The sequence below is a fragment of the Cupriavidus sp. DL-D2 genome (assembly GCF_039710735.1).
GTDB lineage: Bacteria > Pseudomonadota > Gammaproteobacteria > Burkholderiales > Burkholderiaceae > Cupriavidus.
This window is the reverse complement of the sequence record NZ_JBDKXK010000063.1, coordinates 1-55,936: the sequence shown is the minus strand read 5'-3', so window position 1 is coordinate 55,936 and position 55,936 is coordinate 1. Positions and strand designations below refer to the sequence as shown.

General features: G+C 65.1%; 49 protein-coding genes and 1 tRNA gene. 21 read left to right on the top strand and 29 right to left on the bottom strand.

Features of this window, described 5'->3' with window-relative positions:
• Nucleotides 1-70: 70 nt before the first annotated feature.
• The 13 genes from ABDB81_RS25090 to ABDB81_RS25030 all read right to left on the bottom strand — a co-directional run bounded on the left by ABDB81_RS25090 (nt 71) and on the right by ABDB81_RS25030 (nt 13,458).
• Nucleotides 71-859 (bottom strand): metallophosphoesterase, encoded by a 789-nt coding sequence (locus ABDB81_RS25090; RefSeq protein ID WP_346813899.1) that lies wholly within the window; start codon nt 857-859, stop codon nt 71-73.
• A 169-nt stretch (nt 860-1,028) separates the two neighbouring features.
• Nucleotides 1,029-2,072 (bottom strand): TadG family pilus assembly protein, encoded by a 1,044-nt coding sequence (locus ABDB81_RS25085; protein ID WP_137927509.1) that lies wholly within the window; start codon nt 2,070-2,072, stop codon nt 1,029-1,031.
• A 28-nt stretch (nt 2,073-2,100) separates the two neighbouring features.
• A complete protein-coding gene (locus ABDB81_RS25080; protein WP_137927508.1) occupies nt 2,101-2,544 on the bottom strand; it encodes a TadE/TadG family type IV pilus assembly protein in 444 nt (147 codons plus the stop codon).
• 39 nt (nt 2,545-2,583) lie between these two features.
• Complete coding sequence (locus ABDB81_RS25075; RefSeq protein WP_137927507.1) at nt 2,584-3,525, bottom strand: type II secretion system F family protein; 942 nt, start codon at nt 3,523-3,525, stop codon at nt 2,584-2,586.
• Between the two features lie 39 nt (nt 3,526-3,564).
• Nucleotides 3,565-4,542 carry a type II secretion system F family protein gene (locus ABDB81_RS25070; protein ID WP_346813898.1) on the bottom strand — a complete coding sequence of 326 codons (978 nt, stop codon included), beginning with the start codon at nt 4,540-4,542 and terminating at the stop codon, nt 3,565-3,567.
• Between the two features lie 10 nt (nt 4,543-4,552).
• Complete coding sequence (locus tag ABDB81_RS25065; protein WP_346813897.1) at nt 4,553-5,914, bottom strand: CpaF family protein; 1,362 nt, start codon at nt 5,912-5,914, stop codon at nt 4,553-4,555.
• Between the two features lie 21 nt (nt 5,915-5,935).
• Entirely contained in the window at nt 5,936-7,129 is a 1,194-nt protein-coding gene (locus ABDB81_RS25060; protein WP_137927504.1) for a CpaE family protein, read from the bottom strand.
• Between the two features lie 34 nt (nt 7,130-7,163).
• Nucleotides 7,164-7,505, bottom strand: a complete 342-nt coding sequence (locus ABDB81_RS25055) for a hypothetical protein (protein WP_346813896.1) — start codon at nt 7,503-7,505, stop codon at nt 7,164-7,166.
• Nucleotides 7,506-7,542: 37 nt separating this feature from the next.
• Nucleotides 7,543-9,324, bottom strand: coding sequence for a type II and III secretion system protein family protein (locus ABDB81_RS25050; protein ID WP_137927503.1), 1,782 nt, complete (start codon nt 9,322-9,324; stop codon nt 7,543-7,545).
• Nucleotides 9,325-9,412: 88 nt separating this feature from the next.
• On the bottom strand, nt 9,413-10,258 hold the full coding sequence (cpaB, locus tag ABDB81_RS25045; RefSeq protein WP_137927502.1) for a Flp pilus assembly protein CpaB: 846 nt from the start codon (nt 10,256-10,258) through the stop codon (nt 9,413-9,415).
• Between the two features lie 330 nt (nt 10,259-10,588).
• Nucleotides 10,589-11,134: a prepilin peptidase gene (locus tag ABDB81_RS25040; RefSeq protein WP_160471613.1), complete on the bottom strand. Its 546-nt coding sequence runs from the start codon at nt 11,132-11,134 to the stop codon at nt 10,589-10,591.
• A gap of 132 nt (nt 11,135-11,266) precedes the next feature.
• Entirely contained in the window at nt 11,267-11,446 is a 180-nt protein-coding gene (locus tag ABDB81_RS25035) for a Flp family type IVb pilin (protein ID WP_137927500.1), read from the bottom strand.
• Between the two features lie 1,085 nt (nt 11,447-12,531).
• Nucleotides 12,532-13,458, bottom strand: a complete 927-nt coding sequence (locus ABDB81_RS25030; RefSeq protein ID WP_346813895.1) for a LysR substrate-binding domain-containing protein — start codon at nt 13,456-13,458, stop codon at nt 12,532-12,534.
• Between the two features lie 106 nt (nt 13,459-13,564).
• Here ABDB81_RS25030 and ABDB81_RS25025 point away from each other — a divergent pair, with 106 nt between their 5' ends.
• Nucleotides 13,565-14,851, top strand: a complete 1,287-nt coding sequence (locus ABDB81_RS25025) for an MFS transporter (RefSeq protein WP_346813894.1) — start codon at nt 13,565-13,567, stop codon at nt 14,849-14,851.
• 122 nt (nt 14,852-14,973) lie between these two features.
• A complete protein-coding gene (locus ABDB81_RS25020; RefSeq protein WP_346813893.1) occupies nt 14,974-15,735 on the top strand; it encodes an MHYT domain-containing protein in 762 nt (253 codons plus the stop codon).
• 3 nt (nt 15,736-15,738) lie between these two features.
• On the opposite strand, the gene ABDB81_RS25015 is transcribed toward ABDB81_RS25020, so the two are convergent.
• The 3 genes from ABDB81_RS25015 to ABDB81_RS25005 are packed head-to-tail and all read right to left on the bottom strand — an operon-like array spanning nt 15,739 to nt 17,713.
• A complete protein-coding gene (locus ABDB81_RS25015) occupies nt 15,739-16,275 on the bottom strand; it encodes a TPM domain-containing protein (RefSeq protein ID WP_137928640.1) in 537 nt (178 codons plus the stop codon).
• A 9-nt stretch (nt 16,276-16,284) separates the two neighbouring features.
• Nucleotides 16,285-17,103, bottom strand: a complete 819-nt coding sequence (locus ABDB81_RS25010; protein WP_346813892.1) for a YgcG family protein — start codon at nt 17,101-17,103, stop codon at nt 16,285-16,287.
• A 13-nt stretch (nt 17,104-17,116) separates the two neighbouring features.
• Complete coding sequence (locus ABDB81_RS25005) at nt 17,117-17,713, bottom strand: LemA family protein (protein ID WP_346813891.1); 597 nt, start codon at nt 17,711-17,713, stop codon at nt 17,117-17,119.
• Between the two features lie 370 nt (nt 17,714-18,083).
• Here ABDB81_RS25005 and dapA point away from each other — a divergent pair, with 370 nt between their 5' ends.
• A complete protein-coding gene (gene dapA / locus ABDB81_RS25000; protein WP_160471620.1) occupies nt 18,084-18,971 on the top strand; it encodes a 4-hydroxy-tetrahydrodipicolinate synthase in 888 nt (295 codons plus the stop codon).
• Nucleotides 18,972-19,054: 83 nt separating this feature from the next.
• On the opposite strand, the gene hemL is transcribed toward dapA, so the two are convergent.
• A complete protein-coding gene (hemL, locus tag ABDB81_RS24995; RefSeq protein ID WP_137926684.1) occupies nt 19,055-20,347 on the bottom strand; it encodes a glutamate-1-semialdehyde 2,1-aminomutase in 1,293 nt (430 codons plus the stop codon).
• A gap of 253 nt (nt 20,348-20,600) precedes the next feature.
• On the opposite strand from hemL, the gene ABDB81_RS24990 reads away from it, so the two are divergent.
• From ABDB81_RS24990 to ABDB81_RS24965, 6 genes are all read left to right on the top strand, one after another.
• A complete protein-coding gene (locus ABDB81_RS24990; protein WP_008644874.1) occupies nt 20,601-20,771 on the top strand; it encodes a rubredoxin in 171 nt (56 codons plus the stop codon).
• 419 nt (nt 20,772-21,190) lie between these two features.
• Complete coding sequence (locus ABDB81_RS24985; RefSeq protein WP_202126732.1) at nt 21,191-21,628, top strand: response regulator; 438 nt, start codon at nt 21,191-21,193, stop codon at nt 21,626-21,628.
• A 31-nt stretch (nt 21,629-21,659) separates the two neighbouring features.
• The gene (locus ABDB81_RS24980) at nt 21,660-22,028 is read left to right on the top strand and encodes a response regulator (RefSeq protein ID WP_137926683.1); all 369 of its coding nucleotides are present in this window, start codon (nt 21,660-21,662) and stop codon (nt 22,026-22,028) included.
• A 91-nt stretch (nt 22,029-22,119) separates the two neighbouring features.
• Complete coding sequence (locus ABDB81_RS24975) at nt 22,120-22,665, top strand: chemotaxis protein CheW (protein ID WP_137926682.1); 546 nt, start codon at nt 22,120-22,122, stop codon at nt 22,663-22,665.
• A 61-nt stretch (nt 22,666-22,726) separates the two neighbouring features.
• On the top strand, nt 22,727-24,931 hold the full coding sequence (locus ABDB81_RS24970; RefSeq protein WP_137926681.1) for a methyl-accepting chemotaxis protein: 2,205 nt from the start codon (nt 22,727-22,729) through the stop codon (nt 24,929-24,931).
• A gap of 38 nt (nt 24,932-24,969) precedes the next feature.
• Nucleotides 24,970-30,921, top strand: coding sequence for an Hpt domain-containing protein (locus tag ABDB81_RS24965; protein WP_346813890.1), 5,952 nt, complete (start codon nt 24,970-24,972; stop codon nt 30,919-30,921).
• A gap of 164 nt (nt 30,922-31,085) precedes the next feature.
• Here the strand turns inward: ABDB81_RS24965 and ABDB81_RS24960 are convergent, their stop codons facing one another.
• The 4 genes from ABDB81_RS24960 to ABDB81_RS24945 form a co-directional block, all read right to left on the bottom strand.
• Entirely contained in the window at nt 31,086-32,399 is a 1,314-nt protein-coding gene (locus ABDB81_RS24960) for an MFS transporter (RefSeq protein WP_160471626.1), read from the bottom strand.
• 75 nt (nt 32,400-32,474) lie between these two features.
• Complete coding sequence (locus ABDB81_RS24955) at nt 32,475-33,236, bottom strand: SDR family oxidoreductase (RefSeq protein ID WP_346813889.1); 762 nt, start codon at nt 33,234-33,236, stop codon at nt 32,475-32,477.
• Nucleotides 33,237-33,347: 111 nt separating this feature from the next.
• Nucleotides 33,348-33,584, bottom strand: coding sequence for a hypothetical protein (locus ABDB81_RS24950; protein ID WP_137926677.1), 237 nt, complete (start codon nt 33,582-33,584; stop codon nt 33,348-33,350).
• The gene (locus ABDB81_RS24945) at nt 33,577-35,013 is read right to left on the bottom strand and encodes an aldehyde dehydrogenase family protein (protein WP_137926676.1); all 1,437 of its coding nucleotides are present in this window, start codon (nt 35,011-35,013) and stop codon (nt 33,577-33,579) included. The genes ABDB81_RS24950 and ABDB81_RS24945 overlap by 8 nt, the downstream gene beginning before the upstream one ends.
• Nucleotides 35,014-35,234: 221 nt before the next feature.
• Here ABDB81_RS24945 and ppa point away from each other — a divergent pair, with 221 nt between their 5' ends.
• Together ppa and ABDB81_RS24935 are read left to right on the top strand one after the other, a co-directional pair.
• Nucleotides 35,235-35,762, top strand: coding sequence for an inorganic diphosphatase (gene ppa / locus ABDB81_RS24940; RefSeq protein ID WP_137926675.1), 528 nt, complete (start codon nt 35,235-35,237; stop codon nt 35,760-35,762).
• Between the two features lie 128 nt (nt 35,763-35,890).
• Nucleotides 35,891-36,499 carry a cytochrome b gene (locus tag ABDB81_RS24935; protein ID WP_137926674.1) on the top strand — a complete coding sequence of 203 codons (609 nt, stop codon included), beginning with the start codon at nt 35,891-35,893 and terminating at the stop codon, nt 36,497-36,499.
• 12 nt (nt 36,500-36,511) lie between these two features.
• Here the strand turns inward: ABDB81_RS24935 and ABDB81_RS24930 are convergent, their stop codons facing one another.
• Complete coding sequence (locus tag ABDB81_RS24930) at nt 36,512-37,708, bottom strand: GNAT family N-acetyltransferase (RefSeq protein ID WP_137926673.1); 1,197 nt, start codon at nt 37,706-37,708, stop codon at nt 36,512-36,514.
• A 178-nt stretch (nt 37,709-37,886) separates the two neighbouring features.
• On the opposite strand from ABDB81_RS24930, the gene ABDB81_RS24925 reads away from it, so the two are divergent.
• Nucleotides 37,887-39,956, top strand: coding sequence for an NAD(+) synthase (locus ABDB81_RS24925; RefSeq protein WP_346813888.1), 2,070 nt, complete (start codon nt 37,887-37,889; stop codon nt 39,954-39,956).
• A gap of 133 nt (nt 39,957-40,089) precedes the next feature.
• Nucleotides 40,090-40,428 (top strand): P-II family nitrogen regulator, encoded by a 339-nt coding sequence (gene glnK, locus ABDB81_RS24920; protein ID WP_006162803.1) that lies wholly within the window; start codon nt 40,090-40,092, stop codon nt 40,426-40,428.
• Between the two features lie 134 nt (nt 40,429-40,562).
• Here glnK and ABDB81_RS24915 read toward each other — a convergent pair whose 3' ends face one another.
• The 3 genes from ABDB81_RS24915 to trxB form a co-directional block, all read right to left on the bottom strand.
• Nucleotides 40,563-41,204 carry a trimeric intracellular cation channel family protein gene (locus tag ABDB81_RS24915; RefSeq protein ID WP_137926671.1) on the bottom strand — a complete coding sequence of 214 codons (642 nt, stop codon included), beginning with the start codon at nt 41,202-41,204 and terminating at the stop codon, nt 40,563-40,565.
• Nucleotides 41,205-41,209: 5 nt separating this feature from the next.
• Nucleotides 41,210-41,875 (bottom strand): Smr/MutS family protein, encoded by a 666-nt coding sequence (locus tag ABDB81_RS24910; protein WP_137926670.1) that lies wholly within the window; start codon nt 41,873-41,875, stop codon nt 41,210-41,212.
• A 105-nt stretch (nt 41,876-41,980) separates the two neighbouring features.
• Nucleotides 41,981-42,934, bottom strand: a complete 954-nt coding sequence (gene trxB, locus ABDB81_RS24905; protein WP_137926669.1) for a thioredoxin-disulfide reductase — start codon at nt 42,932-42,934, stop codon at nt 41,981-41,983.
• Between the two features lie 181 nt (nt 42,935-43,115).
• Between trxB and ABDB81_RS24900 the strand changes: the two genes are divergently transcribed.
• The 3 genes from ABDB81_RS24900 (at nt 43,116) to ABDB81_RS24890 (ending at nt 46,664) form a co-directional block, all read left to right on the top strand.
• Nucleotides 43,116-45,449, top strand: a complete 2,334-nt coding sequence (locus ABDB81_RS24900; protein WP_160471633.1) for a DNA translocase FtsK — start codon at nt 43,116-43,118, stop codon at nt 45,447-45,449.
• Between the two features lie 119 nt (nt 45,450-45,568).
• Nucleotides 45,569-46,204 (top strand): outer membrane lipoprotein chaperone LolA, encoded by a 636-nt coding sequence (gene lolA / locus ABDB81_RS24895; protein ID WP_160471635.1) that lies wholly within the window; start codon nt 45,569-45,571, stop codon nt 46,202-46,204.
• Between the two features lie 40 nt (nt 46,205-46,244).
• Nucleotides 46,245-46,664, top strand: coding sequence for a hypothetical protein (locus ABDB81_RS24890; RefSeq protein WP_137926666.1), 420 nt, complete (start codon nt 46,245-46,247; stop codon nt 46,662-46,664).
• A gap of 25 nt (nt 46,665-46,689) precedes the next feature.
• Here the strand turns inward: ABDB81_RS24890 and ABDB81_RS24885 are convergent, their stop codons facing one another.
• Nucleotides 46,690-46,860, bottom strand: a complete 171-nt coding sequence (locus ABDB81_RS24885; protein ID WP_171020460.1) for a hypothetical protein — start codon at nt 46,858-46,860, stop codon at nt 46,690-46,692.
• Nucleotides 46,861-47,035: 175 nt separating this feature from the next.
• Nucleotides 47,036-47,719, bottom strand: a complete 684-nt coding sequence (locus tag ABDB81_RS24880; protein ID WP_137926665.1) for a hypothetical protein — start codon at nt 47,717-47,719, stop codon at nt 47,036-47,038.
• Between the two features lie 222 nt (nt 47,720-47,941).
• Between ABDB81_RS24880 and ABDB81_RS24875 the strand changes: the two genes are divergently transcribed.
• The 3 genes from ABDB81_RS24875 to ABDB81_RS24865 all read left to right on the top strand — a co-directional run bounded on the left by ABDB81_RS24875 (nt 47,942) and on the right by ABDB81_RS24865 (nt 50,916).
• Complete coding sequence (locus ABDB81_RS24875) at nt 47,942-49,297, top strand: replication-associated recombination protein A (protein WP_137926664.1); 1,356 nt, start codon at nt 47,942-47,944, stop codon at nt 49,295-49,297.
• 136 nt (nt 49,298-49,433) lie between these two features.
• On the top strand, nt 49,434-50,741 hold the full coding sequence (gene serS, locus ABDB81_RS24870; protein ID WP_346813887.1) for a serine--tRNA ligase: 1,308 nt from the start codon (nt 49,434-49,436) through the stop codon (nt 50,739-50,741).
• Nucleotides 50,742-50,826: 85 nt separating this feature from the next.
• A tRNA-Ser gene (locus ABDB81_RS24865) sits at nt 50,827-50,916 on the top strand.
• A gap of 167 nt (nt 50,917-51,083) precedes the next feature.
• Here the strand turns inward: ABDB81_RS24865 and ABDB81_RS24860 are convergent.
• Together ABDB81_RS24860 and ABDB81_RS24855 are read right to left on the bottom strand one after the other, a co-directional pair.
• Nucleotides 51,084-52,388: a hemolysin family protein gene (locus ABDB81_RS24860; RefSeq protein WP_137926662.1), complete on the bottom strand. Its 1,305-nt coding sequence runs from the start codon at nt 52,386-52,388 to the stop codon at nt 51,084-51,086.
• A 91-nt stretch (nt 52,389-52,479) separates the two neighbouring features.
• Nucleotides 52,480-53,430 carry a LysR family transcriptional regulator gene (locus ABDB81_RS24855; protein ID WP_137926661.1) on the bottom strand — a complete coding sequence of 317 codons (951 nt, stop codon included), beginning with the start codon at nt 53,428-53,430 and terminating at the stop codon, nt 52,480-52,482.
• A 188-nt stretch (nt 53,431-53,618) separates the two neighbouring features.
• Between ABDB81_RS24855 and ABDB81_RS24850 the strand changes: the two genes are divergently transcribed.
• Both ABDB81_RS24850 and ABDB81_RS24845 read left to right on the top strand, forming a co-directional pair.
• Nucleotides 53,619-54,896: a D-amino acid dehydrogenase gene (locus ABDB81_RS24850; RefSeq protein WP_346813886.1), complete on the top strand. Its 1,278-nt coding sequence runs from the start codon at nt 53,619-53,621 to the stop codon at nt 54,894-54,896.
• 110 nt (nt 54,897-55,006) lie between these two features.
• Nucleotides 55,007-55,915 carry a glutamate/aspartate ABC transporter substrate-binding protein gene (locus ABDB81_RS24845; protein ID WP_346813885.1) on the top strand — a complete coding sequence of 303 codons (909 nt, stop codon included), beginning with the start codon at nt 55,007-55,009 and terminating at the stop codon, nt 55,913-55,915.
• Nucleotides 55,916-55,936: the final 21 nt, after the last annotated feature.

Genomic DNA, 55,936 nt, shown 5'->3' with positions numbered 1-55,936 from the left:
TTCCACCTATCGACGTGTCTGAGGAAATTAGACCAGTACAGGGAGCAAACCTAGGCGGAGGGAGGTCTCTTCAAACCTCCACCACCTTCCCCCAATCGAACACCGGATTCTCCGGCTGCCCCGTCCGCCGCGAGATATACCCGCGTGGGTTGCAGACCACGCGCGAATCCTCGATCCAGTAGTCGAAGCTGGTATGCGTGTGGCCGTGAATCCAGACGTCGGCCTGTGCCACAAGGTCTGGGCGGCGGGAGATGAAGCCGGCGGAGACGATGTCGTGCGCGTAGCGCGCATCGAGGCTGCCCAGGTCCGGGCCGTGGTGCGTGACGACCACGGTCTTGCCGTCGAACGGTTGCGCTAGCACGTCGGCCAGCCAGGCGGTGGCGGCGTGATGGCGGGCGAGTGCGTCGGCGGGTGTGAAGCCGCGATGCGAGCCATCGGCATCGGTCGTGGCGATCAGGCGATGGTCCACCATCACCCGGGCGCAGGCTTCCATGGCCTCTTCCGCGCGGTTCTCGCCGTAGAGGCAGTAGTCGGTCCACCATGTCGTGCCGATCACGCGTACGCGCTGGCCGTCGGCTTCGGCAAACTCCGCCACGGCGCCGTTGAGCAGCGTCACATTGCCAGCCTCGGCGGCGCCTTCGGCCATCAGCGCATCGACTGTATCGAACGCGCTCTCGTAATACTCGTGGTTGCCTGGGATGTAGAGCACGGGCACGTCGAATGTGCGGGCGGCCCAGTCGATGCCGTCGCGGCCGTTGGCGATGTCGCCGGCCAGGATGACGAGGTCGGCCGCGCAGTCGGGTACGGGCTCGGACGGATTGTGTTCGACGTGAATGTCGCTGAGGACGCGCAGCTTCATGCAGGCTCCGGTTGTGGGGTGGCTGCGGTCGATTCTTCGAAAAAAAAGCGGCCCGGTCAAGGACCGAGCCGCAAAAGGAGCCAGGGGGGCCTCATGGCGCGTCATGGATACGCGCCGCAAGGGGCCACCATTGCCTGGGGCACTGGCGGGCCGCCGGCTCCATTCGGGGTCACTTCGCCAGGCGGGGCGGGACGTAGGCGCCGTAGTAGGGGCCTACGCCACCGCCGCTGTTGGTCACGGGCGCCCCACCCACGAAATGGCCTTGTACATACTTGCCTGACCCGCCCACAGCGGTCTCGATGTAGAACGCCGCGAACGCGACGATGGACATTTGCCCATTGGTCTGGAAGCCGGTGTTGGTGGGGTCCGACACGACGGGAATGATCACGGTCTTTCCCGTCAGCTCGCTGGCCACTTCGCCGAACAGGTTCGTCTTGGTGCCGGTCTGCACCCACACCTTGTCGCCGATCTTCATGGCTGGGCTGGGCGTATTGCCATTGATGATGTTCTTGGTGGCGGAGTCGCTATTCGTATTCGAGAAGAACGTGGTCCACTGGCCGGATTCGCATGGGCCGTAGTGATAGCTCGATCCGATCTTGAAACTCGTGGTGAGTGGCTGCCCCGTGGTGGGATTGAAGAACTGGCTGTAGAGGCAGGACGAGATCACCATGGGCAGCGGTGTAGCGCCCGCCAGCAGCGCGCCCGGTGCGGATACCACCGCCACGGCGGTGGCCGAAGTGCTGGCCGCAGATCCGCCAAAGACCTGCGCGAGCAGCATGGCCACGGGGCCGCCGTTGCTGCCCGCGCCGCGGCTGATCGTGACCTGGACGGCTGGCGCGTCGTTGGAAGTTGGCACGATGGTCTGCGCCTGCAGCGTGGCAGGCGAGCCGGCCAGGTTCCAGTAGCCGGCCTGTACAGCGCCCGTGCTAAGGGTCACGCCCGCCGCCTTGTTGAGTCCGATGGCCGATGTGCCGTTGCTGACCGCGTTGGTCCACTGCGGCGCAGGCGTGGCTGGGTAGAGCTTTGCCGCGCCCGCGAGTGCCGCGGCATCCGCGGCATTCTGCAGTTCGTTGCGCACCACCACGAGATGACCCACGTCGATGGCGATGGCACCGATCGACAGGATCGTGATCATCATGAAAGGCATCATGATGCCAATGGCGCCGCGTTGCCGACGAGGGCGGGACGATATGTTGGTTGGGCGATGTGTCATCACTGGCCTCCCTCGGGGTGCATGCCCGCTACTCGCAGAGCATGGTGGTCGATGCATTGATCGTGATCGGACCCGTGAACGGCCGGATCAGGGGACCCAGCAGCAGGCCATTGAAGTTGTAGGCCACCTGTACGGTGAGTGGCGTGCCGGTGGTGCTGCATGCCGTCACCGTGCCAGGGTAGGTGCAGGTGGCAGAGGCGCCGTAGGCCACGAGCTTGTTCTGGCAATAGTTCGTGGCTACCTGCTTGATCTGCGTGCTGGTCATTGCGGGCGTGCGCAGGATCACGCCGGCACGCGCCGCCTCGCGGCTGGCGTTGGTGATCACGGCCTTGTCGTATAGCGCGGTACCGAACTCGATCGCGCCGAACACGATGAACATCAGCAGCGGGAAGATCAGGGCGAATTCCACGGCTGCGGCTCCCCGGGCGCGTTGGCCGGAGGCAGCAGGGCGAGAGCGGGTGCGATGGCGCATGATGGTCTCCTTCGGATGGGGCGGAAGACTGGGGCGTGCCTATTGATTCGCCACCGAACGCAGTGCCGTGATGACCTGGATGGCGGCTGGTCCAAGCAGCACCACGAACAGCGACGGAAAGATGCAGAAGATCAGCGGGAAGAGGATCTTGGTGCCGATCTTTGCGGCGCGCTCCTCGGCCAGCATGTGGCGGCGCGTGCGGAGCATGTCCGAATGCACACGCAGCGAATCCGCCACGCTGGTGCCGAAGCGGTCGGCCTGGATCAGCATCGCCACGAGCATGCTCACGTCTTCCACGCCGGTGCGCGAGGCCAGGTTCCGCATGGCTTTCTCGCGCGGCAGGCCGGCACGCAACTCCAGCGTGAGAAGTTCGTATTCCTCGGCCATTGCGGGGCGCGCGCTGCGCATTTCCTCCACCACGCGCAGCACGGCCGCATCGAGACCCAGGCCAGCCTCCACGCAGACCATGATGAGGTCCAGGCTGTCGGGGAACGATTCGAAGATCTCGCGCTGGCGCCTGCGCACCTTGTGGCGCAGCACCAGGTCGGGCAGGTAGAACCCTGCCACGGCTGCGGCAAACATTGCCAGTGGCAGCTTGGCCTGCTGCGCGGGGTCGAGGTGCCCGGACAGCAGGACCCACATGACCAGGGGCAGGCCGGTCACAAGCAGCGTTTTCAGTGCGAAGTACACGGCCATGGCTTCCGGCTGGCGCCATCCTGCGTGGATGAAGCGCGTGCGCAGCGCGGAGTTTTCCCATCCCTCCTTCGGCAGCGATATCCGGGCGAGCGGACGGGCCAGCTTTTCGGCCTGGCGTAGCCAGCCCCTTTGTGGCGACGGCATTTCCACACCCGGTATCTCGCGATGGATCTGCCCCACGCGGCGCTGCACTGCACTGGGCCTTAGCAGCGCCATTGCCACGCAGGACACGCCGAAGACGATGACAAAGGTGGCCGTGAGCAGGAGGATGGTGGTCATGGGCATGATGGTCCGGGCTGGCGCCCGCCTCGGTTGCTGGCTGTCTCAGACATGAATCCGCACGATCTGGCGCATCCACACGATGCCCACGCAGGTCATGGCGATGGCCGCCCACAGCATTCGGATGCCGGCCGGATCGGTCCACAGCGTGGAAATCAGGTCAGGGTTGATCTGGTACACCAGGACGCCCATGACCAGCGGCAGCAGGGTCAGGATGACGCCGCCGAGACGCCCCTCGGCCGACAGCACGCGCACCTTGTCCAGCAGTTGCAGCCGCTTGCGGATCAGGGCGCCCACGTTGTCGAGGATCTCGGCCAGGTTGCCGCCCGATTCGCGCTGGATCATGATCGCGATGACCAGATAGCGCAGGTCTTCCAGAGGCACGCGGTCGGTCAGGCCCGCCAGTGCGTCGCCAATCGGGATGCCGTAGTTGATCTCGCCGAACACCAGTGCCAGTTCGTTGCCGATCGGGTCGGGCAGCTCCTGGCCGGCCATGTCGAGTGCGCTCGGCAGCGAATGCCCGGCGCGTAGCGCACGGCCGATCAGGTCGGCCGCCTCGGGCAATTGTTCTTCCAGCCGTGCGAGCCGCTTGCCCCGTTTGCGCATCACGAAAAGCGTGGGCAGGCAGGCCGCGCAGATGGCGATCGGCAACAGCGCAAACGCAGGCGGGTGGAAAGGCAGGAGCATGCCGATGGCGGCCACCGCAGCAAGGCCGGTCACCGCCAGCAGTCGGCCCACGGACCAGTCAAGCCCGGACTGGAGCAGGATCAGGTCGAGCGCCTCCACGCGCGGCAGCCGACGCAGCAGCCGTGTCATGCCAGGCGAGTCGCCCAGCACGCGCTGCTTCAGGATGCCGGCATCGGCACCGTGGCTGACGCTCTTGAGCATCGCCGCTTCCACGCGATGGCTGAAGCGCCGGGCACGCTGGCTGCGCGTCTGGTTCCACCATTGCCATGCGCCAAGCGCGCCCAGCAACAGGGCCAGGAAAAGCGAGACGGAAAATCCGACCATCGTGGCGTTCATGATCGTGCTCCTAGACTTCCTGCGTGGCAGCGGGGTCGAACAGCGTCTCAGGCAGATGAATGCCGAACGCTTGGAGCCGTTCGCAGAACTTGGGACGGACACCGGTGGCGCAGAAGTGGCCGCGGATGCGACCGTCGCGATCCACACCCTTGCGGCGGAACGTGAAGATCTCCTGCATGTTCACCACCTCGCCTTCCATGCCCGTGATCTCCTGCACGCTGACGAGTTTGCGGCGGCCATCGGTCAGGCGCGAAACCTGTACCACCACCGAGATCGCCGAGGTGACCTGCTGGCGCATGGTGCGCGTGGGCAGGTTCAGGCCGGCCATGCTGATCATGTTCTCCAGCCGCGTCAGTGCGTCGCGCGGCGTGTTGGCGTGGATGGTGGCGAGCGATCCTTCGTGGCCCGTGTTCATCGCGTGCAGCATGTCGAGTGCCTCGGCACCGCGCACTTCGCCCAGGATGATCCGGTCCGGCCGCATCCGCAGTGCGTTGCGTACCAGCGCCCGCTGCGTAATCTCGCCGCGTCCCTCGATATTGGCGGGCCGCGTTTCGAGCCGCAGTACGTGGTTCTGGCGCAATTGCAGTTCGGCCGCATCCTCGATCGTCACGATGCGCTCGTCGGCAGGAATGAAGCCGGAGAGAATATTGAGCAGCGTGGTCTTGCCGCTACCCGTGCCGCCCGAGATCAGTACGTTGAGCTTGGCGCGCACCATGGCGTCGAGCAACTGCGCCATCTGCGGCGTCAGCGTGCATAGCTCGACGAGGTCCTTGATCTGTAGCGGATTGACCGAGAAGCGACGGATCGAGAGCAGCGGGCCGTCGATGGCGGATGGCGGGATGATGGCGTTGATGCGCGAGCCGTCGGGCAGCCGGGCATCCACCATGGGGCTGGACTCGTCGATGCGCCGGCCCATGCGCGACACCATTTTCTCGATCACGCGCAGCAGGTGGGCGTCATCGAGAAACGTGACGTCCGTGAGTTCGAGCTTGCCATGCCGCTCCACATAGACATGCCGGGCCGTGTTGACGAGGATGTCCGAGATCGTGGGATCGGCCAGCAGCGGCTCCAGCGGGCCGTAGCCGAGCATCTCGTCCTGCACGTCGGAGACCAGGCGGCGGCGCTCGGCTTCGTTGACCGGGTGATTGCCCTCGTCGATGATCCGCTCCACCAGTTGCGCCAGTTCGCGCTTGACTTGTTCGGGCGTGAGCTGCTGCAGCCGCGCCAGTTCCACACGGTCGACGATGGTCTGGTGGATCTCCATCGCCAGTTGCTGGTAAACCTGGCTGACCGCGCCGGTGCCGTTCGCCTTGGCCACGCGCGGCGGCAGCGCCTCGCCGGCCTGCTGAAAGAGTTGTTCTCGCAAAGACATGATGGGCTCCAGGCAGGGGGGTCAGGCGCGCGCCGGGGCGGCTACCTGCGGACCATGGCCGAACAGCTTGCGCAGCAGGCTGTCGCGCTGCGGCGCAGTATCGGGAAACAGCTCGCCGACCATGTCGCCGAGCGCGCGGGTCAGTGCAGCTTTCGGCGCCACCTGTAGCAGCGGCAGGCCCTGATTGCTGGCATCGCGCACGGGCACGGTGTCGTTGGGCAGCACATGGGCAAAGCGCATGCCGAAGGCGTTTTCCATCGTCCGGAGATCGAGTGGGGCGTGCTTGTCCTGGCGGTTGAGCACCAGGCGCAGACGGTCGGCGTGATAGCCGAGCGAGCGGCAGATCTCAAGCAGCCGGTGACCGCCGCGCAGGTGCGAGAGGCTCGGCTGCAGCACTGGATAGATCAGGTTGCTGTGATCGAGCACGACGATGGATGCTGGATTGATGTCCTGCCCCACATCCAGCACCACGGCGTCGTATTGCTGCCGCGCGATGGTGAGCAGTCGTTCAAGATGGGCCGCCTTGATCTCGCCAGCCTTGACCGGATCGCCGGCGGCGGGCAGCACGTCGAAGCCTGGGCAGACATGCGTCACGCAGGCATCGAGCAAGGCAGCGTCGAGCCGGTCGATCTGGCGGCACACTTCGGCGAGCGTGGCGGGCGGCGTCTGGTCCGTCAGCACGAACGCAGCGTCGCCGTACTGCTGGCTCAGGTCCACCATCAGCACGCGTTTCTGATGGCGGACCGCCAGCAGGTGCGCGGTGTTGGCGGCGATGAACGTGGTGCCGCTGCCGCCCTTGCACGACAGGAAGGCCAGTACCTGCCCCTCGGCGCGGCCGTTGCTGAGTGCGTGGCTCGTGCAGCGCAGGAGTTCATCGCGGAATTCGCCGGGCTCGGGCGGCCATGGCAGCACGCCCTGTACACCCGCACGCATGGCGCGCATCAGGAGATCGGCGGAGGCGTGGCCGGTCAGCAACATGCACAGCGTGCCGGGCGCGTCGGTGCGCAGGCGGCGCAGCTGGGACAGATCGTCCGCGCTGAAGTCCGGGGCGGCCAGGATCAGCAGGTCGGTGCCGAGCGTGAGGCCGGGTTGCGCCAGCGCCAGCGTCGGCGCGGCCAGCATACGTTGCACCACATGGTTGGCGGACTGCGTGATGAGTCCGGCAACGTGCTGCAACTGCGATTCTTCGGCGGAGACAACGACGATCTTTGCCATGGCTCGCTCCCTGTAAGGATGACGAAAAGGGGCTTCAGCGGCCCATGCTGTTGAGGCCGCTGCTACCGCCGCCGTTCGCGGAGCCGACGCCGACCGTATAGCCATTGGCATCGCCCTGGGGCGCGCGGAACGACCCGTTGTAGCGGTCCATCGCCGCCGTGGCGGTGCGCCCGTCGACACTGGCGCCGGGGTTGGCGGGATTGCTGGCGTCGGGGTTCAGCGTCTGCATGGCGCGCACGGTGCGCACGGCATCGCCGAACTGCTTGTCGTAGAGCGGGGTCGAGGCCATGCAGCCGGCGAGGCTCGCAAGCACTGGCAGGAAGGCCGCGAGGGTGGCCGCGAGCAGGGTCGGGCGGAACAGCTTGTGGACGATCATGATGAGCTCCTGAAACGGGTTGGCGGTGGCGGGCGACTCAGCGATCCGACCGCGCCGGGATATCGGTGGCGGCCAGCGTGGCGTTGCCGCCAGCCGGTGCCTGCGTGAGCGGTGCCGGTGCGGAGCCGGGTGCGGGCATTGGCGCAGGCATCGATGTCGGGGCGGTAGCGGGCGATGCGCCGGGCATCGGTGCTGGCATGGCTGCCGGTGCCGTGGCGGGGCGAACCGGGTGGCCTTCCATGTTGCCGTTGATGTAGACCTCGCCGGGGCGAACCGGCCCGAAGGTGTCGGTCGGCATCGGATAGGACTGCGGCAGCGGCTTCACCAGGCGCGGCGTCACGACGAACATCAGTTCGGTGCGGTCCTGCTGGAAGTTCGTGCTGCGCATCAGCGCGCCCACCACCGGCAGCTCGCCCACGCCGGGCAGCGCCTTCAGGCTGCCAGTGATGTTGTTCTTGATGAGGCCGCCGATTGCGAAGCTCTGACCGTCGTACACCTGCAGCGTGGTGGAGGCCCGCCGCGTGTTGATGAGCGGCAGGATCGTGGCGCCGGACACATTCGGCGCGGTGAGCGCCACACCCGTCGGGGAGAGTTCCGATACCTCGGGCGCCACTTTCAGGTTGATGCGGCCGTTCTCCATCACCGTGGGCGTAAAGCGCAGGCCCACACCGAAGGTTTCTTCCTGGAGGATGATCGTCGTGGTATTGCCGCCGAAGCTCTGCGGGACGGGGATGAAGACCTTGCCGCCCGCCAGGAAGCTGGCCTCCTGTCCGCTGATTGCCATCAGGTTTGGCTCGGCCAGGATCTTGACGAGTCCGTCGCCGCGTTGCGCATCGAGCGCGAACTGCAACGGCAGGTTGTTGTTCTTGCTGAAGGTGATCAGGTCCGGCGCGCCGGAGGACAGGAAGTTGGCAAGCAGGCCGAAGTTCCAGCTTCCGAATGCCCCCGCGAGGTTGGCCGCCGAGCCCATCTGGTCGATCAGCGTCTTGGAGACCTCGGCCACCTTGACTTCGAGCATGACCTGCTGCGGCGCCTCGACCACCATCATGTTGATGATGCGCGGGCTGCGTATCGGCATGCCGGCCGTGGCCGGGTTCACGAGTTGTGCGATCGGCGTTTGCTGCGCCGCCGCCGGGGCCTGCTGGGTTTGCGTAGGGCCGCGCGTTTGCCGGACCACGAACGCGTTGGCGATGTCGAGCACCTTCTGCGCCTGCACGGCGTCGGCCACGGTGCCGGTCAGTACGAGACTGTCGGCAGCCGACGACACCTTGACGCGGCTTGCCTCGGGCAGCAACTGGCGCAGCGTGGCCTGCAACCCGCCAGGGTCTGCGCCCACGATGACATCGATCACGCTGCACGATCCGCTGCGGCCCTGCACGATCATGTTGGTCGTACCCACCTCCTGGCCCAGTACGTAGAGCGTCTGCGGCGAGACCAGCATGGCTTGCGCGACGTGCGGATTGCCGAGCGAGCGGTTTCGCACAGCTTCGGGCATCTCGATCATTGTGGACTTGCCGACGGCCACCGCTACCTCGCGGCGGTCGCGCACGGCGCCCGTGCAGTTCGGTCCGCGTGCCGCCGCCGCTGCCGATGCCTGCTGGGCGCGCTGGGCTGCGGCGGCGTCGCCGACGGGCTGTTGCGCCACAAGCTGGACTGGCACGCCGGCGCTGCTGGCGGCGGCAATGGCCGCCTCGATGGCCGCCTGGCCGTAGGTTTTGCCGCTGGCCACGGCGGCCAGCGCCGCGAGTGCCAGGATCGAGATGTGCAGGCGCGTGCCGGCAGCGCGCGGCAAGCCGCGGCCTGTGAGGTTGCTTTCCATGATGTTCCCCCGGTGGTTCGCCGTTTTCGGGAGCAGTGTCCGGTGTGGCCTGCTTCCTCTGGTCAACGGGTGCCGTTGTAGTGGTGGTTCAGAAGCATTCCTGGTTGTGCTGGGTGCCGTTGATCACGCCCACGCAGTTGCCAGGCTTGCGCTCGGCCATCTGGCGCACGGTCACGGTCCGGATCGACGGGGCAGCCACGGCCACGACGGGCACCTTGAGCAGGGAATCCTTGGTGGCACCCGCCGTCTCGGCAGGACGCGGGTCTACCTGGTTGCGCAACACCAGGGAGAGGTTGCCCACGCTGCGCGCCAGGTCGATCTTCTCGGCTTCCTCGGGCGTGACTTCCAGCGTGACCGCATTCACGACCTTCGGCTTGGTCTCGTCGCGATTGACCTCTTGCGCCACGGCCAGCACCAGGATCTTCTCGAGCACGATCTTCGAAATCGACTGCTCGCCTTTCTCCGCGTGGCTGGCGCTGGGCTTGCCGTCCTTGTCGCGCTGCGTATTGACGATGATGTCGACGAAACTGCCCGGCAATGCAAAACCGGCCACGCCGACTACATCGTTCACACGTACGGTGATGGCGCGCTTGCCGCTGGCGATGACGGCAGAGAGTCCGCCCTTGGTACCCACCGGCGTGAGCTTGGATTCAAGGATCGGCTCGCCGCGCGTGAGGCTGGCCTTGGTGACGCGGCCGTCGAGCAGGTGCGCGTCGTTGACCACGCCGGGCGGCAGGCTGGCCGAAGGCCAGTCCACCAGCCGGATGGATTCGGCGGTGATTTGCTGGCCCAGGTCGATGTCGGCATTGGCGACAGCCACCTTGGTAATGCCGCTGGCGCCTTGCTGCATGAGCCAGCGGGAAGCCAGTACCACGGCGGTCAGTCCGGCAACGGTGGCGATCAGCAGCATGAACAGGATGCGGAGGTTCTTCATGATGGTCTCCGTTCAGAACAGGAAGGTGCGGCGGGCCCGCACGATGCGGCAGGCTGGCGGCGTGACGGGGCGGCCGGCTGGCCTGCCGCGCAACGGTGCCCGGCGGGCGCTAACGCTATGCCGCGCGGTGGTCTGCTGCACGGCGTTTCTGTGGCGATGTGGCGCTGCGCAGGGCCGGGCCGACCCCTGTTGCGCATGTGTGCGGCTGCTGTCTGGCATGGCCGTCTCCCGTTCCCGCCAACGTCCGGGCTGTGCCGGCATCGGCCTTGTACTTCGTTCTTGCGCACGGACGTTGCCGTGCGATTGCGCTCCGCGCCGGCAGGTGCCGGTTCAGAGCACCTCCCACTTCACCAGCAAGACGCCCGCCGCAATGGCAATCGCGTAGGGCAGCCGTGCTGTGGCAGAACTGCCGGCCTCGCTGGCCGGATCGATGCGTGCGGCGGTGGTGGCGGTGCGTCCGAAAGGCAATGCCATCAGCAGCGAACCCAGCGCGGTCAGCGCCTGCCGCGAAGGCCGATGCAGCAACATCGCCGCGAGTGCCAGCAAGCCACCGACCAGAAAGCTCGCCAGCGCGGCGTGTGCGGCGCCAAGTGGGCCCAGGAAGGCGCCCGCCGCCCCCATCAACTTCACGTCGCCGGCCCCCAGGCCGCCGAAGAGATAGATGGCCAGGAACAGTCCCATCCCCGTCGCCAGGCCGCCTATCCACTGCCAGGCGCCGGCAGTGAAGCCCAACGCCGCGATCTGGAAGCCCAGGGCGGCCACGAGTCCGGCAGCCACAAGGGCGTTCGGAATGCGGCGCGAGCGGGCATCGCTGACCGCCGCCACGACGACCATCGCGGCCAGGCCCAGGTTGGCAAGTGCGGCGAATGTGATCATGGCGGTTCCCCCGGTCAGGCGGTCGTTGTCAGCCGTGCGTCGGCACGATGGCCGGGCATGGCGTGGAAATCTGTGCTGGGTGGCGGACCGGCCCGCTGGCGCGTCGGGCCGGCCCTGCCTGCGGCGGCTGGCTCAGGCGCCCTGCAGGCCGGCGACGATGTTGCCCCAGATGCCGCCCACGGCAGCTTTCACGTCGCCGCCGAAGCCCACCATCACCAGGGCCACGAAGGCGAGCAGAAGGGCATATTCCACGCCCGCTGCGCCGTCTTCTTCACGAACAAAACGCTTGATTCCATCGAACATGGCTTTCATGTCCTTCTCCTTGACGTCATGGTTTTGGAAAAAAGCGCCCGCTGGAGGTCGGGCACAAGGTTTCGGCCGATAATGCTGACCGAGGCCAAACCGCAAAGCTGTCACTGACGTGGCGTCTGTGCGATTCCACCTGGCTCAGGCGATGCGTTTCCGGAACCAATCCGGTTGCACATCTTCGCCCGATGTCAGGCCGCTTCCGGCGGCACCAACATCCCGAGTGGGCGCCGTGGTCCGATCCGTCCTGCTCTCCAGGGATCGTTCCACGCCTGAATGCGCTGCAACCTGCTGGCGGTCGGGCCTGTTGCCGGCCTTCTACGCCTCGGGGGGCACTGCAGCGTGCCGCCCCTGTTTCGCTCCCTCGATCTGACCGTCTGGTCCGATCACCCGTCCCACTTGTTGTGTTCGGTCTGTGTGCCCTGGCTCCCTCTGCTGCGGAACCTGCTGGCCTGCCGTGGTTGCGAGGGCATTGAGCGACGAACGTGCCACTGTCGCCAAGTCATTGATTTTTAAAGGGGTGAGGGTTTTGGCGATGCGTCGTGGACGAAACTGTGTAACTGAATGTTTCGAAACGCGAGCGTGATGCCCAAGGCAGAAAACGCGTAGAAACCCGCGAATTGGCTGGCAAATGTGCGGAGAAGCGTGCTTCAAACAGACGGCGCGGTATCGCAAGCGCCGCTTTGTAAGCGTTATGCAGCAAACGCTACAGATGGCCAAAAACGTTTCATTTTTGAAGCGCCTGATACGGCATTGACGGTGTGGCCCATCCGGGGGAGGGTACTGTCCGGCTGAGGCCTACCCCCTGAACGGATGTAGCGCGGCGTGCCCAGCAGCGCGTTGCGAGCACCAGGCGGGCTACGCCACGAGCGATCTGCGCCTCATCCTTTTGAACGATGCCGATTGCAGATGGATCGTTCTGGATACCTGGCTATCGGCCTGATGGAGGAGAAATCATGCTCACCGGTGCCGGATCAAGCGATGGGCAAAATGGTTGCATTGATGAAACTTCAGGCGCTATGAGGCGAAAGTTGTTGCGAAATTGAAGTGCTTTTATGGGCCTATTTGACAGCTTCGTCATGCAATCTGTTTCAGCCGCGAGACGGCCATGTAGATTCTTCAGCCTGCGCCTTGAGCCAGGCATGGAACTGCTGGATGGCCTTTTCGCGAGGATTGCCCTCGCGCCACGTCACCCAGTAGTGCAGGCTCGACGGGATGCGTGTCTCGCCGATCTGCACAAGCTGGCCGCTCGCCAGATAGTCGTTGGCCAGTTGCGCACGGGCCGTGGCCACGCCCAGCCCGGCCACGGCGGACTGAAGCATCAGCCCGGCATCCTGGAAGATCGGCCCGCGCTCGGGCTCATCCGGCGGCAAGCCGGCCAGCAGCAGCCAGTCGCGCCATGGCCGCAGCGCAAACCGCAGCATGGGCAGGCGGGGCAGGTCGGCCAGCGTGAATCCCGGATAGCGCGCCAGCAGCGCGGGGCTGGCCACGGCGATGACATGGTCTTCGATCAGGTTGTGGCATTCGAACCCGGGCAGGTCCACGCGCTGGTGCCAGATGCCGACATCGACCGAATACGGATCGGGCGGCGAGATCTCGGCATGCAGCCGCAGGTGCAGGTCGAGTTCGGGCGCCTGCGCGTGCAGGCTGGGCAATCGGCGGATCAGCCATGCGTTGGCGAGATCGGCCATCACGCTGACCTGGAGGCGTACCACCGGCGGGCCGGCCACGTCGCTGGCCTCGCGCAGTGCCGATTCCAGTTGATCGAGCGCGCCACGTACCTGTTCCGCCAGCCGGGCGCCCGCGCTGGTAGGCGTCATCGTCAGCCCGGTGCGCCGGAACAGCTTGGTGCCGAGGTTGTCCTCCAGCGCGCGGATGTGATGACTGATGGCACTGTGGGTGAGCGCCAACTCTTCGGCAGCCCGTGAAAAGCTCCGGTGGCGCGCGGCAGCTTCCAGTGCCCGCAGCGCCTGAAGCGGCGGCAGGTGAGGCGGACGGGGCGGTCGGATATCGGACAAGGGCAGTGGGGGCGGGGCGGCTGGGGCGAGGTCGTCAAATTCTACTCACAATTGCGGCGGGTATCTTTCGTTGGATTTGCACCACGATGGTGATCACAATGGCGGCATGACTGCATCCTCAGCCCAACCCATGCCGCGCAGCGGCACACCGGCCCTGGAGCCGCGCCACGCCTCGCCTGCCCGCTGGCGCGTGCTCGCGCTGTTTTCGCTCGGCTTCCTGGTCTCCTATATCTTCCGGGGCGTGAATCTCGGCTTCGCGCCGTTTCTCACGCGCGATCTCGGACTGACCGCTGGCGACCTCGGCCTGCTCACGAGCTTCTACTTCCTTGGCTTCGCCTGCGCGCAATTGCCGGCTGGCATCCTGCTGGACCGCTTCGGTCCGCGCCGCACGGAGGCTGCCTTGCTGCTGCTGGCCGTGGCAGGCTCGTTCATCTTCGCCTTTGCACCGGGCATGGCCGGACTGGCGGCGGGCCGCGCGATGATTGGCGTCGGTGTCTCGGTCTGCCTCGGGGCGGCCATCCAGGCGCTGTCGATGTGGTTCCCGCTCGCGCGCATGCCGTTCCTGAACGGGCTGGTGATGGCCATCGGCGGCATGGGGGCGGTGGTCGTCGGCGCGCCGCTGTCTTGGCTGCTCTCGGTGACGGACTGGCGCACGGTCAGCATCGGCATGGGCGTCGTCTCGTTCGGCATGGCGCTGCTGCTCTGGTTTGGCGTGCCCGACGCCCGGCGTCCTGGCAAGGAGAGTTTTGCCGAGCAGATGCGCGGTACACGGCTGATTCTCGGCAGCGAGCGGTTCTGGCGCGTGGTGCCGCTGACGCTGCTGAATCAGGGGATTTTTCTGGCTGTGCAGACGCTGTGGGTCAGCGCGTTCATGCACGACGTGCAGGGCCTCGACGCCAGCGCCAGCGCGCGGCTGGTCTCCGTGATCGGCCTGGCGATGATGGGCGGGTGCGTGGGCGCCGGCTGGGCAGCGCGACATCTGGAGCGGCGCGGCATCAGTCTCTACGCGTTCGCGGGCTTCGGCATGATCGCGTTCATCGTGATCCAGTTGCTGCTGATGGCGCGGCTGCCGTTCATCCCGCTGGCGCTGCTGTGGGGCGCCTATGGCGTGTTCGGATCGAGTGGCATCCTGACCTACGCGCTGCTGGCGCGCCGTTTTCCCGACAACCTGATTGGCCGTGCCACCACGGCGATGACGCTGACCGTGTTCCTGGCAACCTTTGTGTTCCAGGTAGGCATCGGTTTCGTGCTCGATTTCTTCCCCTCCACCGATGGACGGCATCCTGTCTCGGCCCATCTGATGGTCTGGGGCGGGCTGGTCGTGGTGCAGGTGCTGGCCGCCATCTGGTATCTGATGGAGAAGAAGCAGCCGAAAGCGACGAAAGCGACGTAAGCGACGTAAGCGACGATAGCGGCCTGACACCCCACTTCTGATACTCGTATGAGGTATTGGTGAACGTTTGAATCGCTCGCCACACTCTTCCGCATTGGACAACAGAGCCAAACGGAGGGGTCATGTTCGAGGGATTCCAGGCAGTGCCCGGTGCGGTAGTGCCGTACCAGTACAACTGGCCGATGGTTGGCCTGTCGTTTCTCATCTCGGTCTGTGGCGCCTACGTGGCGCTGCGCTGGTCGCGCGGCATTCGTCGAGCCGATGGGTCGATCGATGCCGACCGGCTGCTCTGTGCCAGCGTGGCACTCGGCGGTGGAGCGGTGTGGGCGATGCACTTCATCGGCATGGTGGCGTATCGCACGCCTACCGGACGCGAGTTCGACCTGCTGACAACGCTGGGTTCACTGGTCGTGGTCATGGCGTTCGTGGCCGCCGGACTGGCGCGGGCATCGCGCCACACAGGCAGCGTGCCGGGCAATATCGTCGCGGGCGGCGTGCTGACGGGGCTGGGCGTCACGACGATGCACTACACCGGCATGGCCGCTATCCATACCAACAGCCGTTTTGAATGGGACTGGAACATCGTCGCGCTGTCGACGGGCATCGCCGTGGTGGTATCGATTGTCGGCCTGTGGCTGGCAACGACCGTGAAGACGCGCGGCTGGCAGGTGGTGGCCGCGTTTGTGATGGGCGTGGCGGTCTGCGGCATGCACTACACAGGCATGGCAGCGGGCACGATGATCTGCACGAGCCGTACCTACTCGCCCACGCTGCTCGCGCTCGAAGGGACAAACATGGGCTACGCGATCTTTGCGCTGGCGGCTGCGGTGCTGACGTTCATCTTCATCGTCGAGGCAACCCGCAGCGCGGCGCGCGCGAAGTAGGGTTCAGAGGACGATGGGCCGGTCGTCGAGTTCGTTGGGGTTGTGTCCTGCCGAGGCCGGGAAGTGCTGGATCAGCAGCGCGTGAATCTGGGCGATGGCATGCAGCACGGGTTGGACGCAGAGCTTCTCGCGCAGGCCCTGCACGAGTTCGTCGCAGATGCCGCGCCACGCCTCGGCGTTGACGCAGGCATCGATGCCGCGATCGGCCAGTAGCTCCACGGCGTGATCTGCCAGATTGATATAGAGCAGCACGCCCGAGTGATCCTCGGTATTCCAGACTTCCAGCGCGCCAAACAGTGCACGCGCTCGATCACGCGGTGTGGTGCCGCGCCACGCGAGCCCCAGCGGCAGGCTGGATTCGATCACCACGCGCACTTCGCCGCGATGATGCTGCTCGCCCCTGTGCACGGCCACCTGGATCTGATGCCGCGCCTCATCGGGAAACGCGCGGCGCGCCACGCTCGGGCCGGTACCGAAATGCCGGAGCGTGCGCTGCAGCGAGACGCCGAGCGGAGGACGCGATGCCTTGGGTGTCTTCATCGCCGCTCCTTACCAGTTGCCCGAGGCGCCGCCGCCATCGAAGCCGCCACCGCCACCGCCTCCGAAACCGCCCCCTCCGCCACCGCCGCCGAAGCCGCCACCACCACTTCCCCAGTGGCGCCCAATCTCGTAGCCCGTCATGCCGCCCAGCCCGCCAGCCGTGCCCGACGGCCAGCCGCGGCGGCTCGTCACGACATAGGGCTGCCGTCCGCGCCGCATGAGCGCCGACACAAAGAAGAACACGATGATGGCGATGGGGAACAGCACAGGCAGCCAGTCGCCAAGGCCATCGTCCTTCGCCTTGGCGCGGTCGGGACCGGCCAGCCCCTCCTTGTCGATGGTGGCTTGTATCGCCGAGATGCCCGCGGCCAGACCACCATAAAAATCATTCTGACGGAAATGCGGTGCCATGACGTCGCGCATGATGCGGGCCGACATCGCATCGGTCAGCGACCCCTGCACCCCCCGGCCCACTTCGAGCCGCATCTTGCGCAGCCCTGGCGGGTTGTCCTTGGCGATCATCACGATGACGCCGTCATCCACACCCTTGCGGCCCGCCTTCCATGCCTCCGCCACGCGGATGCTGTACTGGTCGATGGTCTCCGGCTCGGTGGTCGGCACCATCAACACGAAGATCTGGCTGCCGCGCTGCTGCTCGTACTCGGCCAGCACGTTCTCCAGCGCATTGCGCTGGTCGGCGCTCAGCGTGTTAGTCAGATCGGTGACGCGGGCCTGCAGCGGCGGCACGGCCACGAAACCATCGGCCGCCCATGCGGGCACGGCCAGCAGCCACATCAGGCAGCAGAAGGAGATCAGCCTGCGCATCATCGTTTCGCGGCGCTCAGAACTTCACGGCCGGCGGCGCGGAGATGGCTTTCTCGTTCTCCACCGTGAACGATGGCTTGACCGGGTACTTGAACACCATCGCGGTCAGGTTGGTCGGGAAGCTGCGCGCCAGCACGTTGTAGTCCTGCACGGCGGCGATATAGCGCTGGCGGGCCACCGTGATGCGGTTTTCTGTGCCTTCGAGTTGCGATTGCAGATCGCGGAAGGCGGCATCGGCCTTCAACTGCGGATAGTTTTCGGCCACTGCCAGCAGTCGCGACAGCGCGCCGGTCAACTGACCCTGCGCCTGCTGGAATTTCGCGAACGCCTCGGGATCGTTCAGCGTCTCGGGCGTGACCTGGATGCTCGTGGCCTGCGCCCGCGCCCGCGTCACCGCCTCCAGCGTCTCGCGCTCATGGCTGGCATAGCCCTTGACCGTCGCCACGAGGTTTGGAATCAGGTCGGCGCGGCGCTGGTACTGATTCACCACCTCGCCCCACGACGCCTTCACGGCCTCGTCCTTCTTCTGGAAATCGTTGTAGCCGCATGCCGAAAGCAGGCTGGCGAACAGGACCAGCACCAGCCAGCGGAACAGGGCGGAAGCATTGCGCATGGTGAGCACTCCGAAAATCGAAAAGGCAAATATGGAGTGTAGTGCAGGTGATGTGGCGGGGATGTTCAATTTCTGTGGGCGTCGAGCGAGGGCATGCGGCGTTTGGGCAGCCGTGGTAGATTCGCTCCCATGCCGCAGACAGCCATCCTTTTTGCCTCCGCGCACGTTCCCGCTTCGGGCACGTCGATGATGGCTGCCTGCGCCAAAGCCAAAAAACAGTCGCTCGTCTGACCGGAGCGCGCTGTTCCGTCAGATGGGCGACGGAACAGTACCCGGCCGGGGAGAGCGGACCTGCCTCTCTTTCTTCCCTTCACGCGTCCTGCAACGTTGCACATCGGCGGTTTCTCACCCGGTCGTACGGAGTTTTCCGATGCAAACGATGCAACATGCTTTTCAAGGTATCTGGCTGCCGCTGGTCACCCCTTTTCTTGGTGACGCGGTGGACCACGCGGCACTGGCGAACATGGTCGCCCGCTACCGCGCCAGTGGCCTGTCGGGACTCGTGGTCTGCGGCAGCACCGGCGAGGCCGCAGCACTCGACGAAGCCGAGCAACTGGCGGTACTCGATACCGTGCTCGGCGCTGCCGGCGACATGCCCGTGACGATGGGCCTGGCCGGTAACCATCTCGGCAATGTCCTGGCCCGGCTCGACCGGCTTGGCAACTTCCCGCTGGCGGGAGTGTTGGCACCGGCGCCGTACTACATCCGCCCGTCGCAGGCGGGGCTGCTCGACTATTTCCGTCGCCTGGCCGATGCGTCGCGTGCGCGGCTGGTGCTCTATGACATCCCGTACCGCACGGGCGCCACGCTGACCCTGGATACGCTGCTGCAATTGGCCGACCATGACAATATCGTCGCCATCAAGGATTGCGGCGGCAACGTGCAGACCACGCAGGCGCTGATCGACGATGGCCGCCTGGCCGTGCTGGCCGGCGAGGATCTTCAGATGCTGAATACGCTGGAGCGGGGCGGGCAGGGCGCGATCATTGCGTCAGCCCATGTTCGCCCCGAGCTGTTCGTGGCGATCTGGCGGGCGATGCGCGAAGGCCGGATCGACGAGGCACATCGCCTGTTCGATGCGCTGGTACCACTGATGCAGGCCCTGTTCGCGGAACCGAACCCTGGGCCGGTCAAGGCGCTGCTGGCGCAGCAAGGCTGGTTGCGCAACAGCCTGCGCGCGCCGATGACGGCGGCATCGTTTCCCCTCGCGGCACAGTTGGCGGCGCTGCACGAGGGGTTGGATGTGGTGTTTGCGTGAAGCGTTCGTGCTCCTCCCCTCGGTTTTGCTCCCCTCTCCCGCGAAGTGGGAGAGGGGAGCAAACCAGAAGCAGGTTGGAGCCTTCACCCCACCGCAAACGCCTTCTTCGCTGCCTCGATCGTCGTGGCAATGATTGCGTCGTCATGCTTCGCCGACACGAACCCGGCTTCGAATGCCGACGGTGCCAGATAGACGCCTTCGTTGAGCATCGCGTGGAAGAAGCGGTTGAAGCGGCCCACGTCGGCCTTCGTGACCTCTGCGAAGCTGGCCGGAATCTCGTTGGTGAAATACAGGCCGAACATGCCGCCGATGGCGTCGGCGGAGAACGGCACGCCGGCGGCGCGGGCGGCGGCGGTCAGGCCGTCGGTCAGCTTGCGCGTCTGCGTGGCGAGTCGATCGTAGAAGCCGGGCGCCTGGATCAGTTTCAGCGTGGTCAGGCCAGCGGCCACGGCCAGCGGGTTGCCGGACAGCGTGCCGGCCTGGTAGACGCCGCCCAGCGGTGCCAGCTTGGCCATGATGTCGCGGCGGCCGCCGAAGGCTGCGGCGGGCATGCCACCGCCGATGACCTTGCCAAGGCAGGTCATGTCCGGCTGGATGCCGTAGTGCGCCTGCGCGCCGCCCAGTGCCACACGGAAGCCGGTCATCACTTCGTCGAAGATCAGCACGGCACCGTGCTCGCTGCACAGGTTGCGCATGCCTTGCAGGAACGCCTCGCTGGCGCGCACCAGGTTCATGTTCCCGGCCACCGGTTCGACGATGACCGCGGCGATCTCGCCCTTGTGCTTGGCGAATGCCTCTTCCAGTTGCGCGACGTTGTTGTACTCCAGCACCATCGTGTGGCGCGTCACGTCGGCGGGCACACCGGCCGAGGACGGGGCGTTCTGCGTGGTGTCGGCAAACGTCAGCAGGCCCGAGCCGGCCTTGACCAGCAGGCTGTCCGCGTGACCGTGATAGCAGCCCTCGAACTTGACGATCAGGTCACGACCCGTGAACCCGCGCGCCAGCCGCAGCGCGCTCATGGTGGCCTCGGTGCCCGACGACACCAGCCGCACCTGCTCGATCGACGGCACAAGTTTGCAGATCTCCTCGGCCATCACGATCTCGGCCTCGGTCGGCGCGCCGAACGAGAAGCTCTGGACGGCGGTCTCCTGCACGGCGCGTACCACATCGGGATGGGCGTGGCCGACGATCATCGGGCCCCAGGAGCCGATGTAGTCGATGTATTGCTGACCATCCGCATCCCACATGTAGGCGCCATCGGCCCGGGTGATGAAGCGCGGCGTGCCACCCACGGAGCGGAAGGCGCGCACGGGCGAGTTGACGCCGCCGGGAATGGTTTGCTGGGCGCGGTCGAAGAGCTGTTGGTTTCGGGACATGGGAATCGGTTCGGGAAAATTCAGAGGATAGACGGGCGTCCGGCGGTGACAGGGGCGCATGCGGCGGGGCCAACTGGCCGGAAATCCAGCAAATCGGGTCCAAAAGGGTGCCGTTCGAACGGCATCTCCCCGCTAAATTGCGCGAACGCGGCGATATCGGGCCAACTACGCGGTTTCATGGGTGGCGTCATCGGCGCTGATTGGGTACCATCATGCGCTGGATTTTAATGGAGAGTGGCAAGCGCCTGCATATATGGAATACAAGACTTGGATGTGCCTGATCTGCGGCTGGATTTACGACGAGGCTGCCGGCGCGCCGGAAGATGGCATCGCCCCGGGGACCAAATGGGAAGACGTGCCCATCAACTGGACCTGCCCGGAATGCGGGGCACGCAAGGAAGATTTCGAGATGGTTGCGATCTGACGCAAACCTTCTACTGTTCGTCGCGCCGAAGCGACAGAACGGCAGGTGGCGCCGGAATGTCCGGAGTGTCCGGATTGACGGCCCCACCTTGAATCGTCACACTCTGCGGCAAAACTGAGCATACGTCCGGCCATCTGGCACCGGGCGTGGCTTGCAGTAAAAGAACATCGAAAACATTGCAGTGTCGGCAGCGCGTTCGGGTACGCGCCGCCACCGGCAAGCCTTGTCAGGGCTACCGGGATTTTGATTGGGAATACGGTAATCGGGGGCCGCCGGCGCGTGCATTGCGCATTGCCGTGCGGAAGTTCTCAAGTGAATGCCGACGCCTGTCGCAATTTCAGGCAGTTGGCCGCGGGAACAAGATGCGGGTCAATCCTACTGAACAAGACACGTCTGTCGATGGGGTCGATGGCGGCGGCATGGCCGGCGTCAGCGACACCGGCGCGCCACGCAAGGCCGCCACGAAGGTGCTCGTGATCGACGACTCCAGCACCATCCGCCGCACCGCGGAAATCTTCCTGACGCAGGCAGGCTTCCGGGTCATGCTGGCCGAGGACGGCTTCGAGGCGCTCGCCAAGGTTGGCGACCTGCGCCCGGACGTCATCTTCTGCGACATCCTCATGCCGCGTCTCGACGGCTACCAGACCTGCTCCCTCATCAAGAAAAGCCCGCGCTTCCACGCCATCCCCGTGATCATGCTGTCGTCCCGCGATGGCGTGTTCGACCGATCGCGCGGGCGGCTCGTGGGCGCCCATAACCATCTTGCCAAGCCATTTTCCCGCGAAGCCCTGCTGGAGGCGGTGCAAACCTGCCTGGGCGGCTGCGTGGCGGAAGAGGGCGCGGCCGAGGCGGCATGATCCTGCCGCCGCAGCATTCAGGAATACAACAATGACCATCAGCAAAATCCTCATCGTCGACGATTCGCCTACCGAAGCCCTGTTCATGTCCGACCTGCTCGGCAAGAAGGGCTTCAAGGTCTCGGTAGCTGGCAACAGCGACCAGGCCCTGGCCCGGCTGGAAGCGGACACCTTCGACCTGATCCTGATGGACGTGGTGATGCCCGGCCAGAACGGCTACCAGACCACGCGCGCCATCAAGCGCGACGACCGCTTCAAGGACATCCCCGTCATCATGTGCACCAGCAAGGGCCTGGAGACGGACCGCATCTGGGGCATGCGACAGGGCGCGTCGGACTACATCGTCAAGCCCGTGGATGGCGAAGAACTGCTGACGAAGATCGCCGCGCTGACCCACTGAGCCCGAGCCACGAGCCCGAGCCGCTCTCGGGCTTTATTGCTGGCTTCCGGCCAGCCCTTGCCTCACGACCCGCTTCACCGGGACCCCGATCATGAATGCGCCGCGCCAGGACATCCGAGCCCGACAGACCCGACTGCATGACTACCAGGCCATGCTGGCCCGACGCCTGCGCGAGGCGCGCAGCATGCCGGCCGTGGACAGCTACCTCGGCGTGCTGGTGGGGCAACGCCACTGGCTGCTGCCGCTGACCGAAACCGGCGAAGTGCTGGAGATGCGCGCGCCAGCGCCCGTGCCGCTGACCCAGCCGTGGTATCGCGGCCTGGTCAACGCGCGGGGCAACCTGCTTGGCGTGATCGATTTCAGCCTGTTTGGCGGCGAGGGTCCGACGCCAGTGCAGCCCGGCAGCAAGATCGTGGTGTTGTCGCGGCACGTGGAACGGGCCTGCGGGATCATCGCCACACGCGTGGTGGGCCTGCGCCACGCGGTGGACCTGACGCCGTCCGCGCAGTCCCCCGAGGGCGATGCCTGGCACGGCGCGCCGCTGGTGGATCGCGACGGGCGCGACTGGCGGGTACTGGACATCGGCCGGTTGCTCGACGCACCCGCCTTTCTCCAGGTGGGCCGCAGCGCGGCCTGACCGGCCGGGCGGACACACCAAGAACAATCGAATAACGCAAGAAAACGAACAGAGGGTTGCTATGGTTATCAAGAAGATCAGCCTGGGTCGCCGCACCTCGGCCGCTGGTGGGGCCGGTGGCTCGGCGAATGCCGACGCGCCGCACACTTCGGTATTCGCCAAGGCGGCCAGCAAGACGGGTGGTCTGGGCCAGAGTCCGGCCGGGCAGATGTCGGGCTGGCTGACCAACATGCCGTTCGCGTCGCAACAGCGTGCGCTGACGGCGGGCGTGGTGGTGTCGCTGCTGGCCCTGCTGGCCTCGGTCTATCTTGATAACCGGCAGGCTACCAACGGCGCGGCGCAGATCGAAATCACCGGCAACATGCTGATGCATTCGCAGCGTCTGGGCAAGGCGGTGCCGGTGGCGTTGCTCGGTAACGCGCAGGCATTCACGCAGCTGCGCCAGTCGAAGGAGCAGATGACGGCCGACTTGCTCGCGCTGCAGAACGGCAGCGACGAGATGCACGTGCGCGCGACAACGGGCGAGGCCGTGCCGCTGCTCGATAAAGCGCAGACGTCGTGGAAGCGCTCCGAAAAGAGCGCGGCCGACGTGCTGGCCCAGCAGCCCATCCTGACCACGATCGGCCAGACGCTGCAGATCTTCAATGCATCGAACCCCGAGCTGCTCGAAGCCGCCGAGCAGGTGGCGGCGATCAAGCTCCAGGCGGGCTCGAATACCCGCGAGGTGGCTGCGTCCGCGCAGCTTGTGATGCTGACGCAGCGCCTGGGCAAGAACCTGAACGAGTTCCTTTCCGGCGAAGGCGTGAACCCGGAGACGGCGTTCCTGCTGGGCAAGGACACCAACACCTTCCGCGAAACGCTGGACGGCCTGACCAACGGCTCCGAGGCGCTGCGCCTGTCGCCGGCCAACGATGCCGAGACGCGCACGTACCTGAAGCAGCTTTCGGAGCGATTCGAGGCGGTGCAGAAGACCACGCAGACCATCCTGCAAAACCTGCCGGGCCTGATTGCTGCCAAGCGCGCGCAGCAGCAGATCTTCAACGACAACGAAGCCCTGCGCGGCGAACTGTCGCAACTGCAGACCACGTATGCCGAGGGCGCGCGGTTCCGACCGTGGACGCTGGGCGCGATGATCGCCTCCGCGGTGGCCACGCTGCTGTGCCTGGCCGGGCTGGCGGCGCTGTACCTGCGCGATTCGCGCGTCCGTACACTGGAAGCCGAGGCGCGCGAACGCGAGGCCGAAGCCCGTCGTCTCGACGAAAAGCGCAACAACGACACCACCCAGAAGGCCATTCTGCAACTGATGAACGAACTGCAGGACATCGCCGACGGCGACCTGACACGCCAGGCCACGGTGACCGAAGACATCACCGGCGCCATTGCCGACTCGGTGAACTACACGGTGGAAGAACTGAAGGAACTGGTGGGCCGCGTGCAGCAGACCGCCGGGGAAGTGCAGACCGCTTCGTCGCAGGTGCAGGAGACCTCGGTCCAGCTGGCCGCGACGACCGAGGAACAGACGCGCCAGATCCGACAGACCGGCGAGTCCGTCGTGGAGATGGCGGATCGCATCACGCAAGTATCGCGCGGCGCAGCCGAATCGGCCAATGTGGCGCGCGCCTCGCTGGCCGCTGCCGAACAGGGCCAGAACGCGGTGCAGAACGCCATCGCGGGTATGAACGGCATCCGCGAGCAGATCCAGGAAACCTCGAAGCGGATCAAGCGGCTGGGCGAATCGTCGCAGGAGATCGGTGAAATCGTCGAACTGATTTCGGACATTACCGAGCAGACCAACGTGCTGGCACTGAACGCTGCCATCCAGGCGGCGTCCGCGGGTGAAGCGGGTCGCGGGTTCTCGGTGGTGGCCGAAGAAGTGCAGCGCCTGGCTGAACGTTCGGGCGAAGCTACCAAACAGATTGGCGCCCTGATCCGCACGATTCAGACCGATACGCAGGACGCGGTCCACGCCATGGAGCAGAGCACGGCCGGCGTGGTCGAAGGGGCACGCCTCTCGGACAACGCCGGTGCCGCACTGGTGGAGATTGGCCGCGTGTCGCGCCAGTTGGCCGAGCTGATCGAGCAGATCTCGCAGACCACGTCGCACGAGGCCGGTCTGGCCACCAACGTGGCGCACCACATCGAAGGCATCCTGGAGGTCACGGCCCAGACGACGGCCGGTACGCGCCAGACCGCTACCTCGGTGCGCCAGCTGACGGCGCTGACCGAAGAACTCCGTAACTCGGTATTGCGATTCAAGATCGCCTGAGGCGGGCCCGTTACCTAACGGGCACACCGGAACTCGTCATGTCCTTGCATTCAACAGTTACCAGCGACGTGGCCGATCCGGCCGCTTCGCAACCGCCCGTAGCCGCCGAGCATGAGCCACTGATCCCGGCGGCTCCGCCGGCCGCGCCGCTGCGCGACCTTTCCGTGCTGGCCTGGCTGGCGCCGAGCCTGCGCACGGCGCTCGACGATGCAGCGGCCGAGTTGGGCCACTATGTCGACGAGATCCGCCAGACGCCCGAGGCGCTGGGCGCGCGCGACACCACCTCGCTGCGCCTGGCGGGCCAGCAATTGCATCAGGCCGCTGGCGCGGTGCATATCGTCGGCCTGCGCGGCGTGGATGCCTATTGCCAGGCGCTGCGCCGGTTGCTGGAAGCGGTCGATACGAGTGCCGTGCCTGCCGATGCCGGCACACTGGCGGTGTTTCGCACAGGCGTGCAGGCACTGGCGGAATATGTGGACGACCTGATGGCCGGCGACGCGGAAGATCCGTTGCGCCTGTTCCAGCCCTATGCCGCCGCGCTGTCCTTGATAAAGGAAGAGCGCATCCATCCGGCCGACCTCTGGGGCGAAGAGTTGCAGATGCTGCCCGGCATCGTGCTGCCCACGCTTTCGGCGTCGGCGGTCACGCGTGCGCGCCAGCGTTTCGAAGCCGCGCTGCTCAAGGCGCTTCGGCTGCCTACCCCATGCACGGACGCTTCGCTGCTGCGTGAAGCGTGGCTGCCGCTGCAGGCGGCACTCGACGAAGTACGCCATCACGAACAGGACGCCCGCCGCACGACCGATACGCCCGATCGTGGCATCTGGCACACGCTGGCCATGGTGTTCCGGGCCCTGGCGCATGGCCTGCTGCCGTCGGACCTGCTCGCCAAGCGATTTGCCGCGCGCGTGCACCTGTTGGTGCGCCAGTACCTGCAAGGCCAGGTTCGCGTGCCGCAGGCTCTGCTCAACGATGCGGTGTTCTTCCTCGTCAATACCGGCCTGACACCCGATGGTGATCCTGCTACGACGCCGCCTGCGACGCAGGCGTCCATCGGCGTGCTGCGTGCGGACATCACGCGCTCGCTCCAGGCCTTCCGTGTGGATGCAGCGCACGCGGTGGCGCGGGCCGATTTCCAGCAGCGTTACTACGGCTGGCTCGATCCGATCGATACCCGCAACCTCCAGCACGCGGCCACTGCCATCGGCCGTGCCGCCAGTGACGATCAGTCAGGCTGGGAACTGGCGCTGGCCTCGCTGGCCGAGGCGGCGATGCCGCTGGCCCAGCCCGCGCTGCAACAATGTCTGACGGCCGCCGCCGCGTATGCAGGACAGCGTCCTGCCGGCGATGCGCTAGGCCGCGCCGGCGTGGCGCTGTTCCTGTCGCGCGCACTCGCCATGCCGTGGCGCGTGCATGGCAAGTCCGGCCACATCGCCGCACGGATCTTTGCGGAGCAGTGCGCGATCCTGGAAGGCGCTTTGGGCGATGCTGCTGCCACCGCGCCGGACTGGCTGGCGGAGATGGTGCAGGTGGCTGGCGCCCAGGCGCAACGTGCCGAAGCCGTGTCCCAGTTGCGTGCACAGCTTGACAGCGGGGAATCGTGGCTTGATACGTATGACCGCAATGCGGCGCGTGCCGATGCGCCGCAAGCGCTGGATGACGCTGCCCAGGCTTTCGGGGCATTGCTGGCGACGCTGGAAAATATCCATGGCAGCGCGGCCATGCCCGAAGGTGCCGACGAGCCTGCCGACGCCGCGCTGGCAGCCGCACGCTCTGTGATGGGGCGGCTGGCCGTGCTGCGCGAGACCGAACACGAGACCGCCCGCGTCGATCAGCTTTCCGACATCGCGGCCGAGCTGGGCGCGGTCCATTCGTTCGCGGACCTGCTCGAATTTGGCCGCAAGCCCGGTGCCGATGCGGAGGACGATCCCTTGGCATGGATTGCCTCGGAGCATGAGAGTCTGCCGCAGGGTACGCTCGGCGCGGCCCGGAGCGCCGCCATGGATGCGATCCGCGTGGCGGCTGCCGCCGATTCTCCCGAAATTCAGCGGCTGCGCGCCGCACTGCAGGCTGTGGCCGACCATGCCACCATCGACGATAACGCCACGCTGCGCCGCCAGGCCAGCGAGGCGGCGACGCAACTGAACGCCTGGCTGGCCGGCAGCGATTCCGCCGCCGAGCGTCTGGTTGTGGCACTGGCCGATCCGATACCTGCTGCAGCTGCGCCGGCCGCACCGCTGCCGATGACGGCACCCGTGCCGGTCGATGCGGCGGCCATCGACGCAGAACTGCTCGAGATCTTCCTGTTCGAGGCCGAGGAAGTGCTCGGCAACATCGCTGCCGATATGGCGGGTGGCATCGACGCGCTGGGCGATGCCGACGCGCTGAGCCGCCTGCGCCGCGCGTTCCATACCTTGAAGGGCTCCAGCCGCATGGTGGGCCTGAATCGGTATGGCGAAGCGGCGTGGGCTGTGGAACAGGTGATGAACCTGTGGATCGCCGAGGGTCGCGCTCCGCTGCCGGCATTGCTGACGCTGCTGAACCAGGCGCATGACCTGCTGCGCGAATGGGCGCTGGCGCTGCGCGACGATTCGTCCACGCTGCGTGATATCGCGGCATTGGTGGATGCGGCGCAGGGCGTGCGCGAGCCGGGTTCGGTTCAGGCGGTGCCGGAATCCAGGTCCATCGATGCTGTGGATGCTATCTCTGCCGGGGATCCGCTCGATGCCCTGCTGGCCGAGGCCGAAGCCATCGAGATTCCAGCCCTGCCCGATGAACCGATCGTTCCGGAGGGCAACGCCGACATCGACAGCAACGTGCTGCCGTTCCGCCTTGGTGGTGGGCTGGCCGACGAGGACGATCACTACAAGGTTATCGGCCCGGTTCGCATCGGGCTGGCGCTCTATAACGTCTATTTGCAGGAAGCCGACGATCTGCTGCGGCAGTTCGCCACGGATCTCTCCGAGTGGAAGCACGAGAACCATCCGTGCCCGAGCGAACTCGCGCTGCGCGTGGCACACACGCTGCAGGGCAGCGCTTCGACAGTCGGCCTGACACCGGTGCGCGATATCGCCGAGGCGCTGGAGCAACTGCTGTTGCTGCTGGGCCGTCATCCGGTGGTGATGCATCCGGCCGACTTCCGTCTGCTCGATATGGCCGTGGACAGCCTGCGCGCGATGCTGCACCAGTTCGCTGCCGGCATCTGGCCCGATGCGGATCCGTCGCTGTGTCGCGACCTGAACGATTTTGGCGAACGCGCGCTGGTGCGTCCGCGTGCGGCGGTGCCGCCCGAGCAGTCCGCCGGGCAGGAGGGCTCTGTCTCGCAGTTGTTTGGCAGCCAGCCGCCGTCGCCTGTGTCGCCGCTGCCCGAGATCGACAATGCGGCGCAAGCGCCCGCGCCCGGGTTGCCGCCGGTGAAGCTGACGCCTGTGGTGTCGCTCCCGCCGATCGTGCCGACTCCGGCTGCCATCACCCCGGTCACGGAAGTCCATGACGCGGTGGTGATCACGATGCCGACGCCGCGCCACGATTCCGTTGCCGTGGCACACGTATCGGCCAGCTCGCCCGATGTTCCAGAGACGCTGCCCGAGGTGCCGACCGATGCCTCGTCGCTCGACCCCGCACTCGTCGAGATCTTCCTCGAAGAAGCGCAGGGTGCCTTGCCGGATCTTGGCAAGCTGGTGCGGACGTGGGAAGCCTCGCCCGAGGAGTTGCAGCAGGGCGGGTTGATCCTGCGCGGGCTGCACACGCTCAAGGGCAGCGCCCGCATGGCCGGGGCAATGGCGCTGGGCCAGGCAGCGCACGAAATGGAAACGCTGCTGGATGCCAGCGTGCGCGGCCAGCGCGTGACCCCCGACTTGTTCGGCAAGCTCTACGCCTGGTACGACCGCATCCTGGCGCACGTCGAGGCATTGCAGAACGGCCAGTTGCTGCCGGTGGACGATGCGGACGTGGTGAACGGACTTGTCGCTGCCGCGCCGGAGCCAGCTTCTCCATCGCAGGCGCTGGTGCCAACGCAGGTCATCGCGCCGCCATCGATCCAGCCCGTCGTGGCGCTGCCGACCGATGCCGAACGCCAGCGCGCGCTGGTGCGCGTGCAGGCTCGCACGCTCGATACGCTGATCAACGATGCCGGCGAAGTGGGTGCCACACGTGCCCGTCTCGACAGCGAACTGCTGGCGCTGCGCAGTTATCTTGGTGAACTGAACGACAACGTCGCGCGTCTGCGCATGCAGCTGCGCGAGATCGAAATCCAGGCCGAAACGCAGATGGCGTCGCGTATTGCGGACGCCCAGCACAACCAGGAATTCGATCCTCTCGAGTTTGACCGTTTCACGCGCTTCCAGGAACTGACGCGAATGATGGCCGAGTCGGTCAACGACGTGGCAACCGTGGAGCAGAATCTGCAGCGCGGCTTCGACCGCGCCTCGGGTGACCTCGCCGCACAGGCACGGCTGACGCGCGGGCTGCAACGCGGCCTGATGCAGGCGCGCATGGTGCAGTTCGATGCGCTGGCCGAACGGCTGTACCGTGTGGCACGCCAGTCTGCCACCGAAACCGGCAAGGAAGTGCGCCTGCTGATCAAGGGCGGTACGGTGGAAATCGACCGCTCGGTGCTGGACCGCATGGCTGGCCCCATCGAGCACTTGATCCGCAATGCCGTGGTACATGGCATCGAACCGGCGGAGACGCGTCGCGCGGTGGGCAAGTCGGCCACTGGGGCGCTGACGCTGGAAGTGCAGCAGGAAGGCAACGAGGTCGTGCTGACGTTCTTCGACGACGGCAGCGGCCTGGACCTCGGCCGCATTCGCGAGCGCGCGGTGTCGCGACATCTGCTGGCCGCCGACGAGGATGTCAGCGAGGCGCGTCTGACCGAACTGATCTTTGCGCCGGGGTTCACCACCGTCGATACGGTGTCCGAACTGGCGGGACGCGGCGTGGGCATGGACGTCGTGCGCTCGGAGACCGTGGCACTCGGCGGCCGGATTACGCTCTCTACCGAGGCAGGACGCGGCACGAGCTTCACGGTGCATCTGCCGCTGACCACGGCTATCACGCAGGTGCTGCTGGTGTCGCTGGGTGGTCGCCTGTACGCGATCCCGAGTGGCATGATCGACCAGGTCCACCAGTTGCGCGAAAAGCCGCTGCTCGATGCATACAACGCGGGCCGCTTTGCTGCCGGCGGACTGGAAGCACCGTTCTTCTACTTCGGCGCGCTACTGGAAGAAGTGGCGGCGATGGGCTCGGGCCGCAAGTATTCTCCGGTGGTGGTGGTGCGCTCGGGCGCCGAACGCGTGGCCGTGCATGTGGACGACGTGATCGGCAATCGCGAAGTGGTGGTGAAGCACATCGGCCCCCATCTGGCACGTCTGGAAGGTATCGCCGGTGCCACGACGCTGGGCGATGGCGAGATCGTGTTGATCTACAACCCGGTGGTGCTGGCCCAGCGCTGGGTACGCGAACGCGGCGAGGCATCGCCCGCCGTGCCGCTGCTGGTGGCGGGGGTGCCGCCGCAGATGGGCGCTGTGGCCGAGTTGGTCGATGCCAATACCTCGGTACCGGTCGCCGGTCTGCTGACCCAGCCAACAGTCATGGTGGTGGACGATTCGCTGACGGTGCGCAAGGCCAGCCAGCGTCTGTTGACGCGTGCGGGATACAAGGTGGTACTGGCGCGCGATGGTGTGGATGCGCTGAAGCAACTGCAGGAAGTGATGCCCGATGCCATGCTGGTCGACATCGAGATGCCGAATATGGACGGCTTCGACCTGACGCGCAACGTGCGCGCCGACAACGACACCAACCACATGCCCATCGTCATGATCACGTCGCGCACGGCAGAGAAGCACCGTCGCTACGCCGCGGAGATCGGCGTGAACGTGTACCTGGGCAAGCCGTTCAACGAGGATGAGTTGCTGCGTACGCTGCAGCAGCTGATCGGGGAAAAGGCGGAAGGGACAGCGGGGTCGGTGGCGCAGATGTTGGGGGATGCTTAAGCATTAAATCTCCCTAGTGTTTTGCTCCCCTCTCCCGTTCTGCGGGAGAGGGGCGGGGGAGAGGGCCAGCAGTTCAAATTGCGATGTGGTCGGCAAGCAGAACCGCCAGCCCTCTCCCCCAACCCCTCTCCCAGAGGGAGAGGGGAGTAAAGACCAACCGCGGCTCAATCGGCCTTCCGGTTCACCATCCTTGCCGGCACTGACAACGTCAGTGCCGCGCCCACCACCAGACACACGGCCAGCAGATACATGCCCGAGTCCGTGCTCTTGGTCAGGTCCTTCAGCCAGCCCACCGCATAGGGGCTGATGAATCCCGCCAGATTCCCCAGCGAGTTGATCAGCGCGATGCCTGCCGCAGCGCCCGTCCCGGCGAGGAACGCCGTGGGCAGGCTCCAGAACAACGGCAATGTTGTCAGGATGCCGATGGTGGCCAGCGTCAGCGCGATCATGGCCATCGTCGTATCGCCGTGCCATTGCACCGACAGCACCAGACCCAGCGCGCCCAGCAGGGCCGGGATTGCAATGTGCCAGCGGCGCTCGCCGCGACGGTCAGCGCTGTAGGCCACCACGATCATGCCGATCACCGCGCAGCCGTAAGGAATCGCCGTCAGCAGGCCCACATCGAGTGCGCCTTTGACGCCGGTCTGTTTGATGATCGTCGGCAGCCAGAAGCTCACGCCATACAGTCCCATCACGAAGCTGAAGTAGATCGCGCTCATCAGCCAGACGCGTGGGCTAAACAGCACGGTACGGATGGGCGGATCTTCCTTGTGCTGGTCTTCGGCTGCGATATTGCGTTCGAGCAGCGCCTTTTCCTCCTCGGTCAGCCACTTTGCGTGCCGGATGCGGTCATCGAGGCGCACCAGCACCCAGATGCCGACGAGCACCGACGGAATGCCTTCGATCAGGAACATCCATTGCCAGCCCGACCAGCCGTTATGGCCGTCGAAGTTCTGCATGATCCAGCCCGACAGCGGCCCGCCGATCACGCCCGACAGCGCAATGGCCGTCATGAAGAACGTGGTGGTGCGACCGCGACGATTGGCCGGATACCAGTAGGTCAGGTACAGGATGATGCCGGGGAAGAAACCCGCCTCGGCGATACCGAGCAGAAAGCGCAGCACGTAGAACATCGTCGGCGTGGTGACGAACATCATCGCCGCCGAGATCAGGCCCCAGGTAATCATGATCCGCGCAATCCAGATGCGCGCGCCTACCTTGTGCAGGATGACGTTGCTCGGCACCTCGAACAGGAAGTAGCCGATGAAGAAGATGCCTGCGCCCAGCCCGTAGATGGTCTCGCTGAACTGCAGGTCGTTGAGCATCTGCAGCTTGGCAAAGCCTACGTTCACGCGGTCCAGATAGGCCACGACATAGCAGAGCAGCAGGAAGGGGACGAGGCGCCAGCTCACCTTGCGGTAGGTGGCGTCTTCGAAGGCGGCGTCATGCGCACCGGCATGGGATGCGGTGGAAGTCATGGGTGTCTCCTTTCTCGGTTTGTCCGATTTTTTGTTGTACTGCCGGGATACTTCCGGGGTGCTACCAACGAACGGTCAGACGCAGCGACCGCCGTCCACTTCGATGCAGGTGCCGGTGATGAAGTTGGCGTCGTCCGAGGCCAGGTAGAGGCAGGCGTTGGCAACGTCCTGCGGCGTGGACATGCGGCCCATCGGAATCGTGGCGAGGAATTTCGCGCGATTCTCGGGTGTGTCGGGGACGCCCATGAACTGCTCCAGCAGGCCCGTAGCGCCGATCACCGGGTTGACGCAGTTGACGCGGATATTGTCGGGACCGAGTTCCGCAGCCATGGCCTTGCTGGCCACGATCACGGCGCCCTTGCTGCCGTTGTACCAGACCAGCCCCGGACGCGGCCGGATGCCGGCGGTGGATGCAACGTTCACGAAGTTGCCGCCGCCGTGCTGCCGGAAATGCGGGATGAAGTGTTGGGCCGACCAGTAGATGCTCTTGACGTTGACCGCATAGACGCGGTCGAAGTCTTCCTCGGTGATGTCGAGGATCGGCTTGTTGCGGTGGGTGGTGCCCGCGTTGTTGACCACGCAGTGCACGCGGCCAAACGCGGCGATGGTGGCATCGCGCATCGCGGCTACGTCGTCGCCATGCGAGACATCGGCCCGCACGGCGCGCGCCTGGCCGCCCACATCGCGAATGGCGGACGCCACGCGCTCCGCGGCGTCGAGGTTCAGGTCGGCCACCATCACGCTGGCGCCTTCGCGCGCAAACGTGTGTGCGATGCCTTCTCCGAAACCCGAGCCGCCGCCCGTCACTACCGCTACCTTGCCAGCCAGTCTGGTCATTGCCTGTCTCCTGTCTTGGTGAAGGCCCGGCGCGGTCTGTCGTCTATTGCCTGGTGCCGCACTGCGGGCGGAACAACGTTGATAAACGCAAAAACAAAAAAGAACGATGGGTTAGAACGGTCCCTTGTTACGCAAGGCGTTGCCGACCATCATGATCGCCAGCAGAAACGGCAGTGCCACGTAGAGGCACCAGTGGACGCGGTCGCCCACGGTCTCGCCCCATTTGCGCTTGAAGATCTGGAGGCGGGGCATGCCCGACGGATTCGTCGCGCGCTTGGCCCGGACATGCCATGCCATCCAGAAAAAGAAGATGGCGAAGGCGACCGAGAGGAAATTGATGTTACCCATGCTGAATGGCGATAGTTTTCAAAGTGGTGAATCCGTACAGGGCTTCAAAGCCCTTTTCACGGCCGTAGCCTGAATGGCCTGTGCCGCCGAACGGCAGCTCGACGCCGCCGCCGGCGCCATAGTTGTTGATGAAGACTTGCCCTGCGCGCAGCTTGCGCGCCAGGCGCATCTGCCGCGCACCGTCGCGCGTCCAGACGCCCGCCACCAGCCCGTAGGCGGTGCCATTAGCCATGCGGACGGCTTCGTCCTCGGTGTCGAACGGCATGGCTGCCAGCAGCGGGCCGAAGACTTCTTCCTGCGCCAGCCGATGCGTGGGTGGCACGTCGCGGAACAACATCGGCACCTGGTAGTAACCGGACTCCGGCGCCTCGCCCACGATCTGGCCCTGCGCCATGACCGAAATGCCGGCGTGCTGCGCATCGGATACGAAATCCCACACGCGTTGCTGCTGCTTGCGGCTGATCAGCGGGCCGCATTCCAGATCGAGTTCAGACGGGCCCACGCGCAGAGATTCGAACACGCCCGACAGGCGGTCCAGCAGTGCCTCGTAGACCGGGCGCTCCACCAGCAGGCGGCTGCCGGCCGAACAGGTCTGGCCGGCATTCTGCACGATGCCGTTGACCACCACGGGCAGCAGGGCGTCGAGGTCGGCATCCGCAAAGACTACTTGCGGCGATTTTCCGCCTAGTTCGAGTGTCACGGGCACGTGGTTCTCGGAAGCCAGTTGCGAGACCAGCTTGCCGGTCTGCGGCGATCCGGTGAACGAAATGTGATTGATGCCAGGATGGCGGGCCAATGCAGCGCCAGCCTCGTGGCCGTAGCCGGTGACGATGTTCAGCGCGCCTTCGGGCAGGCCAACTTCGGCGGCCAGTTCGGCCACGCGCAGGATCGACAGGCAGGCATCCTCGGCAGGCTTGACCACGCAGGCGTTGCCGGTGGCCAGCGCCGCGCCGACGCTGCGTCCGAAGATCTGCAGCGGATAGTTCCAGGGAATGATGTGGCCGGTCACGCCGTGCGCCTCGCGCACGGTCAGAACGGTGTAGCCAGCCTGGTAGGGGATGGTCTGGCCGTGCAGCTTGTCGGCTGCACCCGCGTAGAACTCGAAATAGCGGGCCACGGCGCGGGCGTCGGCGCGAGCCTGGCGCAGCGGCTTGCCCGTGTCGCGGGCTTCCAGCGCGGCCAGTTCGTCCTCGTGCTCCATCAGCTTGACGGCCAGGCGGTTCAGCAGGCGGACGCGGTCGGCCGGGTTCATCGTGCCCCAGGCGCCTTCGGCGGCCTGGCGGGCGGCGTGGACGGCCACGCTGATATCGGTGGCGTTGCCCCGGGCGATCTCGGCAAAGGGCTGGCCGCTGGAGGGATCGAACACCTTGATGCGCAGGCCAGAATCGGGGGCGATCAGGCGATTGGCGACGAAATGCTGGGCGTGCATGCAGGTCTCCACGGCTCCGGTTATGGAGCACATGCTGAAATTCGGGAATGCCGCATTATCGCGCACCGCGACCTTGATGCAAGGCAGGGTTCGCCACATGGACCCGGCCGGGGCGCCAAACCGGCCGCCGCGCCCGGCCGCGCCTGCGTTGTCAGCATCTGGTCAGGGCTGACCCGCTATAATGCCGCCCATCCCATTTCACAGGTATTCGGAGAACTCGCATGAGCTTCAACCTCGTTTCCCCGGGCAAGGACCTGCCCAACGATTTCAACGTCATCATCGAGATCTCCGCACAGAGCGATCCCGTGAAGTACGAGGCCGACAAGGAAACCGGGCTGCTGTTCGTGGACCGTTTCATCGGCACCGGCATGCGCTATCCGGCCAACTACGGCTTCATTCCCCAGACCCTGTCCGGTGACGGCGACCCCGTGGACGTGCTGGTGCTGAGCCCGTTCCCGATCCTGGCCGGCGCTGTCGTGCGCTGCCGCGCCCTGGGCATGCTGAAGATGACCGACGAGTCGGGCGTGGACGCCAAGCTCGTGGCCGTGCCTGTGGACAAGCTCTCGCCGGCTACCGCCTTTATGAAGGGCCTGTCGGATGTGCCGCAAAACCTGCTCGACCAGATCAAGCACTTCTTTGAGAACTACAAGGCACTCGAAGCAGGCAAGTGGGTCAAGGTGGAAGGCTGGGCGGGTATCGAGGAAGCCCACAAGGAAATCACCGACGGCGTGGCGAACTTCAAGAAGTAAGCGGCATCTTGTGCGATGCGAACCCCGCTGCGGCGGGGTTTTTTATTGGCCGTCCTGATCCGCGACAACGCGGGGACCCAAGCGTCGGCGTTAGGCTTGCCGCTCCCCACATAAGCCGTCCACGAACGATGTCGTACTCCCAACCCCCTTCCGACCAGTCAGTCATTGTCCGGCCCTCCTCACCCGCGGATGTCCCCTTCCCGAGCTTCGAGCGCTATGACGCCATGGCCATCGCCTTCCACTGGCTGATGTTCCTGCTGATCGCGGTCGCGTACGCGACGATCGAACTGCGCGACTTTGCCGACAAGGGCACGCTCGCGCGCATGGTCCTGATGGAATCGCATAAGTGGTCCGGTGCACTGGTGCTGGTCCTGGCGGTGCCCCGGCTGCTGTGGCGCCTGTTCAATGGCGCGCCCGCGCCGGAACCCGGGCCGCGCTGGGGCCATCGGCTCGCCAGCCTGATGCACGGCGCGTTATACCTGTTCCTGATCGCGCAGCCATTGATCGGCATCGTGATGATGAATGCGGCAGGGCGCATGCTGGTTGTGCCGATCCTGGGCATCGAAATACCTGCCATCGTGGCACCGAGCGAAGCGCTCAACGATGCGGCAGGCGATGCGCACGAACTGATTGGCAATGCGTTCTACCTGATCATCGGCCTGCATGCCATGGCCGCGCTGTTCCGACACTACATGCTGGGCGACAACACGATGCGGCGCATGTCGCGTCGCCGGTAGTCGAGTTTCAGTTCAGTCTGCCTCGGCCTGCCGCGCGAACGGGTTGCGTTCGTTGAGTTCGTCGAGGTAGGCATCCATCCCCTGGCGCTCGCGTTCCAGAAAGCGCTCCACCGCATCGGCGAACGACGGATGCGCCAGCCAGTGCGCCGAGCGCGTGGCCACGGGCAGAAAGCCCCGCGCCATCTTGTGCTCGCCCTGCGCGCCACCCTCGAAGGTACGAATCCCCTCGGCAATACAGAACTCCAGCGGCTGGTAGTACGCGGTCTCGAAGTGCAAGCACGCGTGATGTTCCAGCGCGCCCCAATAGCGGCCATACAGCGTACTCACTGCCGGGTCGGCGTCGTAGACCACCAGGGAGCTGGCAATGTCGTGGCCGTCGCGCTGGGCGATGACTAGCAGCAGGTTTTCCGGCATCGCCTCGCCGATCTTCCGGAAGAAATCCAGGTTCAGGTAAGGCGTGGAATGATGCTCGCGGTACGTCTGCCGATAACATCGGTTGAAGAATTTCCACGCGTCATCGTCGATCTGCACGCCGCGCAACTGGCGGAACGTGATGCCGGCGTCGGCCACACGGCGCCGCTCGGCGCGGATGTTCTTGCGCTTCTTCTGCGACAGCGTGGCCAGGAACGCGTCGAAGCTTTCGTATCCCGGATTGGTCCAGTGGAACTGCACGCCGTGGCGCATCATCAGGCCGGCCTCGTCCATGAGATCGGCTTCATGGTCGGACGGAAACAGGATGTGGAGCGACGACAGCTGGCTCTCTTCGGCCAGCGTCAGCGCAAAACGCAGAAGAATGCGCCGCGCGAGATCGTCCTCGGCCAGCAGGCGGGCGCCGCGCACCGGCGTGAACGGAATGGCCGACAGCAGCTTGGGGTAGTAGGGAATGCCATGCTGGCGATAGGCGTCGGCCCAGGCCCAGTCGAATACGTACTCGCCATAAGAGTGCGACTTGGCATACAGCGGCATCGCAGCCGCCAGCCGGTCTTTGCCTGGCGCCTTGCCATCCGTCACCCAGATCGTCAGGAAGCGCGGCGACCAGCCAGTGTCATCGTCAGCGCTGCCGCTGCCATGCAATGCATGCAGGAAGGCGTGGCGCAGGAACGGCGTGGGTTCGGGTTGCGTGGCGAGCAGGGCATCCCAGTCGGCGGCATCGATCTCGGCAAGGTCCGACACGATTTCCGTGCGGTATTCGGGGCGCGGTTCGGTCATCGGGGCGCGGTCATGAGGGCAGGCGGGAGCAGACAAGGGGACGACGGCAGGGCTGGCCGAGTCTACCGGAATCGCCTGTGTGCTGCAGGCGTAGTCAGCGTGACGCCGACGCCGTCTATGGGCTTGGCGTCGTAGAATGCCTCCATTGCTTCCATCGCGCCTCCCCCTGGGCCCTGACATGACGCACCCGTTCTATAACCTCTATTCCCACGGCTTTGCGCGCGTGGCCGTTGGCGTGCCCGAGTGCCGTGTGGCCGATCCGGCGTTCAATGCCGAGCAGACCATTGCGCTGGCCCGCCAGGCGGCGGACGGCGGCGCCGTGCTGGTGGCGTTCCCCGAACTCGGGCTGCCGGCTTACACCTGCGACGATCTGTTCCACCAGCGCGCACTGCTGCGCGAGTGCGAACTGGCGCTGCAGGCCATCGTCGAGGCATCCACCGGCATCCGCGCCGCGATCATCGTCGGCATGCCTGTGCTGGTGGAGCACCAGTTGTTCAACTGCGCGGTGGTGGTCAACAACGGCGCGGTGCAAGGCGTGGTGCCCAAATCCTACCTGCCGAACTACTGGGAATTCTACGAAGCCCGCCAGTTCAGCCCGGCCGACTGCGCGGCCATCGACACCCTCTCGCTGCTTGGCGCCGAGGTCCCGTTCGGCGCCAACCTGTTGTTCGAGATCGAGAACATTCCGTTCTTCCGTTTCCACGTGGAAATCTGCGAGGACGTCTGGGTGCCAATCCCTCCGTCGTCGTTTGCGGCGCTGGCCGGCGCCACGGTGCTGGTGAACCTGTCGGCATCGAACATCGTGGTGGGAAAGTCGGGCTATCGGCATCAATTGGTGTCGCAGCAGTCGGCGCGCTGCATGGCCGCCTACCTGTACACCTCGGCCGGCAAGGGCGAATCCACCACCGACCTGGCCTGGGACGGTCAGGCACTGATTTGCGAGAACGGCGAACTGCTAGGCGAATCCGAGCGCTTTGCCGACAGTTCGCATCTGCTGTTCGCCGATGTGGACCTGGAGCGGCTCTCGCGCGAGCGCATGCACCAGACCTCGTTCGGCCAGTCGGTGCGCCGGCATCGCGAGGAAGTGGAACAGTTCGACGTGGTCGCGTTCCGCGTGGACCTGCCGGCGGGGACGCTACCGCTGGAGCGTCGCGTCGAGCGGTTCCCGTACGTGCCGGCCGACCCGCGCCGCCGCGACGAGCGCTGCATGGAGGTCTACAACATCCAGGTGCAGGCGCTGGTGCAGCGGCTGTCTTCGAGCAAGATTGCCAAGGTGGTGATTGGCGTATCGGGCGGACTCGATTCCACGCACGCGTTGCTGGTCTGCGCCCGGGCGATGGATCGCCTCGGCCTGCCGCGCGCGAACATCCTGGCCTATACGATGCCGGGCTTTGCCACGAGCGACCGCACGCTGAAGCAGGCGCGCGAGTTGATGGAAGTGGTGGGCTGCACCGCGCGCGAAATCGATATCCGGCCGAGCTGCATGGCGATGCTCAAGGATCTGGATCACCCCTATGCACGCGGCGAGCCGGTGTTCGACGTGACCTTCGAGAACGTGCAGGCTGGCGAGCGCACCAACCACCTGTTCCGGCTGGCCAACCACAACGGCGCCATCGTGATCGGCACGGGCGACCTCAGCGAACTGGCGCTGGGCTGGTGCACGTACGGCGTGGGCGATCACATGTCGCACTACAACGTCAACGCGAGCGTGCCCAAGACGCTGATCAGCCACCTGGTGCGCTGGGTGGCCGATACTGGTCAGGTCATCGACAGCGGCAAGGAGGTGCTGATGGCGGTGCTCGACACGGACATCAGCCCCGAACTGGTGCCGAGCGGTGCGGCAGCGGGCGGTCTGGACAAGGCGCCCGAGCAGAAGACCGAGCAGATCATCGGGCCGTACGAGCTGCAGGATTTCAACCTTTACTACACGCTGCGCTACGGTTATTCGCCGTCGAAAGTGGCCTTTCTTGCGCTTCATGCATGGAGCGACGTGGAGCGCGGCGCGTGGCCCAATGGCCCGCATGTGGCCCGCAACAGCTATCAACTCCCGGAAATCAAGCGCATCCTCGGCATCTTCGTCGATCGGTTCTTCCGCACCAGCCAGTTCAAGCGCTCGTGTGTGCCGAATGCACCGAAGGTTGGTTCGGGCGGCTCGCTGTCGCCACGTGGCGACTGGCGTGCGCCCAGCGATGGGGAGTCGGCGGTGTGGATGCGTGATCTGGCGCGGATTCCCGATCAAGCCGATTGACCCGTTTGAGGGGGCTCATCGAGTCCCCGTCTGGCATAAGGATTGCGGACAATGTGGGGGTGCCCGCAATCCGCATGTGGTGTTTCGGGCTAGAATCTGACATCTTCCGACATCAGAGACACAGAGGCCAGCCATGAAGCAGATTACCGCCATCATCAAACCGTTCAAGCTCGACGAAGTGCGCGAAGCGCTGGCAGATGTGGGTGTGACGGGCCTGACGGTGACCGAGGTGAAGGGCTTCGGCCGCCAGAAGGGTCATACTGAACTGTATCGCGGCGCCGAATACGTGGTGGACTTCCTCCCGAAGATCAAGATCGAAGTGGTCGTGGCCGAGAACCAGTTGGACACCGTGCTCGACGCCATCGTCAAGGCCGCCCACACCGGCAAGATCGGCGACGGCAAGATCTTCGTGACCGAAATCGAACGCGTGATCCGGATTCGCACGGGCGAACAGGATGAAGCAGCTGTTTGAGCGGTTGTTGGGTTTGAGTTGAGAAAAAGCCGGCGAATGCCGGCTTTTTTGTTGGCGTTTTTTGAATCTACCTATTGTTGGATTCCCCTCTCCCGCTGTGCGGGAGAGGGGAGAAAAACAGTGGTACGCCGATTTCAACTCGGCAACTTCCACTTGAACTGCACCGACAGCAGCCGCATGCTCACCGTCACCAGTGCCCCCGCCAGCAGCGCCACTTCCTGCCCGGTGCGCAGCCACGTCAGGCCCACGTACACCCAGCAGCCAAAGAACGAGCAGGTCGCGTAAGGCGAGCGGTCACGCAGGATCATCGGTACTTCGTTGCAGAGTACGTCGCGCACTACGCCGCCGAACACGGCCGAAATGATGCCCATCATGACGGCCACCGTCGGCGTCATCTGGGCCACCAGCGCCAGGGAAGTGCCCGTGACCGAGAACAGTCCCAGGCCGATGGCATCGGCTACCAGCATCGTGCGGTCGGACGCCACGCTGCTGACCACGCGGAACACGATGGCCGCGCCGATCGACATCGCAAAGATCAGCAGCACGTAGTATTCATGCTCGACCCAGTAGAACGGGCGCCGATCCAGCAGCACGTCGCGCAGGGTGCCGCCGCCGAACGCCGTGGCAAAGGCGACGATAAAGGTGCCCACGGCATCCATCCGCTGCCTGCGTGCATCGACCACGCCAGACACGGCAAACGCGAGCACACCGATGACCTCCATCACATGCAGGATCAGCGGCAGCCGCCCCATCAGCAGATCGAACGGCAGGTGCATGGGCGTCAGGGTTTGGGTTGGCGCAGCAGTACCATCAATGCGCCGGCGCCACCCTGGGACTCGCGCGCCTGGACGAAGGCGATCACTTCCTCTTTCTGCACGAGCCAGCTGCGCACCTTGCCCTTGAGCACGGGCAGCTTGTCGGGCGAGCCGATGCCCTTGCCGTGGATCACGCGCACGCAGCGCACGCCGTTACGCACCGAGCGGCGCAGAAAGTTGGCCAGTGCCTCGCGCGCCTCGTCGCTGCGCAGGCCATGCAGGTCCACTTTGTCCTGCGGCACCCACTCGCCGCGTCGCAGCTTCTTGATCACGTCTTCGCCAATGCCGGGACGGCGAAACGACATGGTCTCGTCGATATCGAGCAGGTTCTCGACATCGAACTCGTCGGACAGCGATGCTTCGAGCACGGCCTTGTCGTTGAGCTGGCTTTGGACCGGAATGGGGGCGGGGGCTTTGCGGGGCGTCGGCACATGGTTGCGGTCGCGCAGCGTGCTGACCTGGCCGACGTTGGCGCGGAAGACGTTGGCTTCTTCGGCAGCGCGCTGTGCGGCGGCCTCGGCGGCCAGCCGCTCGGCTTCGCGCCGTTCGGCTTCCACCTTCAGGTTGTCTCGCAGGGCGGCCAGATCGTTCAGGCCGAACCGCTTCGGGGGAGTCTTGGCGCCTTGTGGCATGGGAAAATCTCCAGATACGCGCGTCGATTATAAGGAAAACGGGGACGGCCGCGGCTAGGCGGACGTCCCCGTTTTCCTGTCCCCGGCGTCCGGGGTCGGACAAATTTACTTCAGCGCTTCAACGTAACGCTGCGCGTCGAGCGCGGCCATGCAGCCCGTGCCCGCGCTGGTGATGGCCTGGCGATACACATGATCCTGCACGTCGCCGGCGGCAAACACGCCCGGGATGTTCGTAGCGGTAGCGTCGCCCGACAGGCCGCTCTTGGTCACGATGTAGCCGTTTTTCATCTCGAGCTGGTCCACGAAGAGATCGGTGTTCGGCTTGTGGCCGATCGCCACGAACAGGCCGGCGAGCTTCAGGTCTTCCGTCTTCGTCGTGTCCTTGGTGCTGCGGATGCGCAGGCCGGTCACGCCCGAGTTGTCGCCCAGCACTTCGTCCAGCGTGTGGTCGTAGCGCAGTTCCACGCGGCCTTCCTTCACGCGTTGCAGCAGGCGGTCCACCAGGATCGGCTCGGCACGGAACTTGTCGCGGCGGTGGATCACGGTCACCTTGCTGGCGATGTGCGACAGGTAGAGCGCTTCCTCGACAGCGGTATTGCCGCCGCCGATCACGGCCACTTCCTGGTTCTTGTAGAAGAAGCCATCGCAGGTGGCGCAGGCCGACACGCCGCGGCCCATGAAACTTTCTTCGGACGGCAGGCCCAGATACTGTGCCGAGGCGCCCGTGGCGATGATCAGCGCATCGCAGGTGTACTCGCCGGAATCGCCAATCAGGCGGATGGGCTTCTCGGTCAGCTTGGCCGTGTGGATGTGATCGAAAATGATTTCGGTGTTGAAGCGCTCGGCGTGCGCCAGGAAACGCTGCATCAAGTCCGGTCCCTGGACGCCGTTAGCATCGGCGGGCCAGTTTTCCACGTCGGTCGTGGTCATCAGCTGGCCGCCCTGGGCCAGGCCGGTGATCAGCACCGGGTTCAGGTTGGCGCGGGCCGCGTAGACGGCGGCGGTATAACCAGCCGGGCCGGACCCGAGAATCAGCACTTTTGCGTGTTTTGCGGACATGATGCGTTCCTGTAGGCAGCAGATGAGCCGGTGCGATGGTCGCACCGGTGTCATCGGAAACCGCCATTATAAGTGGCACGGCGTTTGCCGACTGTTGCAAATTCCAATGAGTGCGATAGTGCCGGCCAAGGGTAAAATGGCCGCCATCCTCCACTCCGAGCGATCGACTGAAACCTGAGGCATGGCGCGCGCAACCACGACTACCCGAACCGACCCGTCGGCACTTCCCTCGCGAATCGGCAAGCTGCTGGGCGAGGTACGCTGGTTCCTGCTGCTCGCCGTGACCCTTGGCTTCGTCTGCGTTCTGGCGAGCTACAGCAAGGCCGATCCCGGCTGGTCGCATGCCAGCCAGGTGGCGGATATCCACAACCTCGGCGGCCGTGTGGGCGCCTGGGTGGCCGATGTGCTGTTCTTCATTTTCGGTTTCTCGGCTTACTGGTGGAGCGTGCTGCTGATGCGCCGCTGCTGGCGCGGCTGGCGTGTGCTGACCGCCGAACTGCCCGAGCGCCTGCCCGAACCGCAGCAGCACAGCACCGCCGTGAGCTGGATCGGCTTTGCACTGACACTCGTTTCCAGCATGGGCCTGGAAGCCATCCGCATGTATCCGCTGCGCTCGGCCTTGCCGCGCGCGCCGGGCGGCGTACTGGGCGACCTGCTCGGCGGCTGGCTGCAACTCGCGCTGGGCTTCTCCGGCGCCACGCTGCTGCTGTTGCTGATGTTTGCGATCGGCCTGTCGCTGTTCTTCCATTTCTCATGGATCGCCGTGGCAGAGCAGGTCGGCGCGTTCGTCGAAACGGGCTTCGCCGGCTTCAAGGCGCGTCGTGAAAACAAGCAGGACCGCATCATCGGTGCCGCCGCCAAGGTGGAACGTACCGAGACGGTGGAAGTGCAACGCGTGAAGCAGGAAGAAGCCGCACCGGTGCAGATCGTGCGTCCGCAGGCCGTGCCCAAGCACGAACGTGTGGAGCGCGAGAAGCAGCAGCCGCTGTTCGCCGATATCCAGGATACGGACCTGCCGCCGCTGTCGCTGCTCGATCCGATTCCTACGCAGCAGGAAACCGTCAGCGCCGAGACGCTGGAATACACGTCACGGCTGATCGAGAAGAAGCTCAAGGACTTTGGCGTCGAGGTCAAGGTCGTGGCCGCCTATCCGGGTCCGGTCATCACGCGCTACGAAATCGAGCCGGCCACGGGCGTGAAGGGCAGTCAGGTGGTGAACCTGGCGCGCGATCTGGCGCGGAGCCTGTCGCTGGTGTCGATCCGCGTGGTTGAGACGATTCCCGGCAAGAACTACATGGGTCTGGAACTGCCGAATCCGAAGCGCCAGACTGTGCGGCTTTCGGAAATCCTCGGTTCGCAGGTCTACAACGAGAGCGTGTCGAGCCTGACCATGGCGCTCGGCAAGGATATCGCCGGCAAGCCGATGGTGGCCGACCTCGCCAAGATGCCGCACTGCATGGTGGCCGGCACCACGGGTTCGGGCAAGTCGGTGGGCATCAACGCGATGATCCTGTCGCTGCTCTACAAGGCGCGCGCGGATCAGGTCCGCCTGATCCTGATCGACCCCAAGATGCTCGAAATGAGCGTCTACGAAGGAATTCCGCATCTGCTGTGCCCGGTGGTGACCGACATGCGCCAGGCCGGCAATGCGCTGAACTGGGCCGTGGGCGAGATGGAGCGCCGCTACAAGCTCATGAGCAAGCTCGGCGTGCGCAACCTGGCCGGCTACAACAAGAAGATCGACGAGGCTGCGGCCAAGGAAGAGAAGATTCCGAACCCGTTCAGCCTGACGCCGGACGCACCGGAGCCGCTCGACAAGCTGCCGACCATCGTCATCGTCATCGACGAACTGGCCGACCTGATGATGGTGGTGGGCAAGAAGGTCGAAGAACTGATTGCGCGGATTGCCCAGAAGGCGCGTGCCGCAGGGTTGCACCTCGTGCTGGCCACGCAGCGTCCGTCCGTGGATGTGATCACCGGTCTGATCAAGGCCAACGTGCCGACCCGCATCGCGTTCCAGGTCAGCAGCAAGATCGATTCGCGCACGATCCTGGACCAGCAGGGCGCCGAAGCGCTGCTGGGCATGGGTGACATGCTTTATCTGGCGCCGGGCACGGGCATGCCGGTGCGGGTGCACGGCGCGTTTGTCTCGGACGATGAAGTCCACCGCGTGGTCGAGAAGCTCAAGGAAGGTGGCGAGGCCAACTACATCGAGGGCATTCTCGAAGGCGGGCTGGTCGACGGCGATGGGGCTGGCGACAGCCTCGGTGGCGGCGCCGGTATCGGCAGCAGCGGCGGCGAGGCCGACCCGCTCTACGACCAGGCCGTGGAAGTGGTGGTCAAGAACCGCCGCGCTTCGATCTCGCTCGTGCAGCGTCATCTGCGCATCGGCTACAACCGTGCGGCGCGTCTGCTGGAAGACATGGAGAAGGCCGGCCTGGTCTCGGCCATGTCGGGCAACGGCAATCGCGACATCCTGGTGCCGGCTGGCGCCGGGGCCGCCAGCGACGACTGAGCGCCTCCCCTCTGCCATGTGACGGGTAATATACCGTTACGCCGGTCACAGCCTGTCGCGGAATTGCCGTTCCGCATTAGGCTCTAACCGTCATTCGCGACTCATAAAGGATTGGATTCATGCGAACTCGCATCCTCGCGCCGCTGTGCGCGTCGCTGGCGTTGCTGGCGGCTGTGCCTGCCGCCCAGGCCGCTGCTACCGACCAGTTGCAGACCTTCGTGACCACGGTGAAGTCCGCACGCGGCGAATTCACGCAAAAGCAGATCAAGGGGCAGGGCGCCGACACCAAGGTGGCTGGTACCTCCAGCGGCACGTTCGCCTTTGCGCGGCCTGGCAAGTTCACGTGGCGCTATACCAAGCCCTATGATCAACTTCTGCAGGCCGATGGCCAGACGCTGTACATCTACGACAAAGACCTGAATCAGGTCACCGAGCGCAAGCTCGATGGCGCGCTGGGATCGAGCCCGGCGGCCATCCTGTTCGGCAGCAACGATCTGGGCAAGAACTTCGACGTGAAGAATGGCGCCACGCGTGACGGCGTGGAGTGGCTTGACCTGACGCCGAAGGCGAAGGACACGCAGTTCGAGCGGATCGCCATTGGCTTCAAGGGCGGTAATCTGGAGGCGATGGAATTGCGCGATGCGTTCGGCAACACGACGATGCTGACGTTCACGGGCATCCAGAAGAATCCACCGCTGCCTGCGGACGCGTTCCGCTTCACGGTGCCGAAGGGCGCCGACGTGATGAAGCAATAAGCGCATCTGGCGAATCAACGCCGCGCCAAGGACACCATCGATGAAAGACGCCCCCGCTTTCCTGTATTCCTGCCGCACGTTCGTGGCATCCGGCAGTGCCGTGGCCGCCGCACTGGTGCTGGCCGGCTGCGCAACCAGCCATGCCAGCCGGTTCGACGTGGACGCCTTCCTGCGCGGCTCGGATACCGCGCTGCCCGAAGTGCTCGCCAATAGCGACTTCCTCCAGGCCACGCGCATTGCACCGACGGAATGCGCCGCGCTGCTGCAATCTCCCGACAGGGGAGCATTGGAAGACCTGCCCGCCGCCAGCCTGGCGCGCGGACCGGCCTGGGTGTTTCACCCGAAGGGAACGCCGGACAAAGTCTGGCTGATCGTGGGTCAGACGGGGGGAGAGCGCAGCTGCCACGGCCCGCTGCCGGCCGATGCAGTGAAGACACTGACCGAACGGGCGCGCGGCTGATTGCTGCTGGTGATGCGGAGGGGATCTACCCCGCCAGTGATTCGCGCGCGTAGCGCTGGCGCGGTTTCGGCAGTGCCTGCAGTTTCTCGCGGCGGATACGGATCGCTTCCTCGTCGCCGCGCTTGATGGCGGCGCGCAGTTTCAGCACCGCTTTCCGATACTGCTTCTTCTTGCGTACGCGGGTGGTGATGGCCATGGCAGTGATGTCCTCCTGTCATGCCGGCGCCAAATGCCGGCTGCCTGCCATGGTAAAGGATGACAAGGCGGGGTGGCGCGCCGGTTTCCGCATTCGAAAGAATTCAGATCGCCTTGCCATCCCGCTCATGCGGCGGCGCAGCATCGGTGCGCCGCCCGCCATGCGGCAGGTTGCATCAGGTCAGGAAGCGCCGGTTGTCGTTCTCGGAGTATCGCGGCTCGATCTTGCGGAACGTGAGTTTGGTGCTGCTCTTGAGCTTGCGCCCCGCCGTCTTTTTCTGAAGCTGGCGATGCACGGCCCGGATGTGGCCTACGGAGTCCTGCGCGTAGGGTTTGCCGTCAGTGGCACCCGCCAGTCCGCCTCCTGCCGCCAGCGCTTCATTGTGAGCGGCGGCTGATTTTGCGATCAGTACATCGAGATACTGCCTCGCGCGCACGGCGGCGTTGAGGTGGCCGTCGGCGGGGTTCTGCTTGGCGCGCACCGCGTCCTGCGGCAGTTTCACATTGCCCGCCACGCGACGCAGGGCGGCGCGCAGTTCGGCGCCATCCATGGTGGCTTCCTGCACGATCCAGATGGCGTCGTGTCGAATCCAGCCTTCCACATCGGCCATGCGTTTAAGCAGCGCTGCCGGGAGCAGGCGTCCACCGTGGCGGCGGGTGCGGCGGATGGCGGACAGGCCAATGCGGCGCACATGCGGATTCTCGTGCTCGAACAGGTCCTCGATGACCCGGTCGGCGTCTTCCTGCGATTCGATCAATTCCGTGAACTGGCCGGCCAGCGACACCTCATCCACGGCGTTGAGCTTGTTCTTGTTAGCCAGCCGGTTCAGCTTGAACATCAGCATGCGGTAGCGCAGCATACAAATCCTCGAAGTTCGAAAACAATGTCCTGCGGTGAGCCGCCGGTCGTGCCGGCGCCGAGTCTGCCCGTGTGGCGTGAAACGCGGGCCATTGGGTGCTATCGGCACATTGCAAGCAAACCTTTAGGCGGGCTTCAGGAAAAAGTGCGCGGCACGGGATGGTCTACACTGTGGCGTTCCGCGCCGCTTCGGCGGCCGCATCTACTGAAAGGCTTTCGCATCGTGGCGGATTCGCTGTTCTCCGACCCCCCTGAACGTTCCCGGCAACCGCTCGCGGAGCGTCTGCGCCCGCGCAATATCGACGAAGTCATCGGCCAGCAGCACCTGCTGGGCGCCGGCAAGCCACTGCGCGTGGCCTTTGAATCGGGCGAGCCGCATTCGATGATCCTGTGGGGGCCGCCCGGCGTAGGCAAGACCACGCTGGCGCGGCTGATGGCCAATGCGTTCGATGCCGAGTTCATCGCGTTGTCGGCGGTGCTGTCGGGCGTGAAAGATATCCGCGAAGCCGTGGAGCGCGCCGAGCAATACCGCGCGCACGGCCGGCGCACACTGGTGTTCGTCGATGAGGTGCACCGCTTCAACAAGAGCCAGCAGGATGCTTTCCTGCCTCATGTGGAAAGCGGGCTGTTCGTGTTCATCGGCGCCACCACCGAGAACCCGTCGTTCGAGGTCAACGGCGCATTGCTGTCGCGTGCGGCGGTGTACGTGCTCAAGAGCCTTGATGAAACCGAGTTGCGCCAATTGGTGCTGCGTGCGAGCGAAGAACTCGGTGGCGTGGCCTGGGACGACGAGGCCATGACGCTGATCGTCGGATCGGCCGATGGCGATGGCCGCAAGCTGCTCAACAACATCGAGATCGTGGTGCGCGCCGCGCGCAATGCCGGTGCGCAGTTGGTGGATACGGCGCTGCTGGGCAGTGCGCTGGCCGAGAACCTGCGGCGCTTCGACAAGGGCGGCGACGCGTTCTACGACCAGATCAGCGCGCTGCACAAGTCCGTGCGCGGCTCCGATCCCGATGGCGCGCTGTACTGGTTCTGCCGGATGATCGACGGCGGCGCAGATCCACGCTATCTGGCGCGCCGCATTGTGCGGATGGCGTGGGAAGACATCGGACTGGCCGATCCGCGCGCGGCCCGCATCACGCTTGATGCAGCGGAAACCTACGAGCGACTGGGCTCGCCCGAGGGCGAACTGGCGCTGGGCCAGGCGCTGATCTATCTGGCCGTGGCGCCGAAGTCCAACGCGGGCTACAACGCCTATAACGCGGTACGCGCATTCGTCGCCAAGGATAAATCGCGACCGGTGCCCGTGCATCTGCGCAATGCGCCGACCAAGCTGATGAAGGAACTCGGCTACGGTCACGCGTATCGCTATGCGCATGACGAGCCCGAAGCCTATGCCGCCGGCGAGCACTACCTGCCTGACGACCTGCGGCGCCAGGACTGGTATCAGCCCACCCCGCGCGGGCTGGAGGGCAAGATCGGCGACAAATTGCGGCACCTGCGCGATCTCGATGCGGCCTGGCATCGGGAGCAGAAGGGCGCAAGGAACCCCTCGGAAAGCGGCGACAAAGACTGAGGGTGCGGCGCCATATGGCGCTCGCCCGAGAACAACGGGACGAAAACCCGGCAGATTCGGCGCGTGCGGCCATGTGGGTGCAGTAAAATGTCGCGTTCCGCCGGCATGTCGCCGGTACTGCACACCGACCCGCAACATGCTCGACATCCAGCTGTTCCGCAAAGACATCGACGCCGTGGCCCAACGCCTTGCCACGCGCGGATTCCAACTCGACATTGCAACGTTCCAGGCCCTGGAGGCCGAACGCAAGCAACTGCAGACCCAGACCGAAGACCTGCAGGCGCGCCGTAACGCGCTGTCCAAGCAGATCGGCATGCTCAAGGGCAAAGGCGAAGACGCCTCGGCCCCGATGGCCGAAGTGGCTGGCATTGCCGACACGCTGAAGTCTTCGGCCGAGCGTCTGGGCCAGATCCAGGGCCAGCTCAACGACGCCATGATGTCGATTCCGAACCTGCCGGACGCCAGCGTCCCCGTGGGCAAGGACGAGACCCAGAACGTGGAAGTGCGCCGCGTCGGCACGCCGCGCACGTTCGATTTCGAGGTGAAGGACCACGTCGATGTCGGCGCGCAACTGGGCCTGGATTTCGAGACCGCTTCGAAGGTGACCGGTTCGCGCTTCACCTTCCTGCGTGGCGGTATCGCCCGCATGCACCGCGCGCTGGTGCAGCTGATGGTCGATACGCATACGCTGGAGCACGGCTACACCGAGATGTACGTGCCCTACATCGTCAATGCTGCGTCGATGCGCGGCACGGGCCAACTGCCGAAGTTCGAAGACGATCTGTTCAAGGTGCCGCGCAAGGTGGGTGGCGAGGACGGTCAGGACACGATCGAGAATTTCTATCTGATCCCGACCGCCGAAGTGCCGCTGACCAATATGGTCCGCGATGCCATCGTCGCGGCCGAGAAACTGCCGCTGCGTTTCGTGGCGCATACCCCGTGCTTCCGCTCCGAAGCTGGCTCGTATGGCAAGGATACGCGCGGCATGATCCGCCAGCACCAGTTCGACAAGGTCGAGATGGTTCAGGTCGTGTCGGCAGACCAGTCGATGGACGCGCTGGAACAGATGACCGGCCACGCCGAAGCCATCCTCAAGAAGCTGGACCTGCCGTTCCGCACCGTGGTGCTGTGCACGGGCGACATGGGTTTCGGCAGTACCAAGACCTACGATATCGAAGTGTGGATTCCCGCGCAGAACACGTACCGCGAAATCAGCTCGTGCTCGAACATGGGCGACTTCCAGGCGCGCCGCATGCAGGCCCGCTCGCGCGCCGCGCAAGGCAAGCCGGAACTCGTGCATACGCTGAACGGCTCGGGCCTGGCCGTGGGCCGCACGCTCGTGGCGATTCTCGAAAACTACCAGAACGCCGATGGTTCGCTGACTGTGCCGAAGGCGCTGCAACCCTACATGGGTGGCACCGAGCGACTGGAACCGGAAGCCTAAAAAATTGCAGGAAGGGGCTTGCGCAATTCGTAGCAATGTCCCTATAATCTTGGCTTCGCTGCTGAAACGCAACGACCCAGTTACCGGAGAGGTGGCAGAGTGGTCGAATGTACCTGACTCGAAATCAGGCGTACCGGCGACGGTACCGTGGGTTCGAATCCCACCCTCTCCGCCAAAACAAGAAGCTGCCGACGTATTCGACCACCGGCAAGCAACAAAAGTAGTAAATCTCAAACCGACGCCTGTGCAAGCACGCGTCGGTTTTGTTTTTGGGCGATTGATTTTTACTGTGGTTTTGCTCCCCTCTCCCGCCTTGCGGGAGAGGGGAGCAAAAAACAAGGGTTACTCGGACGCCTTTGCCACCACCGGCAACCTCGACACCAGCAACTGGTCGATCTTGTGATGGTCGATGTCGAGCACTTCGAAGCGGTAGCCGGCCACGGTGATCGATTCCGATTTCTTCGGGATGCGTTTCAGCGCGTAGATGACCAGGCCTGCTGCGGTGTCGACATAGTCGTCGCCGGGCAGCGTTTCCAGTTCCAGCGCCTTCTTCAGGTCCACCAGCGGCGTGAGGCCATCCACGAGCCATGACGAGTCGTCGCGGCGCACGATCTGTTCGTCTTCGTTCGTGTAAAGGATGTCGCCCATCAGCGCGCCGACGCTGTCGTCCAGCGTGACGATTCCCACCACCAGTCCATATTCGTTCATCACGATCGCGAAGTTCTCGTGCATCTCGCGGAAGCGCGTCAGCGATTCGGATAGCGTCAGTGTGTCTGGAATCACGAGCACGTTCTTGTCGTAGTGCTTGCCGATATCGTCGAGCACGGCGGCGCTTTCGTTGGCCAGCAGCAGTTGCAGGATGGCCTTGGAGTCCATGAAACCGAGCACGTCGTCGATGCTCTTGCCGCAGACCGGATACTGGCCGTGCGGTTGCTTGACCAGCTTGCGGCGGATGCTGTCGGCGGATTCGTCGAGCGTCAGGAAGACCACGTCGTCACGCGGCGTCATGATTGCGGTGATCGGCTTCGAGTCCAGTTCGAATACGTTCTCGATCAGGTGCAGTTCATGCTTGTGCAGCACGCCGGCCTCGGCACCGGCATCGACCATTGCGGCGATGTCTTCCGTGGTGATCTGGTCCACGGGCTTGGTGGGAATGCCGAGCAGGCGCAGCATGGCGTCGGCAGCGGCATTGAAGACCCACACTACGGGCTTGAAGATCCGCAGCAGCATCAGCATCGGGCCGATGACCTGCACCGCGCAGGCTTCGGGGAATGTCATCGCGATGCGTTTCGGAATCAGGTCGGCGAACTGGATGAAGAGCAGCGTCACCACCAGGAACGAGCCGATATTGGCCACGCGTTGCGCGACCCCGGCATCCATATAGCTCAGCAGGAGTTCGTAGAGCAGGTCCGAGACGTGCTTTTCGCCGAGGATACCGGCCAGGATCGCCACGCTGTTCACGCCGATCTGCACGATCGTGAAGAAGTTGCCGGGCTCTTCCTTGAGCAGCAACACCTTGGTGGCACGGCGATCGCCGCGTTCGGAGAGGACTTGGAGTTTGGTGCGCCGGGCCGCGGTCAGGGCGATCTCGGAGATCGAGAAGAACGCGCTCGCCAGCACAAGAAGGATCAGGGTCAGGACGAACATAAGGTTTCACGCGCCGGTAGGGGCATGTCGATGATGGTGCCCCACGCCGGGGCTGTCAATTGTCTGCTCACTCGTCAAATCGAATCGATCGTCAGCGTCCCGGCGGATCAAAGTGGACCAACGATGCTGCCAGCCGATCGTCGAGCGTGGCGGCGAGCGCCCCAGCCGCAGCCGTGAACTGCGCGTGCATATCGTCGACGAGGCTCGACGCGCCGCGATGGCTCGCGCGCAGCATCTGGATCTCGAAGCCTAGTTCGGGCTGCACATCGTGCAGCGTCACGTGATCTGGGTTGGCGCTCAGCGCGGTGTACTGGTCGAGCAATGTCAGGCCGAGTCCGGCATCGACCAGCGCCAGCGCGAGCGAATAGGTTTGTACTTCCAGCGTGGAGTGTGGTTCCAGCGCATGGCGTGCCAATGTCTGTCGGACTAGCAGGCCGAGCGAACTGTCGTCGTCATAGCCGATGAACGGTCGCTCCATGACCTTGCGGATCGGCACCACGCCGCGCCGGCCCGCAGGCAACGGCTGCTCGCGCGGCACGGCCAGCAGCATGCGTCCGGTGGCGACGGGTTGGCTCGTAATCGCTTCGTGCAGCGGTGGGGAAAACGCGAATCCCACATCGATCTGGTTGGCGAGCAGCGCCGCGACGATCTCGTTCGTATGGTGCGTCAGCACCTGTACCTGCGTTTCGGGGTGTCGCGCGCAGAAGCGTCGCACGGCGGGGACTAGCAGCGGATTGGCCAGGCTAGGCGTCGCGGCCACGCGCAGGCGTCCCGCGCCCTTGTGCCGCAGGCTTTCGGAAACGCGCCGTACGCGCTCGATCTCGCCATATAGCCTTTCGACATCGCCATACAACGCCACGGCTTCGGGAGTCGGCTGGAGCCTGCCGCGTTGCCGATCGAACAGACGAAAGCCCAGCGACGCCTCGGCGTGCTGTAGCACGCGCGTGACGACGGGTTGGGAGACATGGAGCAGGCGGGCGGCTTCGCTGACGGTGCCTGTCAGCATCACCGCGCGGAAGACTTCGATCTGGCGCAGGCGCATCGTTGTGGTGCCAAGTGGTGACCGCCATGGTGCGTAGGCGGAAGGCGCAATGGTGCTTTGCACTACAGGGTAGACCCGTGGTGCGCACCTATAGCTTGAGGACATATTCTGGCACGTATTGGCATTGGGCAAGCGGCCGCGTGTGTTCTACGCTCTGGCCCATCGTTTTGATGGAAAGCAGGTGCAGAGTGCGAATCGCAATCGTGGGCGCAGGTGTGGTGGGCATGACCACGGCATGGCGACTGGCCAATGACGGGCATGAGGTGACGGTGGTGGAACGGCACACCGGGCCGGGCGAGGAAACCAGCTTCGCCAACGGTGGCCAGCTCAGCTACAGCTACGTGGCGCCGCTTGCCGGCCCTGGCGTGCTGTCGAAGGTGCCGGGGTGGCTGCTGGACCGCGATTCGCCGATGCGTTTCCGTCCGTCGATGGACCCGGATCAATGGCGCTGGCTGATGGCGTTTGTACGGGCTTGCAATGCATCGACCAGCGAGGCCACGACGCGCAAGCTGCTGCGCCTGGCGTTCTATTCGCGGGATCTGATGCAGGCGTTCGTGGAACGGCCCGATGCCCGCGAGGAGGGTGGCGGTTTCGATTTTGCGCGGCGCGGCAAGCTTGTGGTGCATCGCGATACCGCCGCCTACGAGTCGGCTTGCCGGCTGCTCGATTACCAAGCCAGCCTGGGATGCGAACAGCAGGCGCTGGATCGTACGGCCACGGTGGCGCTGGAGCCGGCGTTGGCCGGTATTCAGGAAGATATCGCCGGTGCGATCTACACGCCGAGCGAGGAAGTGGGCGATTGTCATCGTTTTTGCGTATCGCTGGCCCATCTGTTGCAAGGCAATCCTGCCGTGACGCTGCGCTTCGGCACGCGGGTGACCGAATTGATGCGTCAGGGTGACCGGGTAACGGGCCTGCGCACCGATCAGGGCGAGATTGCAGCGGATGCCGTCATCGTGTCGGGCGGCATCGGCAGCGTGCCATTGCTGCGTCCGGCGGGTGTCCGGCCGATGCTGTGGCCGCTGAAGGGTTACAGCATCACGGTGCCGATCGCCGATGGCGTGCAGGCTCCGCATATCAGCGTGACGGACTTCGCCAACAAGATCGTCTATGCGCGCATCGGCAACACGCTGCGCGTGGCAGGGATGGCCGATATCGTGCGCGGCGGTGCAGTAATCGATCGCGAGCGCGCGCAGACGCTGGTGTCGCAGACGCGCGCGGTGTTCGGCAATGTGGCGAACGGCGCGGACCTCGACGGCCTGCAGCCATGGGCCGGATTGCGGCCTGCCACGCCAACGGGTTTGCCGATGGTTGGCGAATCTCGGTTACGCGGGCTGTGGCTGAACCTCGGTCACGGCGCATTGGGTTTCACGCTGGCCATGGGCAGCGCGGGTCTGCTGGCGGATCAGTTGGCAGGGCGCCGCCCGGCCATCGATGTGGAAGATTTCAGTGCAGCGGCCGCCTAGCAGGAGCGGGTGGGCGCAACACGGGTTGTACTGAGAATGTGAAGAAGTCGTGAGTGGTAGTGAGATTGCCTCGTCGTGCCATTAAACCAAGCCCCTTGAAGGAGCGAATCATGAAGTCACTGTCTGTCCGTCAATTCCCCGTCCACCGCCTGCTGGCTGCGGCCGTCCTGCTCGGTGCCGCCGCTGGCGCCCATGCCGCCGATGGCGATACGCTCAAGAAGATCAAGGACAGCAACACGATTTCGCTGGGCTATCGCGAATCGTCGATTCCTTTTTCGTATTCCGATGGCAAGGAAGTCATGGGCTATTCGCATGACTACCTGCTGGCTATCGTCGACAAGGTCAAGTCGACGCTGAACATGCCGAACCTGCAGGTCAAGATGACGCCGATCACGTCGCAGAACCGCATTCCGCTGATGCAGAACGGTACGCTCGACATCGAATGCGGCAGCACCACGAACAATACCGAGCGTCAGAAGCAGGTGGCCTTCTCGAACAGCCTGTTCATCTACGGCATCCGCATGCTGACGAAGAAGGATTCGGGCGTGAGCGACTTCCCTGACCTCAAGGGCAAGAACGTGGTCACCACGGCCGGCACCACCGGCGAGCGCCTGCTGGTCAAGATGAACGGCGAGGGCTACAACATGAACCTCACCAGCGCCAAGGACCACGGCCAGGCGTTCCTGATCCTGGAAACGGGTCGCGCCGCAGCATTCGTGATGGACGAGCCGCTGCTGTACGGCGAACGTACCAAGGCCAAGAATGCAGGTGAGTGGGTTGTGGCCGGCACGCCGCTGCAGACCGAAAACTACGCCTGCATGTTCCGCAAGGACGACGCCCAGTTCAAGAAGCTCGTGGATGATGTGGTGGCCGACATCCAGAAGAGCGGCCGCGCCGAGAAGATGTACACCAAGTGGTTCCTGCAACCGATCCCGCCGCGCAACATCAACATGAACTACGCGCTGTCGCCGGAAATGAAGCAGCTGTTTGCCGCGCCGAACGACAAGGCGTTTCAGTAAGACACGGGCGCTACCCGTCGT

What these genes read in the sequence shown, in the direction of transcription:
- ABDB81_RS24990 (WP_008644874.1), top strand. Translation starts at nt 20,601, where the DNA reads ATGGAATACAAGACTTGGATGTGCCTGATCTGCGGCTGGATTTACGAC.
- ABDB81_RS24860 (WP_137926662.1), bottom strand. Translation starts at nt 52,388, where the DNA reads ATGTTCGTCCTGACCCTGATCCTTCTTGTGCTGGCGAGCGCGTTCTTC.
- ABDB81_RS25005 (WP_346813891.1), bottom strand. Translation starts at nt 17,713, where the DNA reads ATGCGCAATGCTTCCGCCCTGTTCCGCTGGCTGGTGCTGGTCCTGTTC.
- ABDB81_RS25015 (WP_137928640.1), bottom strand. Translation starts at nt 16,275, where the DNA reads ATGAAGACACCCAAGGCATCGCGTCCTCCGCTCGGCGTCTCGCTGCAG.
- ABDB81_RS25070 (WP_346813898.1), bottom strand. Translation starts at nt 4,542, where the DNA reads ATGAACGCCACGATGGTCGGATTTTCCGTCTCGCTTTTCCTGGCCCTG.
- ABDB81_RS24915 (WP_137926671.1), bottom strand. Translation starts at nt 41,204, where the DNA reads ATGCACCTGCCGTTCGATCTGCTGATGGGGCGGCTGCCGCTGATCCTG.
- ABDB81_RS24975 (WP_137926682.1), top strand. Translation starts at nt 22,120, where the DNA reads ATGAATGCGCCGCGCCAGGACATCCGAGCCCGACAGACCCGACTGCAT.
- ABDB81_RS24910 (WP_137926670.1), bottom strand. Translation starts at nt 41,875, where the DNA reads ATGCCACAAGGCGCCAAGACTCCCCCGAAGCGGTTCGGCCTGAACGAT.
- ABDB81_RS25010 (WP_346813892.1), bottom strand. Translation starts at nt 17,103, where the DNA reads ATGATGCGCAGGCTGATCTCCTTCTGCTGCCTGATGTGGCTGCTGGCC.
- ABDB81_RS24950 (WP_137926677.1), bottom strand. Translation starts at nt 33,584, where the DNA reads ATGGGTAACATCAATTTCCTCTCGGTCGCCTTCGCCATCTTCTTTTTC.
- ABDB81_RS24955 (WP_346813889.1), bottom strand. Translation starts at nt 33,236, where the DNA reads ATGACCAGACTGGCTGGCAAGGTAGCGGTAGTGACGGGCGGCGGCTCG.
- ABDB81_RS25040 (WP_160471613.1), bottom strand. Translation starts at nt 11,134, where the DNA reads ATGATCACATTCGCCGCACTTGCCAACCTGGGCCTGGCCGCGATGGTC.
- ABDB81_RS24855 (WP_137926661.1), bottom strand. Translation starts at nt 53,430, where the DNA reads ATGCGCCTGCGCCAGATCGAAGTCTTCCGCGCGGTGATGCTGACAGGC.
- ABDB81_RS24845 (WP_346813885.1), top strand. Translation starts at nt 55,007, where the DNA reads ATGAAGTCACTGTCTGTCCGTCAATTCCCCGTCCACCGCCTGCTGGCT.
- ABDB81_RS25060 (WP_137927504.1), bottom strand. Translation starts at nt 7,129, where the DNA reads ATGGCAAAGATCGTCGTTGTCTCCGCCGAAGAATCGCAGTTGCAGCAC.
- ABDB81_RS24900 (WP_160471633.1), top strand. Translation starts at nt 43,116, where the DNA reads ATGGCGCGCGCAACCACGACTACCCGAACCGACCCGTCGGCACTTCCC.
- ABDB81_RS25055 (WP_346813896.1), bottom strand. Translation starts at nt 7,505, where the DNA reads ATGATCGTCCACAAGCTGTTCCGCCCGACCCTGCTCGCGGCCACCCTC.
- ABDB81_RS25025 (WP_346813894.1), top strand. Translation starts at nt 13,565, where the DNA reads ATGACTGCATCCTCAGCCCAACCCATGCCGCGCAGCGGCACACCGGCC.
- dapA (WP_160471620.1), top strand. Translation starts at nt 18,084, where the DNA reads ATGCAAACGATGCAACATGCTTTTCAAGGTATCTGGCTGCCGCTGGTC.
- ABDB81_RS24965 (WP_346813890.1), top strand. Translation starts at nt 24,970, where the DNA reads ATGTCCTTGCATTCAACAGTTACCAGCGACGTGGCCGATCCGGCCGCT.
- ABDB81_RS25035 (WP_137927500.1), bottom strand. Translation starts at nt 11,446, where the DNA reads ATGAAAGCCATGTTCGATGGAATCAAGCGTTTTGTTCGTGAAGAAGAC.
- ABDB81_RS25080 (WP_137927508.1), bottom strand. Translation starts at nt 2,544, where the DNA reads ATGCGCCATCGCACCCGCTCTCGCCCTGCTGCCTCCGGCCAACGCGCC.
- ABDB81_RS25020 (WP_346813893.1), top strand. Translation starts at nt 14,974, where the DNA reads ATGTTCGAGGGATTCCAGGCAGTGCCCGGTGCGGTAGTGCCGTACCAG.
- serS (WP_346813887.1), top strand. Translation starts at nt 49,434, where the DNA reads ATGCTCGACATCCAGCTGTTCCGCAAAGACATCGACGCCGTGGCCCAA.
- ABDB81_RS25050 (WP_137927503.1), bottom strand. Translation starts at nt 9,324, where the DNA reads ATGGAAAGCAACCTCACAGGCCGCGGCTTGCCGCGCGCTGCCGGCACG.
- ABDB81_RS24890 (WP_137926666.1), top strand. Translation starts at nt 46,245, where the DNA reads ATGAAAGACGCCCCCGCTTTCCTGTATTCCTGCCGCACGTTCGTGGCA.
- ABDB81_RS24930 (WP_137926673.1), bottom strand. Translation starts at nt 37,708, where the DNA reads ATGACCGAACCGCGCCCCGAATACCGCACGGAAATCGTGTCGGACCTT.
- ABDB81_RS24985 (WP_202126732.1), top strand. Translation starts at nt 21,191, where the DNA reads ATGGCCGGCGTCAGCGACACCGGCGCGCCACGCAAGGCCGCCACGAAG.
- ABDB81_RS24980 (WP_137926683.1), top strand. Translation starts at nt 21,660, where the DNA reads ATGACCATCAGCAAAATCCTCATCGTCGACGATTCGCCTACCGAAGCC.
- ABDB81_RS25090 (WP_346813899.1), bottom strand. Translation starts at nt 859, where the DNA reads ATGAAGCTGCGCGTCCTCAGCGACATTCACGTCGAACACAATCCGTCC.
- trxB (WP_137926669.1), bottom strand. Translation starts at nt 42,934, where the DNA reads ATGTCCGCAAAACACGCAAAAGTGCTGATTCTCGGGTCCGGCCCGGCT.
- ABDB81_RS24885 (WP_171020460.1), bottom strand. Translation starts at nt 46,860, where the DNA reads ATGGCCATCACCACCCGCGTACGCAAGAAGAAGCAGTATCGGAAAGCG.
- lolA (WP_160471635.1), top strand. Translation starts at nt 45,569, where the DNA reads ATGCGAACTCGCATCCTCGCGCCGCTGTGCGCGTCGCTGGCGTTGCTG.
- ABDB81_RS24925 (WP_346813888.1), top strand. Translation starts at nt 37,887, where the DNA reads ATGACGCACCCGTTCTATAACCTCTATTCCCACGGCTTTGCGCGCGTG.
- ABDB81_RS25065 (WP_346813897.1), bottom strand. Translation starts at nt 5,914, where the DNA reads ATGTCTTTGCGAGAACAACTCTTTCAGCAGGCCGGCGAGGCGCTGCCG.
- ppa (WP_137926675.1), top strand. Translation starts at nt 35,235, where the DNA reads ATGAGCTTCAACCTCGTTTCCCCGGGCAAGGACCTGCCCAACGATTTC.
- ABDB81_RS25085 (WP_137927509.1), bottom strand. Translation starts at nt 2,072, where the DNA reads ATGACACATCGCCCAACCAACATATCGTCCCGCCCTCGTCGGCAACGC.
- ABDB81_RS24945 (WP_137926676.1), bottom strand. Translation starts at nt 35,013, where the DNA reads ATGCACGCCCAGCATTTCGTCGCCAATCGCCTGATCGCCCCCGATTCT.
- ABDB81_RS24880 (WP_137926665.1), bottom strand. Translation starts at nt 47,719, where the DNA reads ATGCTGCGCTACCGCATGCTGATGTTCAAGCTGAACCGGCTGGCTAAC.
- hemL (WP_137926684.1), bottom strand. Translation starts at nt 20,347, where the DNA reads ATGTCCCGAAACCAACAGCTCTTCGACCGCGCCCAGCAAACCATTCCC.
- ABDB81_RS24970 (WP_137926681.1), top strand. Translation starts at nt 22,727, where the DNA reads ATGGTTATCAAGAAGATCAGCCTGGGTCGCCGCACCTCGGCCGCTGGT.
- ABDB81_RS24935 (WP_137926674.1), top strand. Translation starts at nt 35,891, where the DNA reads ATGTCGTACTCCCAACCCCCTTCCGACCAGTCAGTCATTGTCCGGCCC.
- glnK (WP_006162803.1), top strand. Translation starts at nt 40,090, where the DNA reads ATGAAGCAGATTACCGCCATCATCAAACCGTTCAAGCTCGACGAAGTG.
- cpaB (WP_137927502.1), bottom strand. Translation starts at nt 10,258, where the DNA reads ATGAAGAACCTCCGCATCCTGTTCATGCTGCTGATCGCCACCGTTGCC.
- ABDB81_RS24960 (WP_160471626.1), bottom strand. Translation starts at nt 32,399, where the DNA reads ATGACTTCCACCGCATCCCATGCCGGTGCGCATGACGCCGCCTTCGAA.
- ABDB81_RS25075 (WP_137927507.1), bottom strand. Translation starts at nt 3,525, where the DNA reads ATGCCCATGACCACCATCCTCCTGCTCACGGCCACCTTTGTCATCGTC.